The sequence below is a fragment of the Streptomyces sp. NPDC032745 genome (assembly GCF_055579465.1).
In genome coordinates, this window is the sequence record NZ_JBVING010000016.1 from 1 (window position 1) to 54,231 (window position 54,231).

General features: G+C 73.2%; 51 protein-coding genes and 1 pseudogene (1 of these 52 only partly in view). 19 read left to right on the plus strand and 33 right to left on the minus strand.

The features are described 5' to 3' along the window. Window positions 1–97: 97 nt before the first annotated feature. The 3 genes from ACZ5WG_RS32015 to ACZ5WG_RS32025 form a co-directional block, all read right to left on the minus strand. Window positions 98–1,504 (minus strand): L,D-transpeptidase, encoded by a 1,407-nt coding sequence (locus ACZ5WG_RS32015; protein WP_468727788.1) that lies wholly within the window; start codon window positions 1,502–1,504, stop codon window positions 98–100. Between the two features lie 294 nt (window positions 1,505–1,798). Next, window positions 1,799–2,026, minus strand: coding sequence for a DUF6296 family protein (locus ACZ5WG_RS32020; protein WP_468727789.1), 228 nt, complete (start codon window positions 2,024–2,026; stop codon window positions 1,799–1,801). 72 nt (window positions 2,027–2,098) lie between these two features. Next, window positions 2,099–2,764, minus strand: coding sequence for a maltokinase N-terminal cap-like domain-containing protein (locus ACZ5WG_RS32025; RefSeq protein WP_468727790.1), 666 nt, complete (start codon window positions 2,762–2,764; stop codon window positions 2,099–2,101). A 190-nt stretch (window positions 2,765–2,954) separates the two neighbouring features. Between ACZ5WG_RS32025 and ACZ5WG_RS32030 the strand changes: the two genes are divergently transcribed. Further along, window positions 2,955–3,380: a guanyl-specific ribonuclease gene (locus ACZ5WG_RS32030; protein ID WP_468727791.1), complete on the plus strand. Its 426-nt coding sequence runs from the start codon at window positions 2,955–2,957 to the stop codon at window positions 3,378–3,380. A gap of 30 nt (window positions 3,381–3,410) precedes the next feature. Here ACZ5WG_RS32030 and ACZ5WG_RS32035 read toward each other — a convergent pair whose 3' ends face one another. Together ACZ5WG_RS32035 and ACZ5WG_RS32040 are read right to left on the minus strand one after the other, a co-directional pair. After that, window positions 3,411–4,031 (minus strand): L-threonylcarbamoyladenylate synthase, encoded by a 621-nt coding sequence (locus ACZ5WG_RS32035; RefSeq protein WP_468727792.1) that lies wholly within the window; start codon window positions 4,029–4,031, stop codon window positions 3,411–3,413. A 9-nt stretch (window positions 4,032–4,040) separates the two neighbouring features. Then, the gene (locus tag ACZ5WG_RS32040; protein ID WP_468727794.1) at window positions 4,041–4,763 is read right to left on the minus strand and encodes a TetR/AcrR family transcriptional regulator C-terminal domain-containing protein; all 723 of its coding nucleotides are present in this window, start codon (window positions 4,761–4,763) and stop codon (window positions 4,041–4,043) included. Between the two features lie 121 nt (window positions 4,764–4,884). On the opposite strand from ACZ5WG_RS32040, the gene ACZ5WG_RS32045 reads away from it, so the two are divergent. Then, window positions 4,885–5,631 carry a DUF4386 domain-containing protein gene (locus ACZ5WG_RS32045; RefSeq protein WP_468727795.1) on the plus strand — a complete coding sequence of 249 codons (747 nt, stop codon included), beginning with the start codon at window positions 4,885–4,887 and terminating at the stop codon, window positions 5,629–5,631. On the opposite strand, the gene ACZ5WG_RS32050 is transcribed toward ACZ5WG_RS32045, so the two are convergent. From ACZ5WG_RS32050 to ACZ5WG_RS32075, 6 genes are all read right to left on the minus strand, one after another. Next, window positions 5,556–7,199, minus strand: coding sequence for an FAD-dependent monooxygenase (locus tag ACZ5WG_RS32050; RefSeq protein WP_468727796.1), 1,644 nt, complete (start codon window positions 7,197–7,199; stop codon window positions 5,556–5,558). The two genes, ACZ5WG_RS32045 and ACZ5WG_RS32050, sit on opposite strands and share 76 nt — an antisense overlap. Before the next feature lie 137 nt (window positions 7,200–7,336). Then, complete coding sequence (gene lysA / locus ACZ5WG_RS32055; protein WP_468727798.1) at window positions 7,337–8,671, minus strand: diaminopimelate decarboxylase; 1,335 nt, start codon at window positions 8,669–8,671, stop codon at window positions 7,337–7,339. A gap of 14 nt (window positions 8,672–8,685) precedes the next feature. Continuing rightward, on the minus strand, window positions 8,686–9,048 hold the full coding sequence (locus ACZ5WG_RS32060) for an SAV_915 family protein (RefSeq protein WP_468727799.1): 363 nt from the start codon (window positions 9,046–9,048) through the stop codon (window positions 8,686–8,688). Window positions 9,049–9,293: 245 nt separating this feature from the next. After that, entirely contained in the window at window positions 9,294–11,699 is a 2,406-nt protein-coding gene (locus tag ACZ5WG_RS32065) for an ATP-binding cassette domain-containing protein (RefSeq protein ID WP_468727800.1), read from the minus strand. Between the two features lie 174 nt (window positions 11,700–11,873). Then, the gene (locus tag ACZ5WG_RS32070; RefSeq protein ID WP_468727801.1) at window positions 11,874–12,230 is read right to left on the minus strand and encodes a VOC family protein; all 357 of its coding nucleotides are present in this window, start codon (window positions 12,228–12,230) and stop codon (window positions 11,874–11,876) included. 112 nt (window positions 12,231–12,342) lie between these two features. Further along, on the minus strand, window positions 12,343–13,371 hold the full coding sequence (locus tag ACZ5WG_RS32075; RefSeq protein WP_468727802.1) for a cation diffusion facilitator family transporter: 1,029 nt from the start codon (window positions 13,369–13,371) through the stop codon (window positions 12,343–12,345). A gap of 70 nt (window positions 13,372–13,441) precedes the next feature. On the opposite strand from ACZ5WG_RS32075, the gene ACZ5WG_RS32080 reads away from it, so the two are divergent. After that, complete coding sequence (locus ACZ5WG_RS32080; protein ID WP_468727803.1) at window positions 13,442–13,861, plus strand: ArsR/SmtB family transcription factor; 420 nt, start codon at window positions 13,442–13,444, stop codon at window positions 13,859–13,861. A 43-nt stretch (window positions 13,862–13,904) separates the two neighbouring features. On the opposite strand, the gene ACZ5WG_RS32085 is transcribed toward ACZ5WG_RS32080, so the two are convergent. From ACZ5WG_RS32085 to ACZ5WG_RS32120, 8 genes are all read right to left on the minus strand, one after another. After that, the gene (locus ACZ5WG_RS32085) at window positions 13,905–14,156 is read right to left on the minus strand and encodes a hypothetical protein (RefSeq protein WP_468727805.1); all 252 of its coding nucleotides are present in this window, start codon (window positions 14,154–14,156) and stop codon (window positions 13,905–13,907) included. Further along, complete coding sequence (locus tag ACZ5WG_RS32090) at window positions 14,153–16,075, minus strand: peroxidase family protein (protein WP_468727806.1); 1,923 nt, start codon at window positions 16,073–16,075, stop codon at window positions 14,153–14,155. The genes ACZ5WG_RS32085 and ACZ5WG_RS32090 overlap by 4 nt, the downstream gene beginning before the upstream one ends. 85 nt (window positions 16,076–16,160) lie before the next feature. Then, window positions 16,161–17,516, minus strand: a complete 1,356-nt coding sequence (locus tag ACZ5WG_RS32095) for a lipase family protein (RefSeq protein WP_468727807.1) — start codon at window positions 17,514–17,516, stop codon at window positions 16,161–16,163. Between the two features lie 181 nt (window positions 17,517–17,697). Continuing rightward, on the minus strand, window positions 17,698–19,125 hold the full coding sequence (locus tag ACZ5WG_RS32100; protein ID WP_468727808.1) for a cytochrome P450: 1,428 nt from the start codon (window positions 19,123–19,125) through the stop codon (window positions 17,698–17,700). Further along, window positions 19,122–20,528 (minus strand): FAD-binding oxidoreductase, encoded by a 1,407-nt coding sequence (locus ACZ5WG_RS32105; RefSeq protein WP_468727809.1) that lies wholly within the window; start codon window positions 20,526–20,528, stop codon window positions 19,122–19,124. Before ACZ5WG_RS32105 ends, ACZ5WG_RS32100 begins: the two co-directional genes overlap by 4 nt. Window positions 20,529–20,564: 36 nt before the next feature. Next, a complete protein-coding gene (gene mdlC, locus ACZ5WG_RS32110) occupies window positions 20,565–22,172 on the minus strand; it encodes a benzoylformate decarboxylase (RefSeq protein ID WP_468727810.1) in 1,608 nt (535 codons plus the stop codon). 295 nt (window positions 22,173–22,467) lie between these two features. Continuing rightward, the gene (locus ACZ5WG_RS32115; RefSeq protein WP_468727812.1) at window positions 22,468–22,854 is read right to left on the minus strand and encodes a VOC family protein; all 387 of its coding nucleotides are present in this window, start codon (window positions 22,852–22,854) and stop codon (window positions 22,468–22,470) included. A 65-nt stretch (window positions 22,855–22,919) separates the two neighbouring features. Next, on the minus strand, window positions 22,920–23,393 hold the full coding sequence (locus ACZ5WG_RS32120; RefSeq protein ID WP_468727813.1) for a MarR family winged helix-turn-helix transcriptional regulator: 474 nt from the start codon (window positions 23,391–23,393) through the stop codon (window positions 22,920–22,922). Between the two features lie 123 nt (window positions 23,394–23,516). Here ACZ5WG_RS32120 and ACZ5WG_RS32125 point away from each other — a divergent pair, with 123 nt between their 5' ends. Both ACZ5WG_RS32125 and ACZ5WG_RS32130 read left to right on the plus strand, forming a co-directional pair. Then, window positions 23,517–23,927 carry an organic hydroperoxide resistance protein gene (locus tag ACZ5WG_RS32125; RefSeq protein WP_054220897.1) on the plus strand — a complete coding sequence of 137 codons (411 nt, stop codon included), beginning with the start codon at window positions 23,517–23,519 and terminating at the stop codon, window positions 23,925–23,927. Between the two features lie 125 nt (window positions 23,928–24,052). Continuing rightward, window positions 24,053–24,673: a hypothetical protein gene (locus ACZ5WG_RS32130; RefSeq protein ID WP_468727814.1), complete on the plus strand. Its 621-nt coding sequence runs from the start codon at window positions 24,053–24,055 to the stop codon at window positions 24,671–24,673. A 6-nt stretch (window positions 24,674–24,679) separates the two neighbouring features. Here ACZ5WG_RS32130 and ACZ5WG_RS32135 read toward each other — a convergent pair whose 3' ends face one another. From ACZ5WG_RS32135 to ACZ5WG_RS32155, 5 genes are read right to left on the minus strand one after another with little or no spacing between them, the layout of a single operon-like run. Continuing rightward, window positions 24,680–25,399 (minus strand): alpha/beta hydrolase, encoded by a 720-nt coding sequence (locus tag ACZ5WG_RS32135; protein ID WP_468727815.1) that lies wholly within the window; start codon window positions 25,397–25,399, stop codon window positions 24,680–24,682. Next, window positions 25,396–26,205 (minus strand): DUF1295 domain-containing protein, encoded by an 810-nt coding sequence (locus tag ACZ5WG_RS32140; RefSeq protein ID WP_468727816.1) that lies wholly within the window; start codon window positions 26,203–26,205, stop codon window positions 25,396–25,398. Before ACZ5WG_RS32140 ends, ACZ5WG_RS32135 begins: the two co-directional genes overlap by 4 nt. Then, entirely contained in the window at window positions 26,202–27,479 is a 1,278-nt protein-coding gene (locus ACZ5WG_RS32145) for a class I SAM-dependent methyltransferase (RefSeq protein ID WP_468727817.1), read from the minus strand. Before ACZ5WG_RS32145 ends, ACZ5WG_RS32140 begins: the two co-directional genes overlap by 4 nt. Next, window positions 27,476–28,252 carry a DUF1365 domain-containing protein gene (locus tag ACZ5WG_RS32150; protein WP_468727818.1) on the minus strand — a complete coding sequence of 259 codons (777 nt, stop codon included), beginning with the start codon at window positions 28,250–28,252 and terminating at the stop codon, window positions 27,476–27,478. Before ACZ5WG_RS32150 ends, ACZ5WG_RS32145 begins: the two co-directional genes overlap by 4 nt. Before the next feature lie 8 nt (window positions 28,253–28,260). Further along, window positions 28,261–29,565 carry an NAD(P)/FAD-dependent oxidoreductase gene (locus tag ACZ5WG_RS32155; protein ID WP_468727820.1) on the minus strand — a complete coding sequence of 435 codons (1,305 nt, stop codon included), beginning with the start codon at window positions 29,563–29,565 and terminating at the stop codon, window positions 28,261–28,263. A gap of 272 nt (window positions 29,566–29,837) precedes the next feature. On the opposite strand from ACZ5WG_RS32155, the gene sigK reads away from it, so the two are divergent. From sigK to ACZ5WG_RS32185, 6 genes are all read left to right on the plus strand, one after another. Continuing rightward, window positions 29,838–30,458 carry an ECF RNA polymerase sigma factor SigK gene (sigK, locus tag ACZ5WG_RS32160; RefSeq protein WP_468727821.1) on the plus strand — a complete coding sequence of 207 codons (621 nt, stop codon included), beginning with the start codon at window positions 29,838–29,840 and terminating at the stop codon, window positions 30,456–30,458. Further along, a complete protein-coding gene (locus tag ACZ5WG_RS32165; protein WP_468727822.1) occupies window positions 30,455–31,204 on the plus strand; it encodes an anti-sigma factor in 750 nt (249 codons plus the stop codon). The genes sigK and ACZ5WG_RS32165 overlap by 4 nt, the downstream gene beginning before the upstream one ends. 372 nt (window positions 31,205–31,576) lie before the next feature. After that, entirely contained in the window at window positions 31,577–32,044 is a 468-nt protein-coding gene (locus ACZ5WG_RS32170; protein ID WP_468727823.1) for an RICIN domain-containing protein, read from the plus strand. Window positions 32,045–32,239: 195 nt separating this feature from the next. Continuing rightward, window positions 32,240–33,787 carry an alkaline phosphatase gene (locus tag ACZ5WG_RS32175; RefSeq protein WP_468727825.1) on the plus strand — a complete coding sequence of 516 codons (1,548 nt, stop codon included), beginning with the start codon at window positions 32,240–32,242 and terminating at the stop codon, window positions 33,785–33,787. Between the two features lie 64 nt (window positions 33,788–33,851). Further along, a complete protein-coding gene (locus tag ACZ5WG_RS32180) occupies window positions 33,852–34,406 on the plus strand; it encodes a hypothetical protein (protein ID WP_468727826.1) in 555 nt (184 codons plus the stop codon). A 137-nt stretch (window positions 34,407–34,543) separates the two neighbouring features. Then, window positions 34,544–35,395: a CHAD domain-containing protein gene (locus ACZ5WG_RS32185; RefSeq protein WP_468727827.1), complete on the plus strand. Its 852-nt coding sequence runs from the start codon at window positions 34,544–34,546 to the stop codon at window positions 35,393–35,395. Between the two features lie 22 nt (window positions 35,396–35,417). On the opposite strand, the gene ACZ5WG_RS32190 is transcribed toward ACZ5WG_RS32185, so the two are convergent. Continuing rightward, the gene (locus ACZ5WG_RS32190) at window positions 35,418–36,065 is read right to left on the minus strand and encodes a helix-turn-helix domain-containing protein (protein WP_468727828.1); all 648 of its coding nucleotides are present in this window, start codon (window positions 36,063–36,065) and stop codon (window positions 35,418–35,420) included. 77 nt (window positions 36,066–36,142) lie between these two features. Between ACZ5WG_RS32190 and ACZ5WG_RS32195 the strand changes: the two genes are divergently transcribed. Next, window positions 36,143–37,621 carry an MFS transporter gene (locus tag ACZ5WG_RS32195; RefSeq protein ID WP_468727830.1) on the plus strand — a complete coding sequence of 493 codons (1,479 nt, stop codon included), beginning with the start codon at window positions 36,143–36,145 and terminating at the stop codon, window positions 37,619–37,621. A gap of 2 nt (window positions 37,622–37,623) precedes the next feature. On the opposite strand, the pseudogene ACZ5WG_RS32200 reads toward ACZ5WG_RS32195, so the two are convergent. Continuing rightward, window positions 37,624–38,001: pseudogene (locus ACZ5WG_RS32200) on the minus strand (amidohydrolase family protein); the annotation flags it as partial. A gap of 650 nt (window positions 38,002–38,651) precedes the next feature. Here ACZ5WG_RS32200 and pgm point away from each other — a divergent pair. From pgm to ACZ5WG_RS32235, 7 genes are all read left to right on the plus strand, one after another. After that, on the plus strand, window positions 38,652–40,292 hold the full coding sequence (pgm, locus tag ACZ5WG_RS32205) for a phosphoglucomutase (alpha-D-glucose-1,6-bisphosphate-dependent) (protein ID WP_468727832.1): 1,641 nt from the start codon (window positions 38,652–38,654) through the stop codon (window positions 40,290–40,292). 209 nt (window positions 40,293–40,501) lie between these two features. Next, the gene (locus tag ACZ5WG_RS32210) at window positions 40,502–41,719 is read left to right on the plus strand and encodes an FAD-dependent monooxygenase (protein WP_468727833.1); all 1,218 of its coding nucleotides are present in this window, start codon (window positions 40,502–40,504) and stop codon (window positions 41,717–41,719) included. Between the two features lie 151 nt (window positions 41,720–41,870). Then, window positions 41,871–42,530 carry a hypothetical protein gene (locus ACZ5WG_RS32215; protein ID WP_468727835.1) on the plus strand — a complete coding sequence of 220 codons (660 nt, stop codon included), beginning with the start codon at window positions 41,871–41,873 and terminating at the stop codon, window positions 42,528–42,530. 247 nt (window positions 42,531–42,777) lie between these two features. Continuing rightward, window positions 42,778–43,248, plus strand: a complete 471-nt coding sequence (locus ACZ5WG_RS32220; protein ID WP_468727836.1) for an effector-associated constant component EACC1 — start codon at window positions 42,778–42,780, stop codon at window positions 43,246–43,248. A 3-nt stretch (window positions 43,249–43,251) separates the two neighbouring features. Next, window positions 43,252–47,823 carry a caspase, EACC1-associated type gene (locus ACZ5WG_RS32225; RefSeq protein ID WP_468727837.1) on the plus strand — a complete coding sequence of 1,524 codons (4,572 nt, stop codon included), beginning with the start codon at window positions 43,252–43,254 and terminating at the stop codon, window positions 47,821–47,823. A 177-nt stretch (window positions 47,824–48,000) separates the two neighbouring features. Continuing rightward, window positions 48,001–48,744 (plus strand): SOS response-associated peptidase, encoded by a 744-nt coding sequence (locus ACZ5WG_RS32230; protein WP_468727838.1) that lies wholly within the window; start codon window positions 48,001–48,003, stop codon window positions 48,742–48,744. 164 nt (window positions 48,745–48,908) lie between these two features. Beyond that, window positions 48,909–49,184, plus strand: a complete 276-nt coding sequence (locus tag ACZ5WG_RS32235) for a hypothetical protein (protein ID WP_468728110.1) — start codon at window positions 48,909–48,911, stop codon at window positions 49,182–49,184. 41 nt (window positions 49,185–49,225) lie between these two features. Here ACZ5WG_RS32235 and ACZ5WG_RS32240 read toward each other — a convergent pair whose 3' ends face one another. From ACZ5WG_RS32240 to ACZ5WG_RS32270, 7 genes are all read right to left on the minus strand, one after another. After that, entirely contained in the window at window positions 49,226–50,311 is a 1,086-nt protein-coding gene (locus ACZ5WG_RS32240) for an alpha/beta hydrolase (protein ID WP_468727840.1), read from the minus strand. A 64-nt stretch (window positions 50,312–50,375) separates the two neighbouring features. Continuing rightward, window positions 50,376–51,581: an anhydro-N-acetylmuramic acid kinase gene (locus tag ACZ5WG_RS32245; protein WP_468727841.1), complete on the minus strand. Its 1,206-nt coding sequence runs from the start codon at window positions 51,579–51,581 to the stop codon at window positions 50,376–50,378. Continuing rightward, window positions 51,578–52,876, minus strand: a complete 1,299-nt coding sequence (locus ACZ5WG_RS32250; protein ID WP_468727842.1) for an MFS transporter — start codon at window positions 52,874–52,876, stop codon at window positions 51,578–51,580. Before ACZ5WG_RS32250 ends, ACZ5WG_RS32245 begins: the two co-directional genes overlap by 4 nt. Before the next feature lie 92 nt (window positions 52,877–52,968). Further along, the gene (locus ACZ5WG_RS32255) at window positions 52,969–53,289 is read right to left on the minus strand and encodes a DUF4288 domain-containing protein (protein WP_468727843.1); all 321 of its coding nucleotides are present in this window, start codon (window positions 53,287–53,289) and stop codon (window positions 52,969–52,971) included. Between the two features lie 9 nt (window positions 53,290–53,298). Further along, window positions 53,299–53,601, minus strand: a complete 303-nt coding sequence (locus tag ACZ5WG_RS32260; RefSeq protein ID WP_468727845.1) for a hypothetical protein — start codon at window positions 53,599–53,601, stop codon at window positions 53,299–53,301. A gap of 3 nt (window positions 53,602–53,604) precedes the next feature. Beyond that, complete coding sequence (locus ACZ5WG_RS32265; protein ID WP_468727846.1) at window positions 53,605–54,054, minus strand: hypothetical protein; 450 nt, start codon at window positions 54,052–54,054, stop codon at window positions 53,605–53,607. A 70-nt stretch (window positions 54,055–54,124) separates the two neighbouring features. Further along, on the minus strand, window positions 54,125–54,231 hold the 3' end of the coding sequence (locus ACZ5WG_RS32270; RefSeq protein ID WP_468727847.1) for a DUF5133 domain-containing protein. The gene runs 418 nt beyond the window's last position; 107 of the gene's 525 nt are visible here — the last part of the coding sequence; the start codon falls outside the window, past its right edge — the gene reads right to left on this strand; it ends in the stop codon at window positions 54,125–54,127.

A 54,231-nucleotide genomic window follows, 5' to 3' on the forward strand; every position in this document is an offset into this window, starting at 1 on the left:
TCCCTCCCCCCCCCCCCCCCCCCCCCCCCCCCCCCCCCCCCCCCCCCCCCCCCCCCCCCCCCCCCCCCCCCCCCCCCCCCACGGCCTGGTCGCGCGCTCACGTCAGGGGGCGCAGCCGGGACGGGGCGTGGCGGGACACCGCCGGGACGGAGGCGGCCGGGACGTTGGTGAGGGCGCTGCCCGCCCGCCAGGCCCGCCAGTCCAGATTCCAGTCGCCGAAGCCGTTGTCGAAGGGCGCCATCGGCTCGCCGCCGCTGTTCAGCACCTGCACGATGTCCCCCTCCCGTACGGTCTGGAAGAACCAGGCGGCGTCCGCCGTGCTCATGCCCGTGCAGCCGTGGCTCACGTTCTCCTCGCCCTGCGACTCGACCGACCAGGGCGCGGCGTGCACGTACTCGCCGCTCCAGGTCACCCGCGTCGCGTAGAACACCGGCAGGTCGTAGAACTCGCTCGTGCCGCGCTTGATGCCGACGGTGTCCCCGCGCATCCGGACCTGGTACTCCTTGCCCAGCACGACCTTGACGCCGCTGCGGGTCCGGAACCCCGCCTTGCCGGTGGTGACCGCGATCGTCCGGATGACCCGGCCGTTGCGGCGCACGGTCATCTCATGGGCGGCCGAGTCGGTGACCGCCTCGATCCGGTCCCCGATGGTGAATTCCGTGGAGTCGGAGGGGCCGCCGTAGTCGTGGTCGCCGACCTCGACCCCGTCGAGACCGCTCGCCACGCGCACCTCGGCGTGCGCCGGCCAGTACGTACGCGGCCGGTAGTGCAGCGTCGAGTCGTCCACCCAGTGCCAACCGCCCTCGACCGCGGGCTCCGAGGTCACCTGGAGCGCCCGCTCCACCCGTCCCCGGGCGGTCCGGTCGGTGGCGGGAACCGGGCGGCTCAGGGCGGCCGTCACGATCTGCCCCGCGCCGTACGTCCCGGGCCTCGGCCCGAACTCCACCGTGAGCCTGCCCTCGTCCGGGAGCGGCGCGGTCCGGAACGCCATGGTGACGCCGACCGGCGTCCCGGCCGCGTCCTGTGCACCGACCCGTACGGTGTAGAGCTCGCCGGCCCGCAGCGGCTCGGTGTTGGTCCAGCGGCGGCTCTTGGGGGCGAGTGCGCCGCCCACGTAGCGCCCGTGCCCGTCGCGGACGGTGACATCGGTGAGCTGCCCCGCCTCGGCGAGCGCGATCTCGAGCGGACCACCGGCGTTCGTGGGGAGGACGACCGGACGCGCCGGCCCGTCGGCCCCGCGGGACGCGGGCCCCCGCAGCACCGACCCGGCGCCCCGGGCGGTGGCCCGTACGCGCTGCTGCCGCCAGCCGGTGCACAGGCCGTCCCGGAAGCCCTCCACCGAGCACCGCGCCGCGATGCCGCCGTCACCCTCGTCCAGGGCCCGGCCGACCAGCAGGGTCACGGAGGCGTGGGGGCCGCCTTCCGCCGACCCCTTGGCATCCTGCTCCGACGCCCGGTCCGGCGCCGCGACGACGACGAGGACGGCGCCGGTCACGGCGGCCACCACGCTCCACGCCCTGATCCGTCGTGCCCGTCTCGCCTTTCGCTCCTGTTGTGCACGGTGCGTCGATGACATCGCCACGCAGCCCTCCCAGCTCGCCCAAGGCCCGATGGGAGTATCAAAACGATTGCGCGGCTAAATGATGATCATGCGCTCGGAGGGTGCGACCGAACGGGCACGCAAGAGAACTCGTACGGAGCAACGCGGCAACGCCGCAACGATGCAACGGGGCAACGGATCAACCGGGCAACGTCGGCGGTCCGGCCGCCACTTGCCGGTGCGGCCGTGAGCGCGTGTTCAGGGCAGCGGCCGGACCCGTACCACGCGGGCCGGGTTCTGGCCGCCGCCGGAGGCCAGGACGCGTACCTCCTCCTGGTCGCTGATCTCGGCCCGGACGATGCCGGACGCATCCGCGTAGACCGGGTGGCCGCCCGGACCGGCCTGGCCGGTGGCCGTCACCACGACGACGTCCTCGCTCGTGTCCGGTCCCTCGGAAAACACCAGCTCGTAGCGCTCGGAACTCATCCGCGCCCTCCTCTGCCGGGCGAAAGAGCGTCCCCCACCTCCATGATGCGCGCAGCGCCCGGTGCGCGCCGCCTACGCGCGGACGACGGCGTACCGGCCGCGGGCCTTCGCGCCGTCCGGCAGCGTCCAGTCCGCGGTGACGTGCCCCAGCAGCTGCCCGGCGGGGCCGGCCTCGGCCGGTGCGGGCCGCAGGACGCGCTGCACGCTGATGGTCAGCTTCCCGGAGGGGGTCTGCACGAGCACATCGGACGTGTCCGGCCCGGCGGAGACCTCCAGGACCGCGAGCGGCCCCGGGTGGCCGGCCCCTGCGGACCAGCCCGTGACGGACGGGTCGGGTGTGTCGCTCTCGCTCTGGGCCTGCGCCTCTGCCTCGCCGAGCACGAGCGCGTACAACCGGTCGACGAGGACCGGGTCGTGGCTCCCGTCGTAGATCCACCGGCGCCCCAGAACCCCGTGCTCGGAGGTGCCGATGAGGGCGTCCTGCGCCCCGTCGAGCGGGGCTCCGCGGTACGTGAGGGGCACGAGGTACGTGACCGGCCGGTCTCCCGCACCGTCGGTGACCGCCATGAACTCGATCCCCACCTCGCCCTGCGGGTCGTCGAGCCGGAAGCCCCCGGCCCTGGCCGGCTGCGGCGCACTTCCCGCGTCCGGGCTCTGGTACCAGGGCTGAGTGGGAAGCCAGGAAGCGAGCAGCTCCAGCTTGCCGGGGGTCAGCGTGGTCCGGTGGACGACGGCCATGGTGCGGCACCTCTCTCCATGTCGACTGGTGATCATCCTGCCATTCGGCGTCGCACGGTGCCTCAGGTTGCGTCCGCCTTAAGCTGCGGCGGCATCCGCACCAAGGGCTGCACACCCTCGGTGAACAGGCAGGAAACTCAAGGGAGTTGGCGTTGACGGGGGCCGCTCTACGCGCGTCATCATGGGCCGCATGAGAATCCCCCCACGCTTCGTGGCCCTCGCCGGCGCCGCCGCAGTCGCCGCCGCGCTCCTCACCGGACCGGCCGCCTCGGCGGCCCCCGCTCCCGCCTCCGCGCCCGTCTCCGTCGCCGCGGCCGCCTCCGCGGCATCGGTCGGCAGCATCTGCTACTCGGCGCTGCCGTCCCAGGCGCACAACACCCTCGACCTCATCGACGAGGGCGGTCCGTTCCCCTATTCCCAGGACGGCATCGTCTTCCAGAACCGTGAGCGGCTGCTGCCGATCCACGGCAGCGGCTACTACCACGAGTACACCGTCGTCACCCCCGGCTCGCCGACCCGCGGTGCGCGCCGGATCATCACCGGACAGCAGTGGGAGGAGGACTACTACACCTCCGACCACTACGCGACGTTCCGGCGCATCAACTTCGGCTGCTGACCGGCCCGTCCGCACGACCTGCGGGCGGCGTCACTCGAAGCGCGTGGTGTCGCCCGCTCCGCGGCGTACGATCTCGGCGTCGCCGCCGGAGAAGTCGATGACGGTGGTCGGCTCGGTTCCGCAGTCACCCGAGTCGACCACGATGTCGACCAGGTAGTCGAGCCGCTCCTTGATCTCCCAGCCCTGTGTCAGCGGCTCCGGCTCGTCGGGCAGGAGCAGGGTGCTGGACAGCAGCGGCTCGCCGAGCTCGGCGAGCAGGGCCTGGGTCACCGCGTGGTCGGGGATGCGTACGCCGACCGTCTTCTTCTTGGGGTGCAGCAGCTGGCGCGGCACTTCCTTCGTGGCCGGGAGGATGAAGGTGTAACTGCCCGGCGTGGACGCCTTGATCGCGCGGAACACGTCGTTGTCGATCTGTACGAACTGGCCCAGCTGGGCGAAGTCCTGGCACACCAGCGTGAAGTGGTGGCGGTCGTCGAGGTTGCGGATGGACCGGATCCGGGCGAGGCCGTCACGGTTGCCCAGCTGGCAGCCCAGCGCGTAGCAGGAGTCCGTGGGGTACGCGACGAGCGCGCCGGAGCGGATGCTGTCAGCGACACTGCCGATGGTGCGCTGCTGAGGGTTTTCGGGGTGCACGTCGAAGTACTTGGCCATTGGCCGAGCCTACGCGATCAGGCCACCGCCGGTGAGCGAGCGGCGGGCGCTCGATGTCCAGCCCTGCTGCCGGAGGCGTTCGAAGCCGTCCAGGAGCAGATCCAGCGCGAACTCGAACTCGAACTGATCGTCACAGCCGCCGCCCACGACGGAGTCCCCGTCGTGGGCGGCGGCCATGGCCAGCTCCGTGACGTGGGGGTAGGCCGCCGCGGCCGCCGCGGGCATGGCCGCCCGCCCCTCCGGACCGGGGCCCGGGGCGGCGTCGAACAGCTCCTGGGTGAATCCCAGCATGCGGCTGCCCAGCGCGTGCATCACGTGGTGGGTGAGATCCAGCGAGAAGCCGCCGGCGCGGAACATCCCGATCACCGAGTCCATGTAGGCGAGCACCGCCGGGGTCGGGCCGGTGCGCGACCGGATCACCTGAGCCGCCCACGGGTGCCCGAGCAGGGCCGCCCGCGCCGAGAGGATCCGCTGCCGGACCGCGCCCTGCCAGTCGGATCCGTGGGCCGCAGGGGCGATCTCGCCCACCACGGTCTCCACCATGCCGTCCAGGAGCTGCTCCTTGTTGGCGACGTGCTTGTAGAGCGCCATCGGCACCACGCCCAGCTCCTGGGCGAGCCTGCGCATGCTCAGCGCCTCGATCCCGATGCCGTCGGCCAGCGCGACGGCGGCGCGCAGCACCCGGTCCCTGCTCAGGGGCGCGCGGGGCGCTGCCTCCGGCTGCCTGGTCATCTCGATCGGCTCCCTCGTGGTCCGTGCCCGGGCGGGACTCCCGGCTTGACGAGTGTACGGCGTACACCTAACGTACGGCTCAGGTGTACGCCGTACACCTGAGGAGAGGGGTCGGTTCCGCATGAGCTCAAACAGGAAAATCGCCGTCGTGACGGGTGTGCTGTTCCTCGTCACCGAGGTCGCCGCGATCGGCGGGCTCGCGCTCTACGGCCCCGTGCTGCACGACACCGACTACGTCCTCGGCGCCGGCGCCGACAGCCGGGTGTTCCTGGGGGCGCTGTTCGAGTTCGTCCTCGTACTGGCGGTCGTCGGTACCGGTGTGGCCCTGTACCCGGTCGTCAGGAGACAGAACGAAGGCGCCGCACTCGGCTACGTCTGCGGGCGCCTGCTGGAGGCCGCCGTCATCGTCGTCGGCATCATCAGCGTGCTGTCGGTGGTGACGCTGCGCAGGGACTCGGCGGGAGCGGCGGGCGCCGATGCCCCGTCCCTCGTCACGGCCGCCGGCACCCTCGTGGCGATCCACGACTGGACGTTCCTCTTCGGCCCCAACTTCCTTCTGGGCGCCAACACCCTCGTCCTGGCCGGCCTGATGTACCGCTCACGGCTCGTCCCGCGGCCCGTCGCCGTGCTGGGACTGGTCGGCGGCGCCATGATCTGCGCCTCGGCGACCGCCGTACTGTTCGGCCTCTACGAACAGGTCTCCGTCGCCGGATCGCTCGCCGCCCTCCCGGTGTTCGCCTGGGAAGTGACCCTGGCCGTCCGGCTCCTCGCCAAGGGGTTCACCGGGCCCGCTCAGCCCCCGAACACCGCCGAGAAGTGGGCGAGCAGCCCCGCAGCGGTCGGCGGGCACAGCCTGGCGCCGAGGTAGCCGTCCGGCCGGACCACGAACGCCGCCGGCTCCCGCACCCCGTACATCCGGGCGAACTCGCCCCGGCCGTCCCGGTACACCGGCACCAGGGCCGGAGCCGGCCGGCCGGGTTCGGTGTCCGCGAGGATCGCGCACACCCCGACCCGGCCGGTGGCGAAACCCCGCACGGCGGACGTCAGTTCGGCGAGGCCGTCCAGCGCCGGGCCGGGCCCGTACAGCAGCAGCATGTGCTCGCGGCCGCGCAGCAGGTCGTACAGCCGCAGCGGATAGGCGGCGAGCTCCCCGGCGAGCCCGCCGCAGTCCGGTGCCCGGTCGCCGGGCTGCGGCCCGGGAGCTGCGCCCGCGCCCGGCTCCGCCCGCTGCACCACGGGACTGCCCCGGTAGCCGACGAGCAGCTGGGCCTGGCGCATCATCAGCGTCTCCCCGTCCTCCGGATCGGACTGGACGCCCTCGGCGGCGTGCCGGACGGTACGCCCGACGACCTCCTCGCCCACCGGCCGGCGCTCGGCGTCGTAACTCGCGACCAGCCGCGGAGCCGCGGCGCCCTCCACGGCCAGCGCCAGCTTCCAGGCCAGGTTCCAGGCGTCCTGGATCCCGGTGTTCATGCCCTGCGCTCCGGTCGGCGGATGGATGTGCGCCGCGTCCCCCGCCACGAAGACCCGCCCGGCCCCGTACCGGTCCACCAGCCGGTGGCTGATCCGGAACACGGACGACCAGCGCATGGCCGACGCGGTCGTCGGCCGCGGAGACAGCCGGTCCAGGACGGCCTGGATGTGGCCGAGTCCGGGAGCCCGGCTGCCCTCCAGGCCGTGCACCACCCCGTCCCCGCCCTCGGGCGGAGCGGCCGAGAGCCCGGGCGGCACCATCATCGACACCCGGTAGCGGCGGTCGCCCGGCAGCGGGATGCACACCAGCAGGTCGTCCACGGTGCCCGCGGCATCGTGGTGCATGGCCCGTACCCCGTACGCGTACGGCAGGTCCCAGTCGACCTCCACGTCGGCGAGCATGTACTCCTCGGGGAAGGCGCCTCCCTCGAAGGCCAGACCGAGCCCCTTGCGGACGATGCTGTGCGCGCCGTCGCAGCCCACCAGGAACCGGGTCCGGACCTCCTCCTCCCCGGTGGGAGTGGTGAGCCGGCTGGTCACCCCGTCCGCGTCCTGGGCGAACGACACCAGCTCGGTGCCCCGCTCGATGCGCGTCCCGAAGCGCCCCAGGAACTCCTCGATGATCCGCTCGGTCTCGTACTGCGGCAGCGCGGCGAAGCGGTACGGGACCTCGGGCGGCAGCACCAGGTCCAGCCGGGGCTGCTCCACGCCGTTCACGTACGTCAGCTGCCCGCGCATCGGGACGGCAGCCTCGAGGGCGGCCTGGACGAAGCCCATCCGGTCCCAGATCTCCAGGGTCCGCGGCTGGATCCCGACCGCCTTCGCGTACGGCAGCCTCGCCGGGAGCCGGTCGATGATGCGGCAGGCGATCCCGCGCCGCCGCAGCTCGGCGGCCGCCGTCAGCCCGACCGGGCCGGCGCCTGCCACCAGGACGTCCGCAGCTGCTCCATCGGTGTGCACCATCGGCGCCTCCCGGGCGGGTCCCCGTACGGATCTCCCTCCATGGTGGCCCGGGGGCCCTATCCCGGCGATCGGTGCGAAGGAGCGGCCTTCCCCGAGACCGCTCCGGCGTCGTAGGGCGGCGTACCGGTATCCGCCGCTCAGTCGCCGATGTCGCGGCGGCGGAAGTCGTCGAGCGTTTCCCGTCGTACGAGGATGCGGGCGGTGCCGTTGTCGACCGCGACGACCGGGGGGCGGCCGACCATGTTGTAGCCGGAGGCCATGGACAGCTGGTAGGCGCCGGCCACGGGGACGGCGAGGAGGTCTCCGGGGTGGATGTCGCCGGGGAGTTCGACGTCGCCGGCGAGGATGTCCCCCGCTTCGCAGTGGCGGCCGACCACGGTGGCGGTGTGGGGTTCGGCGGTGGAGTGGCGCCCGATGAGGCGGGGTGCGTAGCGGGCCCCGTAGAGGGCGGGGCGGGGGTTGTCGCTCATGCCGCCGTCGACGGCGACGAATGTCCGTTCTCCGGTGCGTTTGACGGCGAGGACGCGGTAGAGGGCCACTGCGGCCGGGCCGGCGATGGCGCGGCCGGGTTCGATGGCGAGCCGCGGGACGGTGAGTCCGGCTGCGGCGCAGCTTTCGATGAGCTCGGTGCGCAGGCGGCGGGCGAGGGTGGTGAGGTCGAGTGCGGGCTCTCCCGGGCGGTAGGCGATGCCGTGGCCGCCGCCCATGTCGAGCTCGGGGAGCATGATGCCGTGGGTGTCGTGGATGCGGGCCATGAGGCCCACCATGCGGCGCAGGGCGCAGACGTACGGTTTGACGTCGGTGATCTGGGAGCCGATGTGGCAGTGCAGGCCCACGAGTTCGAGTGATGGCTGGCCGAGGATGCGGGTGATGGCGTGCTGGGCGGATCCGTCGGTGAGGGAGAGGCCGAACTTCTGGCCGTCGGTGCCGGTGCGGATCTTCTCGTGGCCGCCGGCCGAGATGCCGGGGACGACGCGGACCAGGACTTTCTGCTGCCCGGTCGGGCCGACGGCGGCGGCGAGGCGGGCGATCTCGGAGGGGCTGTCGATGACGATCCGGCCCACGCCGAGGCGCAGCGCGGTGTCGATGTCGCGGGGTGATTTGGCGTTGCCGTGCAGGAGGATGCGCTCCGGCGGGAAGCCGGCGGTGACGGCGAGTTCGAGTTCGCCGGCGGAGCAGACGTCGAGTCCGAGGCCTTCCTCGGCGATGCGGTGGGCCATCGCGCGGGAGAGGAAGGCCTTGGCGGCGTAGAGGACTTCGGCGTCGGGGAAGGCGTCGCGGTAGGTCCGGCAGCGGGCTCGTACCTCGCCTTCGTCCAGTACGTAGGCCGGGGTGTCGAAGCGGTCGGCGATCTCGGTCAGCGAGACCCCGCCGACGGCGATGCCGCCGTGCGGGAGCCGGGTCGTGGACGCCGGCCAGACGGACAGCTCGTCGGCGCCCGCGGCGATCTCGGACAGTGTGGCAGTGGTCATGGAACTCTCCCCCCTCAGACGGCCTGGACCGGGAGCCGGCCCGGCTGGAGTGGCGCGGCCCCGGCCGCCGGAGCGGGCGTCGCAGTGGCCGGCGCAGCCGACAGCGTCGGGTCGATGGTGATCAGGTCAGCGCCGAGCGGTTCGCACAGCTCGCGCAGCAGCGCCTCCGAGAGCCGGATGTGGCGCTGGCCCTCGCCGAGGGTGGCGGCCAGCCGGCCCGTGCTGGTGAAACCGACGGCCGTACGGGCGCCCAGCGGGGTACGGAACAGCCGGATCACCGCCTCCGCTCCTCTTCCCGGCCGGACGGGCACGTACAGAAGCCCGGCCGGGACCCGTTCCTCGGGCTCGGGATCGTCTTCGTACCGGAACAGACACATGGGGCCCTCCCTGAGGAACCGCAAGCAGTGACGGGTGACGCCCCGAGTGCGGGGAGGCAGTCCGGGGCGCGACACCGAAGCTATCCCCGCCCGCCCGCCCTTCGCGCCCCTCCCTGACGCCACTTTGACGGAGAACGGCCGAGTCCATACACGCCGCTGACGCGCGCCGGGCCGCGGCATCGGAGATCCCGTCAGGGTTCGGGCCCTCCGAGCCGGGCCGGCCGGGCGGCCGATGCGTGCCCCGGTCAGGCGCCGACGTAGGCCGCGAGGTGTTCGCCCGTGAGGGTGGAGCGGGCGGTGACGAGGTCGGCGGGTGTGCCCTCGAAGACGATCTTGCCGCCGTCGTGGCCGGCGCCGGGGCCGAGGTCGATGATCCAGTCGGCGTGCGCCATGACCGCCTGGTGGTGCTCGACGACGATGACCGACTTGCCGGAGTCGACCAGCCGGTCGAGCAGGCCGAGCAGCTGCTCGACGTCGGCGAGGTGCAGGCCGTTGGTCGGCTCGTCGAGGACGTAGACACCGCCCTTGTCGGACATGTGGGTGGCCAGCTTGAGCCGTTGCCGCTCGCCGCCGGACAGGGTGGTGAGCGGCTGGCCGAGGCTGAGGTAGCCGAGCCCGACGTCGGCGAGCCTGCCCAGGATCCGGTGCGCGGCCGGGGTGTGCGCCTCGCCGGCGCCGAAGAACTCCTCGGCCTCGCTCACCGACATCGCGAGCACCTCGCTGATGTCGCGGCCGCCGAGGTGGTACTCCAGCACCGATGCCTGGTACCGCTTCCCTTCGCACTCCTCGCACGGGGTGGCGACCCCGGCCATCATGGCCAGGTCGGTGTAGATGACACCCGCGCCGTTGCACGTGGGGCAGGCGCCCTCGGAGTTGGCGCTGAACAGAGCCGGCTTCACGCCGTTGACCTTCGCGAAGGCCTTGCGGATCGGCTCGAGCAGTCCCGTGTACGTGGCCGGGTTGCTCCGCCGCGAGCCGCGGATCGCGGTCTGGTCGATCGACACCACCTCCTCGCCCGCCGGCCCCGATCTTCCGGGCAGTGACCCGTGGACGAGCGAGCTCTTGCCGGAGCCGGCGACACCGGTCACGACGGCCAGCACGCCGAGCGGGATGTCGACGTCGACGTCCTGCAGGTTGTTCGCCGTTGCACCGCGGATCTCCAGCGTGCCGGTCGCCGTACGCACCTTCTCCTTGACGGCCGCCCGGTCGTCGAGATGGCGGCCGGTGAGGGTCCCGCCGGCCCGCAGCCCGTCGACGGTGCCCTCGAAGCAGACGGCGCCGCCCGCTTGGCCCGCACCGGGGCCGAGGTCGACGACGTGGTCGGCGATCGCGATCATCTCCGGCTTGTGCTCCACGACGAGCACCGTGTTGCCCTTGTCGCGCAGCCGCAGCAGCAGGTCGTTCATCCGCTGGATGTCGTGGGGGTGCAGGCCCGCCGTGGGCTCGTCGAACACGTAGGTGACGTCGGTGAGCGAGGACCCGAGGTGGCGGATCATCTTGACGCGCTGCGCCTCACCGCCGGACAGCGTGCCCGCCGGCCGGTCGAGTGCCAGGTAGCCGAGCCCGATCTCCACGAACGAATCGAGGGTCTGCCGGAGCGCGTCGAGCAGGGGCGCCACCGACGGCTCGTCGAGGCCGCGGACCCATTCGGCCAGGTCGCTGATCTGCATCGCGCAGGCGTCGGCGATGCTGATCAGCTTGATCTTCGAGGACCTGGCCCCCTCGCTGAGCCGGGTGCCTTCGCACTCGGGACAGGTGGTGAAGGTGACCGCACGCTCCACGAACGCCCGGATGTGCGGCTGCATCGCCTCCTTGTCCTTGGACAGGAACGACTTCTGCAGCTTGGGGATCAGCCCCTCGTAGGTGAGGTTGACGCCGTTGACCTTCACCTTGACCGGCTCGCCGTACAGGAAGGCCTGCATCTCCTTCTTGGTGTACTTGCGGATCGGCTTGTCCGGGTCGACGAAACCGGACTGGGCGTACACCTGTACGGTCCACTGGCTGTCCGACTTCCAGCCGGGGATCGTGAACGCTCCCTCGGAGAGCGACTTGGAGTCGTCGTACAGCTGGGTGAGGTCGATGTCCGAGACCGAACCGCGGCCCTCGCAGCGGGTGCACATGCCGCCGGTGCGGTTGAAGGTCGCCTTCACCGTCTGCTTGGTGCCGCGCTCCACGGTGATCGCACCGCTCGCCCGTACCGAGGGGACGTTGAAGGCGTACGCGCTGGGCGGGCCGATGTGCGGGCTGCCGAGCCGGCTGAAGAGGATGCGCAGCATCGCGTTGGCGTCCGTGGCGGTGCCGACGGTGGAGCGCGGGTCGGCGCCCATCCGCTGCTGGTCGACGATGATCGCGGTCGTCAGTCCTTCGAGGACGTCGACCTCGGGCCGTGCCAGCGTCGGCATGAAGCCCTGTACGAAGGCGCTGTAGGTCTCGTTGATCAGCCGCTGCGACTCCGCGGCGATCGTGTCGAAGACCAGGGAGCTCTTGCCCGAGCCGGAGACGCCGGTGAACACCGTGAGGCGGCGCTTCGGGATCTCGATGCTGACGTCCTTGAGGTTGTTCTCGCGCGCGCCGTGCACGCGGATCAGGTCGTGGCTGTCGGCACCGTGCAGCGCAGGCGACTGCGCGTCCGTCCCCGTGGCCTTGCCCATCGTGTCTCCATCTGCTCAGCGGGGGCCGTCTTCGCGGTCCCCGTCGTCGTCGCCCGGCTCGATCCAACCAGCTTCCGGCCCGTGCGTCCGGTCCTTCTGCGCTTCGGCCCGTACGGCCGCCGACGCCCCGGCCCCGTGGTGCGCCCGGCCGGGGCGTCGCAGGACCTGCGGTCCTCAGCGGTCCTGGAGCAGCCCGAGTACGTTGCCGTCGGGGTCGGTGAAGGTGGCCACCAGGCGGCCGCCGCCGACGTCGTGCGCGGGCTCCTTCACGGTGGCGCCCGCGGCGGTCACCTCGGCGAGCTTCGCCTCGATGTCCGGCACGTGCCAGTAGGCCACCGGCGAGGTCATGCCCTGCGGTCCGCCGCCCGGCACCAGTCCGATGTGCTGGCCCTCGGCCTCGAAGCCGACGTAGTACGGCGAGTCGGCCTGCGGCTCCACGCCGAGCAGTGCGGCGTAGACCGCCTTGGCCTTCGCCAGGTCGGAGACGGGATGCAGCACGGTCTTGATTCCCTGGGTGGAAGAGCCGGTCATGGTCGCTCCTGGAGTCGCGGGGGTCGGGGGAAGGTGACGTCCGTGACGGCCACGCTAGCCGCGGCCGCCGGGCCCGCGCTTCTCGAATCCTGACCGGTCGGCCGCCCGTTCCTCACCGGCCGCCGTGGTGCGCCAGGGCCGCGTGCGGATCGCCGTGGTCGGCGGTGTGGTCGATGTGCACGGTGGCGGCGGTCAGCCGGGGAACCGCGTGGATGAGCGCGTGCTCGGCTTCGACGGCCAGGGCGTGTGCCTGCACCACCGTGAGGTGCGGGTCGACGACGATGTCGGCCTCGGCGCGCAGCGCGTGCCCGATCCACCGCATGCGGACCTGCCCGGTGCCCCGTACTCCGGTCACGCCGAGCAGCGCGTCGTGCGCGGTGTCGACCAGGGCCGGATCGACCGAGTCCATCAGGCGCCGGCAGACCTCGCGCGCGGCATCCCGCACCACCACGAGGATGGCCGCGGCGATCAGCAGGCCGACGATCGGGTCGGCGCTCTGCCAGCCGATCGCGGCGCCGCCCGCGCCGAGCAGGACGGCGAGTGAGGTGAACCCGTCGGTCCGGGCGTGCAGCCCGTCGGCGACGAGCGCTGCGGAACCGATCCGGCGGCCGGTGCGGATCCGCAGCCGGGCCACCCACTCGTTGCCGAGGAAACCGGCCACCGCGGCGCCCGCGACGGCCCACAGCCCGGTGATCTCGCGGGGGTGCAGGAGGCGGTCCACGGCCTGGTAGGCGGTCAGGGCGCAGGAGGCGGCGATGGTGAGGACGACGACGATGCCGGCCAGGTCCTCGGCCCGCCCGTAGCCGTAGGTGTAGCGGCGGTTCGCCGCGCGCCGGCCGAGGAGGAAGGCGATGCCGAGGGGTACGGCGGTCAGCGCGTCGGCCGCGTTGTGGACGGTGTCGCCGAGCAGGGCCACCGACCCGGACGCGGCGACGACGCAGGCCTGGACGGCCGTGGTCAGGCCCAGGACGCCCAGGGAGAGCCACAGCGTGCGCATGCCCTGGCGGGAGGTCTCCATCGCCGGGTCGACCTTGTCGGACGCCGCGTGGCTGTGCGGGGTGAACGCGTGCGCGAAATGGGCGAGCCGGTGCCGCAGCCGCGCCCGGAACGACCCGTGGTGGTGCTCGTGGTGGTGGCTCACAGCGCGCTCGCTTTCGACGAGGACGACAGGAAGGGGTGGACGCAAGGACCCACCCGCCTATTGTGTGCGTATGAGCGCACGCATGCACCTATCACCTGCGCAGGGTTCGCACCCGCAAGAACCGGGCCCGCAGGCCTTCGAGGCCGCGGCCGAGATCCTGGGCCTGCTGGCCGACCGCACCCGCCTCGCCCTCCTGCACGCCCTGGCCTCGGACGAAGCCGATGTCGGCACCCTGGCCGCGGAGGTGGGAGCGGCCCGGCCGGCCGTCAGCCAGCACCTGGCCCGGCTGCGGATGTCGGGGCTGGTGACCACCCGCAAGGAGGGCCGCCGCGTGGTCTACGCCCTGACCGACGACCACCTGCGGCGCCTCGTCGCCGAGGCGCTCGCCGCAGCCGGGCCCGACCGCCGTGGCCACGGCATCGCAGTCGAGCAGCCCCGGCTGGTCGCGGACGCCGTGCACGAGGTGGTGGAGGAGGCGCGGAAGCGGTGAGCAGCCGTCGGCCCGGTTCGCGGAGCGAACCGGGCCCCGGCCGTCAGCGGGTGCGTGCGGCCGCGTCCAGTTGCTCCGCGGACCGGGCCAGGCCGGCCGCCGCCGTCGCGCAGCGGTCGGCCAGGGCCTCGATCCGCCACCGGAAGGCCTCGGCCTGCGGACCCTTCCAGTCCAGCGCGACGGCCCCCGCCCGCAGCCGTTCCGCGTGCCGGAGCAGCGCCGCGGAGTGGGCCCGCAGCCCCTCGGCGGGCTCGTCCCGCTGCTGCTCCGTGCGCGGCGCGGGAACGGCGGTCACAGGGCCCTCCAGGGCGCGAAGGCGTTGGTCACGCCGTCGAGGGCCGGGGCCAGTTCGGGGTGGTGGCGCAGGAGTACGGACACCATGCCGTTCCGGTCCACCCACTCCAGGCCCTCCGCCGTGTACACCTCCGGCCGGTAGTCGGTGGTGAAGAAGCGGTCGCTCTTCAGCCGCCTGCTCGCCATCAGGATGAAGATCCGGAAGAGGGAGTCGCTGAAGCCGAAGCCGGCCGGCCGCGGTTCGGCGAGATTGCCGACCAGCGTGTCCACCCGGTCCAGGCGCCCCTCGTACAGCTCCTTCAGCAGCGGCGTGTCGCCCGGGTGCCCGCCCGTCAGCTCCTCGAAGGAGGTGACCGGCCGCTTGCGCAGCATCTGCCGGTACGCGTTGTAGCGGGGGATCCCGCGCTCGCGGTCGCGCAGGATGTCGACGGTGCCCAGGTCGATGTGCTCGCCGGTGAGCCGGGCCAGATTGCGCAGCGCGTCCGGGTGGTTGTGCAGGACGAGGGCGCCGGGGTGGGCGGTGCCGAAGCTGTAGAACAGGTCGCTCATGCCGTATGCGTCGACCGCCGTACGGGTGGTGGCACCCTGCATCTCGTCGAAGCCGATGGTCGCGCGCACGGCGCCCGCACGGTGGTCGCGGACGGCCAGCTCGTCGGGGATCAGCGGGTGCAGCCGGTACGCGGAGACGAACTCCTCCGTCATCGAGAAGGGCGCCGCGTGGTGGTCGGTCGGGGAGCCCAGGATCCCGCTGAGCATCTCGCCCTTGCCGAGCCGCCCGTACGTCCGGCTCACCCAGCGCGGCAGCACCCCGTACCAGTTGGCGTCCATCGCGTGCCGCAGCACCGGGGTGTCGAGGATGCCCGGCGTCCACTCCACCGTGTGGATCTTCGCCATGAGCGCGGTGTTGACCAGCCGCGCGGTGTGGAAGAGCCGCTCGTCGTCCCAGGTCGGGTAGTGGGCGCGCAGGTAGTCGCAGATCGCGTTGTGCTCCTTGGCGAACAGCGTGTGCAGCAGCGACAGGCCCGTCCAGTAGTCGCTGTTCATGCCGGTCCAGTCCAGGCAGGACTTCCCGGGCCGCGGATCGGCGGGCAGCCGGCCGTCCTCCACGATCAGCCGACCGTGCTCGCCCGTGCGCAGCGCCCGGCAGCGGGCCTCGTCGGAGCCGTAGACCTGCGAGCCGTCCCACCAGTGCGTGACGGTGTTCTCGTACGTGGGCGGCGCATCGGCCGCGGTGTGGGCGACCGGGTCGGGGCGGGTGCGGTTCACGCGCATCGGGCAGGTGCCGCCGTGCTCGGCCCAGTCGTCGTCCTCGGCGAGCGGGACGGTGAACGGCTCGGCCTCCTCGTTGTCCCCGTGGTTGGCCCAGCCGTGGTTCTCGAACTGGATCCATGCGGCGGCCAGGAGGTTGAGCGTGGGCGCGGGAACGAACCCCTTGCGGGCCAGCAGCTGCCTGCTGATCTCGCGCGGGCTCGGCGACATCAGCTCCTCGTCGGAGTCCGGGAAGACCAGGTGCAGCGGGGCGTTGCGGTCGAGCCGGGTACCGACCCGGCCCATGTCCTCGTCGTACGGGTCGTAGCCCGAGCCGTCGTACGAGCGGTAGGGCGCGAGCGCCCGGGTCGGACGCCGCCGGCGCTCCCCGCCCGCGTCGTGCGTGTCGTACAGGTTCTTGCGGCGCAGGTCGTCGCGGAGCACCCGGAGGTTCAGCAGCCCGAGGGGGAGCGGCAGTTCGTGCCATTCGCGGGTGCGGTTGACACGGGCGAAGGCGGCCGAGCCGAGGCGTTCGAGGAGCCCGGGCGGGCCGTACGCGGGAACCTGGCCGGGGCGGGCGGCCTGCGCGGGGACGCCCGGGTCGGCGGCCGGGGCCGCCGGGGTCCCCTCGCGCGGGGCCGCGGTCTGCTCGGTGGAGGTGGAGTCGGTCATGGTGTTCCTCAGCGGTCGGCGGACGGGGATGGGCGGGCAGGGGTGGGTGGGCGGGGGTGCGAGGACAGGGTCGGCGGAGCCCCGGTCAGCGGTCGTAGAGCCGGAAGAAGCGGGTGGCGGTCACCCGGCCCCGGAACGGCGCGAGGTCCGCGTCCACGAGCGCGCTCGCCTCGGGTACCTCGTACTCGAGGTTGTGCGCGTACCGCTCTGCGGCATGGCACAGCGGGAAGGCGTGCGTGTCGTCGGTCCAGGTGAACTCGGTGAACTGCGCCGGAAGCGCGTACGGGGAGACCGAGGAGCGCCCCTCCAGGCTGGGCACCACGTCGTGCTCGTTGACCAGCGAGTACACCCGGGTCCGCGGATCGGCCGGGCGCTTGCCGTCGATGGGGGAGCCGACCGCGACGACGTGCGTGACCCGGTGGATGCCGCAGAAGTCCCGGTCGGCGGCGAGGTTCATGGCGGTGATCCCGCCCAGGCTGTGGCCCACCAGGGCCAGTTCGCAGCCCGAGGGGATCAGCTGGCGCAGCGCCTTGGAGACGGCCCTCGAGTACGGGGTGGCCGGCCTCGCGACCGCGTGCACCGCGCCCAGCAGGTCCTGGGGGCTCTCGTCGCTGACGCCGGACATGCCGGCGAGCTGGACGACGTACCGCTGGACGCCGTCCGGTCCCACGACCTGCTGGACCAGCAGCGTTCCGTCGGTGCCCACCGCGTCGATGTTGCGGACGTATCCGGCGATGGTGCCGGTGGTGTCGAGGCTCCCGGCGAGCGCCGCTGAGGGGACGAACGGTTCGGCCCGGCCGGGGCCGCGGTCGAGGAGGGCCCAGAGCCGTGCGCTGACGCCGAGGATCGGCTCGGAGCCGGTCAGGGTGCGGCCGGTGGCGACCTCCCAGCCCGCCGAGTCGTTGAGGGGGTTCTCGTCGGTGAGGGCGTTCCACGCGAGGATGTCGGCGAACGAGGGGGCCAGCAGGGCGAACGTGCGCTCGGCGCCCTTGTTCCCGAGGATGGAGCGGAAGACGCGGATCGCCTCCCGCTGGCGGTCCCCCTCTACGGCTCTCAGTACGCGCGCGGTGTCGGGGTCGCCGAGCAGCTCGGGGTGGGTCACGGCGGCGGCCCGGATCCGGGCCTTGAGGCCCGTCACGGCCAGGCTCACAGCGAGGCTCTCGCGGCTGGTGAACACCCCGGCGAGCCAGCCGATCCCGGCGAGCCCGCGGCCGCGCGGGGCCCAGCCCAGCCCCTTGGGGTCGGTGATCGTCCGCAGCAGGGTGCGCCAGGCGGCGCCACCGCGGGCGGTTCGCGGCAGCCGCGTGCCGAGGGCGAGTGCCGACGCGTAACGGGAGGCGTCCCCCACTCCTTCGGCGGCCTCCGCGAGCAGGCGGCACATGTGGTGCAGGGAGTCGATGTCCGGTTCTTGCCCGGTGACGGCGGTCATGGCATCGGTCATGCAGGTGCCCTCCGGGGCATGGTGGGGGAGGTACGGGACACGGGTGAAGTGCGGGCGTGGGCGAGGCGGGGGCGGGGGCGGGGCCGGGACGGGGGGCGTGGGACGTGCGGCGCGGGGCCCGGCGGCTGCCCGGCCCCGCGCCGGCGCGCGTGCCCGGCGCCGGCTGCTCGGCGCCGGCTGCTCAGCGCTGGGCGAGGGTGAGCCGGATGCCGGCCGCGGAGAGGATGCCGGGCAGCGGAAGGCACGGGTCCACCGCGGGCCGGCCGCCCGTGACCCGGTGGCCCCGCAGCACCGCCGCTGCCAGCGCGGCCGCCGTCAGTACGCCCAGGTGCTCGCCGGGGCAGCGGCCGCCGCCGTGGCTGAAGGGCGCCATCCGGATGTCCTGCTCCGCCCCGGGCCGCAGCCACCGGGCGGGCACGAACTGGTGCGCCGCAGGCACGTGTTCGGGATCCCGCTGGTGGAACAGGGCGGGCACCAGCACCGCCGTCCCCGCCGGATAGTGGACCCCGCGCCACTCAGTCTCGGCCCGGGTGACCCGTACGAGGTCCGGCACGATCGGGAACAGTCGCAGGGTCTCCTGTACACAGGCCCGCAGTCGGGGGAGCTCCGCTCCACCGCCGTCCACCTCGGCCCGCAGGGCCTCCTGCTCGGCCGGATATGCGGCGAGCAGGAGCAGGGTCCGGGCCACGGTCGGGGCGACCGTGTCGAGGGCGAGCAGCCAGTGGTGGGCCTGCCCCACCGCGTCCAGCGCGGCCGCATCAGGCCCGGAGGCGGCCGGGTGGCTGCGGGCGAGCGCGGCCAGGGTGTACGGCTCCGCCCGGGCCGCGTACTCCTCGACGCGGGCGGCGGCCTTGCGGTACAGCGCCTCGGCGGCCACGGCGCGACCCTTGCGCATCCGCATCCAGTTGGCCTCCTCGCGGATCGCGAGCAGCCACCGGGCGAGCTCCTCGTCACCCGCGGCCGCGTCGCCGAGGACCATCCGGCGCCCGATCCGGGCCACCGTACGGCGCAGCAGCGGGAAGTCCAGCTCGCAGCCCTGGATCAGGGCGGCTGCCTCCTCCGCGATGATGGCCTGGAACTCCTGGCACGAGGGGTGCACGGGCTGCTCGGCAGCGAGCACTTCGTCGTTGACGCGCCGGCGCTCCTCGCGGGTGTCGCCGTGGGAGCAGATGACGCCGGTGGGCTCCAGCAGCGACAGGCCCTTGTACTTGTCGGGCGCGTCCATGGCGAGGGTGCGCACCGGCAGTTCGTAGAACCGCTGCACGTCGGCGTGGTCCAGCAGGACCAGCAGGGTCCCCGAGAGCCCGCGCACCTCCACGGGCGCCCCGCCGTGCCGTGCCCGCATCGCCCGCAGGGTCGCGGCCGACCAGCCCTGCTGGCCGAGGGCCGCGTACGCCGCCACCACCCGGGGCCGCAGGTGGAAGGCCCCGCGGACGAAGGCGGGCAGCGTGTGCGTGGCGGCGAACCGGACGGTTTCGGCGCGCCCGGCCCGGGCGGGCCGGGGTACGGGGAGGGAGGCGGAGCCGGTGTCTGCGGCTTGGTCCGGGATCCCGGCGGCCGCGGTCGTGCTCTCGTCAGCGGCCCCGGTGCGGGCCGCGGCCTCGGTCATGCCTCCACGACCTTGCCGGGGTTGAGCAGGTTCTTCGGGTCGAAGAGGCGCTTGAGCCCGCGCTGCAGCTCCAGGCTGACCGGGTCGAGTTCGCGGGTCAGCCACTCGCGCTTGAGGGTGCCGATGCCGTGCTCGCCGGTGCTGGTGCCGCCGAGGGCGAGACCCGCCGCCATGATGTCGTCGTACGCGGTCTGCGCGCGGCGGAACTCGTCCGCGTCCGATTCGTCGAAGACGACGGTCGGGTGCAGGTTGCCGTCACCCGCGTGGCCGAGGGTGAAGATCCGCAGCCGGTTCCGTACGGCGATCTCCTCGATGGTGCCCATGAACTTGGCCAGTTCGGACCGGGGCACGGCCACGTCCTCGATGAAGGCGGTCGGCCTGCCGCCCAGGGTCGCGGCGAACGCCCCCAGGGCAGGGGTGACCAGCCGCCGGGCCTCGATGACGTGCCGGGACTCCTCGGCGCTGGAGGCGGTGACCACGTTCTGGGACCCGGCCTCCTTGCACAGGAGGGCCATCGCCGCGAGGTCACGGCCGGGGTCGGCGGTGTCGCTCTCGATGATGAGCGTGGCGGCGGCGCCCGGGGCCAGCATCGGGTGCCCGTGGTCGGCGACGGCCTGGGAGGTGGCCCGGTCGAGGAGTTCGAGGGCGGACGGGACGTGGCCGGTCTTGGTGATCGCGGCGACGGCGTCCCCGGCCGCCGTGAGGGTCGGGAACTGGGCGAGCAGGGCCAGGGCGGGCGGCCGTACGGGACGCAGCGCGAGCGTGGCGCCGACGATGACGGCCAGGGTGCCCTCGGAGCCGACGAGCAGACGGGTCAGGTCGTAACCGGCGACCCCCTTGGCGGTGTCCCGCCCGGTCCGCATGCGGCGGCCGTCGGCGAGGACGAGGTCCAGGCCGCGGACGTAGTCGGCCGTGACCCCGTACTTGACGCAGCAGATGCCGCCGGCGCCGGTGGCGATGTTCCCGCCGATGGTGCAGTGCTCCCAGGAGGCCGGGTCGGGCGGGTACGAGAGCCCGTGCTCGGCGGCGGCGTCGTTCAGGCGCTTGGTGACCACGCCGGGCTCGCAGCGCACGAGCCGGTTGGCGGGGTCGATCTCGAGGATGCGGTCCATCCGGGCGGTGCTCAGGACGACGCAGCCGTCGATCGCGTTCGCGGCGCCCGCGAGACCGGTGCGGGCGCCCTGCGGGACGACGGGGACGCCGAGCTCGTACGTGGTGCGCATGATGTGCCGGACCTGCTCGGCGGTGCGCGGGAAGGCGACGACGGCGGGGGTGCCGGCCTCGGAGAACGGCGCTGCGTCGCGGGCGTGCGCGGCGAGGGTCTCGGGGTCGGTGTGCAGGACGTCGGCGTGGTCGGTGAGGAGGGTGCGCAGGCGGGACAGGAGGGGGGTGTCGGGGGACATGTGGGGCCTTCTGGTGGTGGGGGCTGGGATCCGGGCTCAGAGGGAGGGGAGCTCGGTGGTCACGGGCACGTCGATGAGCACCGGTCCGTCCTGCTGGGACGCGGAGTCCCGTACGAGCTTGGTGAGTTCACCCGCGCCGTGGGCCCGGTGGGTGCGCACCCCGTAGCCGTCGGCGACGGCCGTGATGTCGAGACCGGGGATGTCGAGGCCGGGCGCGCCCTGGGCGTGCTCGAGCTGCGCGAACCACTGGAGGATCGCGTACTTGGCGTTGCTGAGGACGACGAAGGTGACGGGGACCTTGTACGTGGCCGCCGTCCACAGGGCCTGCACGGCGTAGTGGATGGAGCCGTCGCCGATGACGCAGACCACGGGCCGCTCGGGTGCGCCGAGCTGGGCGCCGACGGCCGCGGCGGCCCCGAAGCCGAGTCCGCCGCCCGCGGAGAACAGGTAGGAGCCCGGGGTGCTGATCCGGGTGGCCTCGTGGAACTGCGGGACGTTGGAGGGCGATTCGTTGACCCAGAGGGTGTTCTCCGGGGCGCCCTGCGCGATGGCCGTCATGGCGGCGAGCGGGGTGAGGACGCCGTCGGCCGCCTCGGGGAACCGCACCTGTTCGTGCGGCGCGGGCGCGGTCCCGCCGCCGGCCGGGAGCCGGTCCGCGAGCGCCCGTACGGTCAGTGCGAGGTCCGCGACGACCGCATCCCCGACGGGGGCCTTGGCGGCTTCCTCGGCGTCCCGGGTGAGGAGGACGAGCTCGGTGCCCTCGGGCAGGTGCGAGCCGGGGACGTAGGGGTAGTAGCGGAACACGGGCGCCCCGACCACGACGACCAGGTCGTGCCCCGAGAGCTGGCGGCCGAGAGGGCCGATCGCCGGGGTCAGTTCCCCGCGGTACTGCGGATGGCTGCGGGGGAAGGAGACGCGGGCCGAGACGGGCGCCGCCCAGACGGGCAGCCCGGTGCGCTCGGCGAGCTCGAGGACCGCGTCCCAGGCGCCGGAGGCGTCGACGTCGTCGCCGACGACGAGCACGGCGGAGCGGGCGCGGGAGATCCGCTCGGCGAGTGCCGCGACCGTGGCCGCATCGGGTGCCGCGGCGTGCGTGATCCGACGGGCCGCGGCCGCCTGGCCGGCCCGGTCCTCCGCCTCGGTGAGCTCCGCGTCGAAGTCATCCATGGGCAGGGAGAGGAACACCGGCCCGTGGGGCGGGGTTTCGGCGACCTGCACGGCGCGGGCCAGCGCGGCCGGGACGTCGGCCGGGCGCGGGGGCTCGTACGCCCACTTGACGGCGGGCTGGGGGAGCAGCGTGGCCTGCGGGTTGGAGAGCAGGGCCTCCATGGTGAGCATGGCGCGCACCTGCTGCCCGGCGGTGACGACCATCGGGGTGCGGTTCGCGCGGGCGTTGAGGATCGCGCCCATCGCGTTTCCGATGCCGGGGCCGGTGTGCAGGTTGACCAGGGAGGTGGTTCCGGAGGCGAGGGCGAAACCGTCGGCCATGCCGACGACGACGGCCTCCTGGAGGCCGAGTACGTACCGGAAGTCGTCGGGGAACTGCTTGAGCATCGGCAGTTCGGTCGAGCCGGGGTTGCCGAAGACCGTGGTGATACCACGTGCTCGTAGAACGTCCAGGACTGATTCTCGAACCGTGCGCATTCGGTGTCCTTCCGCGCAGCCGGGGGCACTGTCGGTGATCAATCCAGCACACTGAGTTGATCTTTACAAAAGGCCTCCACGGTCCACCCGTGTCTGCTAAGTGGCTGTCACGGACCCGCCCCGGTACCGGCCTCGCGCCCGGGCGCGGTTGACGCCGCGTCCACGGGCCGGGCCGGATGTCCCCCTGATGAGTGGAGGACGTGTTCACTCCACCGGCGGGGGCGCGCGGGATTCGGCGGGACACGCCCCCCGCCGCAGCGGAAGCCGGCGTGCGCCGGTCGAGCCGTGCGGAGGCTCAGGGGCGGAACCGCAGGGGGTGGTCCGCCGGGACCTCCACCACCGCGATGCGGACGCCGTCCGGGTCGGTGATCCACATCTCGATCAGGCCCCAGGGCTCCCGCCGGGGCGGCCGCAGCACCTCGGCCCCCCGCATCCGCAGCTCCTCGTACGCCGCCTGCGCGTCGGCGACTTGCAGCCACAGCCGGAGCCCGGGCGCCGGCGGGGTCTCGGCGCGGCCCGAGACCTCCAGGAAGCCGCCGCCCAGGAAGTAGACCGTGCCGCGTTCCGGCCCGGTGCCGAACTCCCGGTAGACGGCGAGCCCCAGCGTGACTCCGTAGAAGGCACGCGAGCGTTCCGGGTCCGTGGGGGTCAGCAGGACCCGGCTGCCCAGTACATGCACCATGCCGACGAACCTAGGCCTTCTGCGCGGCGCGCGCCTTGCGGATGGCTTCCGGCGCCGGGTGCCCGTCAGGCCTCCGGGACGGCGGCGTCCAGCGCAGTGGTGAGGCGGTTCAGGCGGGTCTGGAGGTCGCGGATCTCGGCGAGCTCGAAGCCGGTGGCGGCCGCGATCCGGCGCGGTACCTCCACCGCGCGTGCGCGCAGCGCCGTACCCGCCCCGGTGGGGCCGACGTGTACGGACCGCTCGTCCTCGGTGCTGCGCTCGCGGTGGACCAGTCCTGCGGCCTCGAGGCGCTTGAGCAGGGGGGACAGCGTCCCCGAGTCGAGCCTCAGGTGGTTCCCGAGCTCCTTGACGGGCGTCGTGCCGTGTTCCCAGAGCACGAGCATCACCAGGTACTGGGGGTAGGTCAGGCCGAGGTCCTTGAGGACGACGCGGTAGAGGCCGTTGAAGGCCCTGCTCGCCGCGTTCAGCGCGAAGCAGATCTGGCCGTCCAGGCGGAGGAAGTCCTCGTCGCGGAGGGTTTCGGTGGGCTGCTCGCTCATGAAGGCAAGTGTACCCGGGCAAAGCTTGCGGGTCATTTAGTTGTGCACAACTAAATTGTGTGCTCTAGTAGTGGACGTCAGCCGATCACCGGCTGACACGGTCACCCCGCGAGAGGAACCCCGATGGACGCGCTGTACACCGCTGTCGCCACCGCCAACGGCCGCGAAGGCCGCACGGTCAGCTCCGACGGCCAGATCGACCTCGCGCTCGCCATGCCGCCGGCGCTCGGCGGCAACGGCCAGGGCACCAACCCCGAGCAGCTCTTCGCGGCGGGCTACGCGGCCTGCTTCGCCAGCGCTCTCGGCCTGGTCGGCCGGCAGGCCAAGGTCGACACCGGTGAGGTGTCGGTCACCGCGGAGGCCTCGATCGGCAAGGACGACACGGGCTTCGGCCTGGCCGTCACCCTGCGCGTCGAGCTCCCGGAGTCCCTCGCCGGTGAGACGGGCGCCCTGCTGGTCAAGCAGGCCCACGAGGTCTGCCCCTACTCCAAGGCCACCCGCGGCAACATCCCGGTCGAGCTGGTGATCGAGTAGTACCGATCGGGGGCCCTGTCACCGGGGCCCCCGCCCGGCCCCGGCCCGGCCGTCGGGGGTGGCTCAGGGTCGGCTCAGGGCCTTCCCCGAGGGCAGGGCGACCCCGGCGCCGACATGATCAACGCATGTCGAACACACCATGGCAGCGGACGGCGTTCACCGTCGGTCCGCTCTGCATGACGGCCTACGGACTCATCCGGCTGACCGACGGGGAACACGGCCCCGGACTGGCCTGGTCGCTCGGGCATCTCGCCTTCCTGGCCGGCGTGTTGTGCTTCATCCCGATCGTGCTGGGGATGCGGCGGACGGCGGTGCGCGGGCGCGGCCCGGCCGGCCGCGGGCTCGCCGCCGCCGGAGCGGCGACGGGCCTGCTGGGCGCTGCCGCGGTCGTCGCGCAGGCGGTCATCGACCTCGTCGTCGGCTTCCTCAGCGAGGACCGCGAGGCGATGCGCGAACTCTTCCGGCGAGTCCAGTCCCACGCAGGTGTCGAGCCCGCCGTCTACAGCGTCGGTCCACTCCTCTTCTACGTCGGTCTGCTGCTGCTCATGACCCAGCTCGCGGCGCTGCGGCGGATCGCCGCCTGGCGGCCCGCCGCCGTGGTCGCGGGCATCGTGGCCACGGGCGTCAGCCTGGACCTGCTGCCGCTGGCAGGGCTGCTGTTCCTCCTCGCCCTCGCGCCCCTGGGCCGGCAGGCCGACACCCCGGACCACCGCCCCCGCACGGCCGCCGCTCCCTCCGGCAGCTGACCGGATTCACCGGATCCCGGTCCGGATCCCCCGGGCCGGAGCCGGCAGACCCGGCCTCGCCGCGGGGACCCGGCCGGTGAACAACTCGTCCGGGAGGGCGGTCAGGCCGAGCAGGCCCAGCGTGGTGTCCGTGGCGATCCGGTGCCAGGTGCGCGCCTGGCGGAGCATCGCGTGCCGCCCGTGCGGCATGACGATGCCTCCGGCCCGGGCCCCCCGCGCACGGGCCCGCCGTACGTAGTCCCACGACGCCTGCGCATCGGTGATGCGGTCCGCCTCGTCGTGCAGGAGCACCACGGCCGTGTCCCCGAGATGCACCACCGGTTCGCCCGGCGGGCACCACGGCGCGAGCCCGACCACGGCGCGGACCAGCGGGTCGGCGGCCGCCCGCAGCGCGGCCCGTCCCCCCATGGAATGCCCGACGAGCACCACGGGCAGCGCTCCGGCCACGCAGCGCAGTTCGCGCAGGGCCTGCCAGACGTCGTGGACCGGATCCGCGCGGTGGCCGTTCCAGCCCCGGTGCACGTAACGGACCTCCGCCACCACCACGTCCTTGGCCGGCCCGGCGTCCGCGATGGCCCGCGCGAACGGAAGCATCCGCAGCCCCGGCAGGTTCGGCCGCGGCGGCGCCTCGAGCCCCTCCGGACGGCCGCCGTGCAGCAGGAGCACCGCGGCGCTCGGTTCCCGCGGCACCCGGCGCAGCGCCAGCGCGCCCGTCGGCTGCTTCATGCGTGGCCCCGCCGGGGCGGCAGCGGGAGGAACCCGCTGGTACGGGCGGTGTAGCCGGCGTAGCCGGGCCGGTCTGCCATATGGGCCTCCAACAGGCGCTTGCCGCTCCCCTTGGTCAGCAGCAGCGTCATGACCACCGGCGACACCAGGCACAGCAGGGCGGCCTGCCACGTGCCGCAGGCCATCAGGTAGAGCCCCCACCAGACGAGGAAGTCGCCGAAGTAGTTGGGGTGGCGGGTCCATGCCCACAGCCCCCGGTCCATGACCGTACCGCGGTGCTCGGGATCGGCCTTGAACCGGGCGAGCTGGAAGTCCCCGACGGCCTCGAATGCCAGACCCACCGCCCAGAGCCCGCCGCCGAGCGCGGCGAGGGCGCCGATGGGGGAGCCTGCGTACGAGGCGCTCTGCACCGGCAGCGAGACCAGCCAGACCAGGCCCGCCTGGAGCAGGTACACCTTGAACAGGGCGCGCACGTGCCGGTTGCCCCGCCCCCGGGCGAGGAGCTTCGCATAGCGGGGGTCCTCGCCGTCCCCGCGGCCGCGCCAGGCGATGTGCGCGGCCAGCCGCACCCCCCACACGACGGTGGCGGCGGCGACCAGGAGCCGCCGGCCGCCGTCCCCGTACCCGGACGACAGCGCGTACGAGACCGTCGCGACCGCGGCGAACGCGAGGCCCCAGGCGACGTCCACCGTCCGGTGCAGGCGGCGGGCCGTCCCGACCGCGAAGGCCAGGAGCAGCAAGCCCGCGGCCGTGGCGGCGGCAGCGGCCAGATTGCTCCCGAAGGCCTCCCAGGAGGCCGGGTTCACGGCCGTGCTCCCAGTGAGACGTCCTCCGTCAGGAGCAGTTGCCGGACGTCGAGGTAGCGGGCCCGGAACCCGGCTTCGGAGTAGGCGAGGTAGAACTCCCACATGCGCCGGAACGTGGGGTCGAAGCCGAGCGCCGCCACGGCGTCGGCCCGCTCCGTGAAGCGTTCCCGCCACAGGCACAGGGTCTGCGCGTAGTGGTCGCCGTACCCCTGGTCGGAGACGATCCGCAGCCCGGCGCCGGCCGAGTGCGCCTCGATGGCCTCGCGGGAGGGGATGAGGCCGCCGGGGAAGACGTACTTGCTGATCCAGGTGTGCGTACGGGAGGTGTGCAGCATCTGCTCGTGGCCCATGGTGATGGCCTGCAGCGCGATCCGCCCGCCGGGCGCCACCGCATCGCGCAGGGCGGCGAAGTACGTCGGCCAGAAATCCCTGCCGACCGCCTCGATCATCTCCACGCTCACCACCGCGTCGTACCGGCCCTCCAGATCGCGGTAGTCCCGCAGCTCGACGTCCACCCGGTCGGCCAGCCCCGCGGCGGCGATACGGCGGCGCGCGAGGTGCTGCTGCTCGGCGGAGAGGGTCACGGTCGTCACACGCGCCCCGCGGGCGGCCGCGCGCAGGGCGAGCTCACCCCAGCCGGTGCCGATCTCCAGCAGGCGCTTGCCCGGGCCTACGCAGGCGAGGTCCAGCAGCCGGTCGATCTTCCGGTGCTGAGCGGCCGGCAGGCTCTCGCGGCGCGCGGGGAACGCCGTGAACACGGCGGAGGAGTACGACAGGGTCTCGTCGAGGAAGAGCGCGAACAGTTCGTTCGACAGGTCGTAGTGGCGGTGGACGTTCTGCCGGGACCCGGCCCGGGAGTTCAGCTGGGCTTCGGGCCTGCGCTGCACCCATGCCCCGCGCAGCCGGCGCAGCGGGGCGGGAACCAGGTCGTCCACGTGCGCGGTGAGGACGGTCAGCAGGCCGGTCAGGTCGTCGCTGTCCCATTCGCCCGCCATGTAGGACTCGCCGAAGCCGATCAGCCCGTGCGCCCCGATCCGGCGGAAGAACGCGTCCGGGTCGTGGACCGTCAGCGACGGCCCGCTGCCGCTCGGCGGCTCGGCGCCGAACCGGCAGCGCAGGGGCAGCGCCGTCACGGCGCGGCGGACGAGCCGGCGGGCGACGGCCGCGTGTCCGAAGGGCGCCGCCGGCGGGTGCGCCACGTCCGGCCATGCCTGTGCGTCGATGGAGCACCGCTCCTCGGGTTGGCCGGCGAGGCGGGGGAGGGAAAGGGTCACGGGGCGATGCCTTCCTCGAGTGCGCGGTCGGGCCGGGGCTGGACGGGCAGCCCGCGGAGCAGCAGGTGGATGCCGTGGCGGCGGATCCCGGCCCACACGGCGGCGGTGGACCACGGCCGCCGGGCGGCGGCACGCAGCAGGGCGAGGGGGGTGGCGGGGCGGTGCCGGCCGCGCAGGGTCGCGGTGAACGGCCGCTGCCCGGCGCGCTCGAGCTGGACGGTGACCTCCAGCCGCTCCCGAGGCTCCGGCAGCCGCATGCGGTAGCGGCCGTCGACGGGGAAGAACGGGGAGACGTACAGCTCCTTCGCCGCCTCGGCCCGGCCGGCGCCGTCGGTCCGCAGCAGGTGGCAGTGGCGCTGCCCGTACGTGTTGTGGACCTCGGCCACCACGCAGACCTGGGCGCCGGAGCGGTCGTGGCACCAGTACAGGGTCAGCGGGTTGAAGACGTACCCCAGGACCCGGGCGTGGGCCAGCATCAGGACCCGCCCGCCGTCGAGGTGCACGTCCCGGGAGGCCAGGTACGCGTCCAGGCCGGTCCGGATGGTCGGTGCGGCGGCGTCGAAGTGGTCGCGGGCGTCGAACCGGGCCAGGGGGCGCAGTGGCCACGGGAGCCGGGGGAGGGCGTCCAGGTCCACGAGCCACATGTACGTGCGGTGCCGGAAGGCGTGCCGCACCGGGGCCGTCCGCGCATGCGAGACGACGCAGTCGTACAGAGCCGGTACGGCCACGGCGGGCTGGGCCGGACCGGTTCCCGGCGCCGCCACAGGGGCCACCGCCGGGGTCACCATCGGACACCCAGCGCGGCGGCGGCCCGTACGCCCGACCGGCAGCCGTCCTCGTGGAACCCCCACCCGTGGTACGCCCCGGCGAAGGCGGTGACCGAGGTGTTGAGGCGGGGCAGCGATCGCTGCGCCGCCACCGACTCGGGCGTGTAGACGGGGTGCGCGTACTCCATGCGGGCCAGGACGTGCTCGGGGTCGATCCGCCCGCCCGCGTTCAGGGTGACGACGTAGCCGGTGTCGCCCGGCAGCCGCTGCAGCCGCGTCATGTCGTAGCTGACCCGGACCCCTTCCGCTCCCGGGCGGCAGTCGGTGAGGTGGTAGTTCCAGGAGGCCCGGGCCCGCGGCGAGCGGGGCAGCAGGCCGGTGTCGGTGTGCAGCACGGTCGGGTTCGCCTCGTACCGGAAGGCGCCGAGGATCCGCTGCTCGTCCCGGGTGGGGTCGGCCAGCAGACGCAGCGCCTGGTCGGGGTGCGTGGCGATGACGACGGCGTCGTAGGCGTCGGTGATGCCGTCGTCGCTGCCCACCAGGGCGCCGCTCGGTATGCGGTCCACCCGGACGACCGGGGTGGCGGCCCGGACGTTGCTGATCTCCTTCGCGACCTTGTCGACGTAGGCCGCGCTGCCGCCGGTGACGGTCTTCCACCGCGGGGAGCCCGCCACGGACAGCAGCCCGTGGTGGTCGAGGAAGCGGAACAGGTACGCGGCCGGGTACTCCAGCGCGGTGTGGGCGGGGCAGGACCACACGGCCGACACCAGCGGGGTGATGAAGTGGGTGACGAAGTACGGGGAGAAGCCGCCGTCGGCGAGGAACGCCCGGAGGGTGTACCGCTCCGGGCTGCCGCTGCCGGAACCGTCGCCGCCGGGGCCGTCGGCGGCCGGACCGTCCCCGGCCAGCAGGCGGCGCGCGCGGCGGTGGAAGAGCGGTACCTCCGCCAGCAGCCGCAGGTACCGGGCGCGCAGGGCCGCCCGCCCGGTGAACAGGCCGAGGGGCCCGCGGGCACCTGCGTACTCCAAGCCGCAGCCGTCGCACCTCACCGACATGCTCATCTCGGAGTCCTGCGTGGCCACTCCGAGCTCGTGGAAGAGCCGCAGCAGCAGGGGGTAGGTGCGCGCGTTGTGGACGATGAACCCCGAGTCCACGCCCATGGTTCCGCCGCCCGGGGCGGGCAGTTCATGGGTGTGGGCGTGGCCTCCCAGCCGGGGGTCCGCCTCGTACAGCGTGACGTCGCACGCCTTTTGCAGGACGTAGGCGGCGGTCAGTCCCGCCACACCGCCGCCGATCACGGCCACGTTCCTCGTACGCACAGTTCTTCACTCCCCACCGTTCGCCACGCCGTCGTCCGTGACGGCGGTTCACTCCTGGTTCGCAGCCGGAGCACCCGCGGATTGGTGGCAGTTGCCGAAATCGGAATCAGGTTCGATGCGGGTGGTGCACATCGATCGGGAATTGGCGAGCACATTGACCAATCCGCACAGATGTCCGCTCCGAAGACCGGTCAAGAGCGCGGACCTGGCACCATCCGGAGCGGTCGGCTCTCTTTGTGGAAGGGCCGGTCCCTTCGACAGGAAGGACTGTCATGCGACGGACCGACCCCGGCGGACCTTCCGCCACCACCGGGCAACCGCTGCCCTTCGGCGTCCCCGACGCGGTGGGCCCCCGGCTCGAGGACCTGATGTACCGGGTGGCCCGCGGCGACAAGGACGCCTTCTCAGCCCTCTACGACGCCCTGTGCGGGACCGTCTTCGGGATAGTCGTCCGGGTCGTACGCGACCGTGCCCAGTCCGAGGAGGTGACACAGGAGGTGATGATCGACCTGTGGCGGCAAGCCGCCCGCTACCGCCCCGAACAGGGGAGCGTGCGCACCTGGGCCGCCACCCTGGCCCACCGCCGGGCCGTCGACCGCGTCCGCTCCGCCCAGGCCGCGATCAATCGCGAGTACGATCAGGCCGCCCGCGAGCAGGCCCGCCCGTTCGACGAGGTCGCGGAACAGGTCGAGACACGTCTGGAGAGCGAACAGGTGCGGCGCTGTATGCGCGGCCTGACCGAGATCCAGCGCCAGGCCGTCACGCTGGCCTACTACCAAGGCCTGTCCTACCGGGAGGTCGCAGAGACCCTGCGCACTCCACTGCCCACGATCAAGACACGCATGCGCGACGGGCTCATCCGGCTGCGCGACTGCATGGGGGTGACCACATGAAGCACGACGGGGAACTGCACACCCTCACCGGCGCGTACGCCCTGCACGCGCTCACACCTGCGGAGCACGAGGTGTTCAGCGCGCACCTCGCCGACTGTCCCTCCTGCCGGCAGGAGGTGGCCGAATTCTCCGCCACCGCCGCCCGCCTGGGCGCCGCTGCCGTGCTCCCGCCGCCCGCGCGCATGAAGGACGAGGTCCTGTACGGCATCGACTCGGTCCGCCAACTGCCCCCGCTGCTGCACGCGGCGGGCAAGCCGCTGACGGTCACCTCCGTCCTGCGCCGCAAGGCCGTTCCGCTGGCCCTGGCCGCAAGCCTCGCCGCGGCGGCCGTCCTCGGGGGCGTCACCCTCTGGCAGAACCAGCGAACCGACGAGGCCCGGCAGCAGGCGGAGGCCTCCGAACGCCGCCTCCAGGACCTCACCTCCGTGATGGCAGCCCCCGACGCCCGTACGGTGCACGGCCGCACCACGGGCGGCGCCACCACCTCCGTGGTCAGCTCCAAGCTGCAGAACAGGGCGGTCTTCATCGGCACCGGACTCCCCGACCCCGGCGAGGGCAGGACGTACCAGCTCTGGTTCGACGACCACGGCACCATGCGCCCCGCCGGGCTCCTCGCCGACGAGGGCGCCACGCTCATGGAAGGCGGCGTCCTCGGCGCCTCCGGGGTGGGACTCACCGTCGAACCCGCCGGCGGATCCGCCCATCCCACCAGCCGCCCCCTGATGCTCCTCGCACTGCCGGCCTGACGGGGAGAAACGGGTCGACGGGAATAAACGGCCCGTACCTCTTGACTCGCGCCAAATAGGGAGGAAACTCGTCAATACACCGGACAACCAGAGAGAGCCGCACTCACTTCCGGAGACGTCCAGAAGTCCGCGTGACCCCCATCTCGGCTCTGGCCAGGCCCCCGGCAGATCCTGTCGGTGCGGGAGCCGTCAGCGACGGCTGAACTCCCGGAACCGGAACAGGACCGCCGGGGACTGCTCTGTCCGGGGGCGGTGCTGTGGAGGACCGTGGTGTGCCGGTTCGTTTCTGCAGGTGAAGCCGGGCCTCCATTCGGGTGACCCGGTGTCCGGGGGTCTGTCGTCGCCGGTCGCCGTACGGATACAAACCCGGTCGTGATCAAGAACCTGATGCGCGGTGTCCCTGCGCTCCTCCTTGCAGCCCTGCCCGTCCTCGCCGTGGCGCCGACCGCCCACGCCGCCGGATCCGCGGCCCGCGAGACCTTCGAGTTCCACAGCGCCCTGAACGACAAGTGCCTCGCGACCAACGGGGACAACGTCGAGGTGCAGACCTGTCACGGAACCGGCAACCAGCTCTGGTTCTGGGAGGGCAAGGTCCTGCGGAACCTGGCCGAGCTGCACTGCCTCGACGTACGCAACGGCGAACTCAACGCCGCGGCCCAGGCCGTGGGCGACTGCCACGGGCTGGCCAACCAGCGCTGGACCCGCGAGGGCCAGTGGCTCCGCACCGAGGTCAACAACCAGTGCCTGAGCATCCAGAACAACGGCGACCCGAGCGAGCACGCCGGGATCAACGTGCGCAACTGCGGCAACGTGGCCTGGCAGTTCTGGAAGACGGTGTGACCCCGACCAACCGACCCCCTGACTCCCTGACTCCCTGACGACTATGACGGCCGGCCCCCGGGCCGGCCGCCGACACGAGCGGCGCAAGGGCCCGCCGCGTTCGACTCGGCGCCATCCCCGGATAGGGACGCGTTCATGTCACCCCCCTACGGTCGGCATGCCCGAGCAGCACCTCCCGAGGGGGATCTCCCACACATGCGTCGCAGTTCCGTGAGTACACCGAAGATGCTGACCGTCCTTGCCCTGGCCGGCGCCGTGGCGGCCGGTACGGCCGTCACCGCCAACTCCGCCACCCCGCAGGGCGACCAGGGGAGGGGAGAGGTCCGCAACGTCATCTACCTCCTCGGCGACGGCATGGGCCGCACCCATGTCACCGCCGCCCGCGACCGCTTCTACGGGCCCGGCGGCAAGCTCACCATGGAGTCCCTCCCGTTCACGGGCGCGGTCGCCACGTACGCCGTGGAGAAGGGCAGCCAGAAGCCCGCGCTGGTCACCGACTCGGCAAGCTCCGCCACCGCCTGGTCGTCCGGCGTCAAGACGTACAACGCGGCCATCGGCGTCGACTCGTACGAGAAGAAGACCGCCACGCTGATGGAGCAGGCCAAGGCGGCCGGCTTCGCCACCGGCAACGTCTCCACCGCCGAGATCACCGACGCCACCCCGGCGGCCCAGTTCAGCCACGCACTGCTGCGCGGCTGCCAGGGCCCGGTGTACTCCGAGGCCGCCTGCCTCCCCAAGAAGGAGGACGGCACGTACGAGCCGGCGCCGCAGGACAAGACGCTGATCACGCCGATCGCCGAGCAGATCGCCCGCAACGGCACCGCCGACGTCATCCTCGGCGGCGGCCTCGCCCGCTTCGAGCCGGACGACCAGAAGGCGCTGCAGGCCCAGGGCTACCAGGTGCTCGGCAGCTTCGGCGACCCGGCGCTGCCCGCCCAGACCGCCGCCAGCCAGAAGGCCGCCACCAAGGGAGACCTGGACAAGGCCAACGGCAAGAAGGTCGTCGGCCTGTTCAACCGCGGCAACCTGACCGTCGAGCAGGCCAAGGCCGGCCTGCCCGCGGAGGCCCCGCAGAAGCAGGAGCCCACGCTCGCGGACATGACCAAGAAGTCGATCTCGCTGCTGACCGACCGCAAGCAGCAGGACCGCAAGAAGAGCAAGGGCTTCTTCCTCCAGGTCGAGGGCGCCCAGATCGACAAGCGCTCGCACGCCAACGACGCCGCGCAGACGCTCGCCGAGGTCAAGGCCTTCGACGACGCGGTGAAGGCCGCTTACGAGTTCGCGAAGAAGGACGGCCACACCCTCGTGATCGTCACGGCGGACCACGAGTGCGCCGGCTTCAACATCATCGAGAAGGGCTCGTACACGAACGCCGAGGCCGTTGCGCCCCCGGCCAACACGGACGCGGGCAACCCGGCGAACAACAGCGCCCCCTCCCGTGCGGCCTCCGGTGCCAAGGACCCGGCCCGCTCGAGCGGAGCCGTCAACGGCGCGGGCTCGGCCGACGCGAAGAACTTCGCGCCCGCCACGTTCCGTACGCCCGACGACCCGGCCGGCGTCAAGGACGGCAGCCCGGACGCGAGCCTGTGGCTGACGTACCTGTCCGGCAACCACACCGGCGCCGATGTGCCGATCTTCGCCTACGGCCCCAGCGGCAGCGTGTTCGCCGCCAGCCAGAACAACACGGAGCTGTACGGGAAGATGTACCGCGCGCTGTTCAGCCGGGCTCCCCAGCAGCACTGACCTTCGGGCAGCCGGGGCCGGGGGGCAGGTCCCTCCCGGCCCCGGCCCTTTCAGGAGCGTACCGATGAGAAACCTCCCCCGCGGAGCGGCCGCCGCGCTCGCCGCCACCGCCTTCCTCGTGCTCGCCGCCGGCTGCTCCGGCAGCACGGACGCCGCCGACGGCGCCCGAGGCGGCGCAGGCAAGCCGGCCGGTTCCGCCGCCCCGGTCGCGATGCCCGCGCCGTCCGGCGCCCCCGCGCCGGCCGCGGTCCTCGCCCCGCCCGCCAAGCCGGGCGAAATCCGCATCGAGCCGGGCCCGTTCACCGACCGGGTGCAGCTGACGGCGCTCACGCTCGCGCCCACCGGGAAGCCGGGCGTCACCGGGCACCTGGCCATCACCTCCGACGTCAGCGACGTGCTGAGCCTGGAGCTGCGCGCCGCGTACTACGACGCGGACGGCCGGCTGCTGGGGACCGGCACCTTCCACTACCAGGAGGAAGGCGCGGACGCGCCCGCCGGCGACCACCACGACGGCCCGCGCGCGGCCGGGAACGGAATCGACTTCACCGTGTCCGCGGAGCAGCTCGCCGGTACCCCGTCGAGCGCCGTCCTCTCCCTCCCGGTCCTGGTCAACGAATAGGGCCCGCGGCCCGCGGCGACACTCGATCGGGCGCACTGGCCCCCGTCCGCGTTCACCGGGGCCTTCCCCGGGTAGACCGAGCGCACCGCGGACGGCTCGGGCCCGACCGGCCGGCGCGGACGTCTCCCGGTGGAGGGATGCTGATGAAGGTGGAGGCCGCGGTGGCCGTGGGTGCGTACGTACGGCGGGAGCGGGACCGGCTGGTCTCGCGGGAGCCGCTCGTACGGCGGGACCGGCCGGGGGCGGTGAAGGCGATGCGCAGTGCCTCGCGCCGGCTGCGCAGCGTCTGGCACACGCTGGGGGAGTGCGAACCGGCCGACGGCGGGAACGGCGGGCTGTTCGCCGAGTGCACCTGGCTCGGAGAACACCTGGGCGTGGTCCGGCACCTCGACGAGACCGCGCACCGCGTACTGCGGCACCCCGGGACGGCCGGCCCTCCGGCACGCTGGGCGATCGAGCGCCTCGCGCAATCGCGCGACCCCGCGCGCCAGGAGCTGCTGGGCGTTCTCGACGGGGCCCGCTACGCCTCGTTGGTCGCGGCCCTGGACGCCAAGGCCGACACCACGGTGCCGCAGTCGGCCGCCGCCGGACTCGGCGCCCGGTTCTGCGCGGCGTGGCCGTCCCTCCTCGAGGAACTCGCGGCAGCGGCGGCGACCGCGGACGCCGAGACGCGGGCGGACGCACTGCACGAGGTCCGCAGGGCCGCCAAGCCCCTGCTGGACACCGGCCGCAGCGTGGCCCGGGCCTACCCGGACCTGCTCCGGCACCCGCTGCGCCGCCTCACGGCGCTGCACGACCTGCTGGGCGAGCACCAGGACAGCACCGTCTGCCGTCGCACGATCGAGCCGTGGCCGTCCGAGGCACCCGACCGGGGCGTACGGGAGGCCCTGCGCGCGCTGACGGAGTACGAGTGGTGCGCCACCGCCGCAGCGGAATCACGCCTGCCCGCACTGCACGAAGAGCTCACCGCGCTCCGCCCCGGACACTGACCCTGACGCCCGCCTTGTGCCGTCAGCCGCGGGGCTTCGCGCGGACGTGCATGCGCTCGCCCTGTCTCCCGAAGAGGCTGAGGATCTCTACGGGCCGTCCGTCGGCGCTGCTGAACCAGTGGGGCAACCGGGTGTCGAACTCGGCGACCTCGCCGGGGCCGAGGACCAGATCGTGCTCGGCGAGCACAAGCCGCAGCCGGCCCTCCAGCACGTACATCCACTCGTAGCCCTCGTGCGTACGGAGGTCCGGCTCGGCACCCCGGTCGGCGATGACCAGCTTGTACGCCTGGAGGGGGCCCGGGCTCCGGGACAGCGGGACGAACGAACCGCCGCTCGGCAGCGTACGGGGCGTCAGCCGGACCCGGGGATCGCCCACTTCGGGGGCTCCGACCAGATCGTCCAGGGGTACGTGGTACGCACCGGCCAGCGGCAGCAGCAGTTCCAGGCTGGGGCGGCGCTGCCCGGACTCCAGCCGGGACAGGGTGCTCTTGGAGATGCCGGTCGCCTCGGAGAGCGCGGCCAGGGTGAGGCCGCGCTGGGCACGCAGCCGTTTGAGCCGGGGGCCGACCTCGTCGAGGACCGCTCGGTAGGGCAGCGGCGGTGTGTCCGATGGCGTGTCGGACGGCGTGTCGGACGGCGTGTCGGACGGCGTGTCGGATGGTGTGTCCATGGAGGCATTCCACCCCGCTGTCCCGGAAACAGCAACAAGTGTTGTCGTGACGGGGCCGCGGGGGCAGGCTCCGCGGCATGAACCCACACAGTGATTTCAGACCCGGAGCCGGACACGGACCTGGTCACGGATCCGCCACCACGGTCTTCACGGCCGGAGGGAAGACGACTTCGGTCCGGTGGGCGCTCGCCGGCCTGTCCCTGGCCATGCTGCTGTCCTCGCTCGGCACCAGCACCGCCAACGTCGGCCTGCCGACTCTGGCGCAGGTGTTCGGCGCCTCGTTCCAGCAGGTCCAGTGGATCGTCCTCGCCTATCTCCTCGCCATCACGACCCTGATCGTCAGCGTCGGCCGGCTCGGCGACATGATCGGCCGCCGCAGGCTGCTCCTGTCCGGGATCTCCCTGTTCACGGTGGCCTCGGTGCTGTGCGGCATGGCCCCCACGCTCTGGCTGCTGATCGCCGCCCGGGCGGTGCAGGGCCTCGGTGCGGCCACCATGATGGCGCTGACCATGGCGTTCGTCGGCGAGACGGTGCCGAAGGAGAGGACCGGCAGCGCCATGGGGCTGCTCGGCACCATGTCCTCGATCGGCACGGCCCTCGGCCCTTCGCTCGGCGGCCTGCTGCTCGCCGGACCGGGCTGGCGGGCGATCTTCCTCGTCAACGCGCCGCTGGGCGTCCTCGCACTCGTCCTTGCCCACCGGCACCTGCCCGTCGACGGGCAGGACGCGAAGACCGGTCGGGGCCGCTTCGACCACGTGGGCACCCTGCTCCTCGCCCTGACGCTCGGGGCCTACGCCCTGGCCATGACCGTGGGGCGCGGCAGTTTCGGTCCGCTCAACATCGCTCTCCTGGCGACCGCCGTCCTCGGAGTGGGCTTGTTCGTACGGGCCGAGGCGAGAGTGGCATCCCCGCTGATCCGGTTGGCCGTCTTCCGCGATCCACTGCTGAGTGCGAGCCTCGGCACGAGCGCGCTCGTCTCCACCGTGATGATGACGACGTTGGTCGTCGGGCCGTTCTACCTCTCGCGTGCGCTCGGGCTCGGCGAGGCCCTGGTGGGGCTCGTCCTGTCGGTCGGTCCGCTCGTCTCCGCGCTGACCGGTGTGCCGGCCGGTCGTATCGCGGACCGCTTCGGCGCACAGCGCATGACCGTCGCGGGGCTCTGCGGCGTTGCCCTGGGCTGCGGCGCCCTGTCCCTCACGCCGGTGACGCTCGGCGTGGCCGGCTACATCGTCCCGCTCGTGGTCACCACCGCCGGCTACGCGGTGTTCCAGACGGCGAACAACACCGCCGTCATGTCAGACGTCGGCCCGGACCAGCGGGGCGTCATCTCGGGAGTGCTCAACCTGTCCCGCAACCTGGGGCTCGTCACCGGCGCGTCCGTGATGGGCGCCGTGTTCGCCCTCGCATCGGCGACGACCGACGTCACGACGGCGCAGCCCGAGGCCGTGGCCCACGGGATGCGGATCACGTTGGCCGTCGCGGCGACGCTGATCGTCTCCGCGATCGCCCTCACCGTGGGAGGCCGCACGCTCGCGCGACGCCGACCGGCCGGCTGACCCTACCCGGCGGCGTGACAGCAGCCGTCGCGCAGCATCAGGAGCCGTTCCAGGCACCAGTCCACCGGGTCGGCCCGCCGAGCGGCCGACCCGCCGGCCGCCGGGGTGCCGGTCGGCGGGGTGTCGGTCGCCGGGGTGCAGGCGGCCACGAGGTCGTCGGTCGTGTGGAGCACGCCGCCTCGGAGGACGGCGGAGGTGCGGACCAGGGTGTCGAAGTCGGTGAACGGGTCACCGTCCACGATCGTCAGGTCGGCGAACCTGCCGGGTCGGACCGTGCCGAGTTCATCGCCGAGACCGAAGAGCCGGGCCGGCAGTACGGTCACCGTGCGCAGGGCCTCGGCCGGGGAGAGCCCGCCGCGGTGCAGGGCGCGCAGTCCCAGGTCGAACGGGCCCTCGGCGCGCTGCCGCAGACCGGTTCCGTCGGGGCGCACGGTCCAGATGTGGTACGTGCCGCTGCCGTAGGCACAGAACGCCACCGACGAGCCGTCGGGGGAATGCACGGGCCGGTTCGCGTCCAGGGCAGCCGCGGTGAGCGGCACGGCGTCGCCCCCGGAACCCGGCACCGACCACAGCACGTTGTGGATCTCGGCGATCAGCCGGTCCCCGTCCGGAGACAGGCTCGCTGCGCCGTTCGTGGCCGCCGTGAAGGACAGCGGGGCCGGCGCGGCTGACGGACTGCCGGTACGTGCCGCTGCCGAGGGTCCGGCCCCGAGCAGCTCTGCCGCGCCGACGGCACCCGCGGCCGCGAGCAGGCGGCGGCGGGACAGGGTCCCCGGGTCGATGCCGTAGGGGGCGTTCATCAGCTGCCGCGTCTCCGCAGTCGGGGTCCCGGGGGGTGGGGGTTGGTGCCGCCGGGCTCAACGACCGGGCGATCCCGCGGTCACCCGTAAGACACAGGAGGGGTGCGTGACCGGACGCACAGGTGCGGGCCGAGTGGCGACGCGGCGGTGCGGGCACGTTCAGGGGGCGACACAATGACCACGGTTGTTCTCTTTGATTCAGTTCGGATCCACTACGGAGGAATGGGCGGATGCTCAACGAAAGAGCGGGGCAGCAGGCGCGCCCGGAGGACCTGATCGACGTGGCCCGGCTCGTGACCGCCTACTACGCCCTGCACCCCGATCCGGCGGATCCCGGCCAGCGCGTCAGCTTCGGCACCTCGGGACACCGCGGCTCCTCCCTCGCCACGGCCTTCAACGAGGACCACATCGCCGCGACCAGCCAGGCCATCTGCGAGTACCGGGCCCAGCAGGGCATCGACGGCCCCCTGTTCCTCGGCGCGGACACCCATGCCCTGTCCGAACCCGCCCGGGTGACCGCCCTCGAGGTCTTCGCCGCCAACGATGTGACCGTGCTCGTCGACGCCGCGGACGGCTACACCCCGACGCCCGCGGTCTCGCACGCCATCCTCACCCACAACCGCGGACGCACCTCGGCCCTGGCCGACGGAGTGGTGGTCACCCCCTCGCACAACCCGCCGGCGGACGGCGGCTTCAAGTACAACCCGCCCCACGGCGGACCCGCCGGCTCCGAGGCGACCGGCTGGATCCAGGAGCGCGCCAACGAGATCATCACCGGGGGCATGAAGGAGGTCCGGCGGATCCCGTTCGTTCGGGCGACGGCCGCCTCGACCACCGGCACGTACGACTACCTCGGCACGTACGTGCGCGACCTGCCGTCCGTGCTCGACCTGGACGCCGTCCGCGCCGCGGGTGTGCGCATCGGGGCCGACCCACTCGGCGGGGCCTCCGTGGCGTACTGGGGGCGGATCGCCGAGGAGCACCGCCTCGACCTGACCGTGGTCAACCCGCACACCGACCCCACCTGGCGGTTCATGACGCTGGACTGGGACGGCAAGATCCGGATGGACTGCTCCTCTCCCTACGCGATGGCCTCGTTGATCGAGGGCCGGGACCGGTTCCAGATCGCCACCGGCAACGACGCGGACGCCGACCGGCACGGCATCGTGACCCCGGACGGCGGTCTGATGAACCCCAACCACTACCTCGCCACGGCGATCGAGTACCTGTACAGCCACCGCGAGCAGTGGCCGGCGGCCGCGGGCATCGGCAAGACGCTGGTTTCCTCGGGCATGATCGACCGAGTGGCCGCCGACCTGGGCCGCGAACTGGTCGAGGTGCCGGTCGGTTTCAAGTGGTTCGTGGACGGGCTCTCCGCGGGCACCATCGGCTTCGGCGGCGAGGAGTCGGCCGGAGCCTCCTTCCTGCGCCGCGACGGCTCCGTGTGGACCACCGACAAGGACGGCATCATCCTGGCCCTGCTGGCCTCGGAGATGCTGGCGGTCACGGGGCAGACGCCGAGCGAGCGGTACGCCGGCCTGACGGCCCGCTTCGGCGAGCCCGCGTACGCCCGGATCGACGCGCCGGCCACCCGTGAGGAGAAGGCGGTACTGGGCCGGCTGTCACCTCGGCAGGTCAGCGCCGACACCCTGGCGGGGGAGCCCGTCACGGCGGTGCTGACGGAGGCTCCGGGGAACGGGGCCGCCATCGGAGGCATCAAGGTCACGACGGAGCACGCCTGGTTCGCGGCCCGCCCGTCGGGCACGGAGGACGTCTACAAGATCTACGCCGAATCCTTCCTGGGCCCCGACCACCTGACCCGCGTACAGGAAGAGGCCCGCTCCGTCGTATCGGCAGCCCTCGCCGGCTGACCGGCGCGAGGCGCCCGGTGCGGTCCGGTGCGGTGCGGTCCGTTCCCCCCGGTCCGTTCCCCCCGGTCCGGCCCGGAACATCCGAGCCGGCCGTACCGGGGCCGCGGGCGCGCTCCGGCCGGGTGTCCGGCATCGGACGAACCTCCTGCCCCGGCCGGAAAGTCCCAGTAGGGTGGCGGGCCCCGGGAGAGCGCGCGGAGGGAGCACGTATGCGAGGCGGTACGGTCGCGGTGGTGGGCGGCAGCATTGCGGGCTGCGCCCTGGCGTCTGCGGCGGCCCGCGCGGGCGCGGACGAGGTGGTGGTGCTGGAGCGCACCCACGGACGGCTGGCGGACCGCGGACTCGGGCTCTGCATCCACGACGGGCGCGCCGCCGAACTCGCCGCCACCGGCGCGCTGCCCGCCGGCATCGCAGCGCACCGGCTGACCCGGCGCAGGTGGGTGGTCAGGGACGACCGGGCGGCCGGTCCGGCCGGCAGGGTGTTCTGGGAGCAGCCGTTCCCGTTCCACTCGTACCACTGGGGTCTGCTGTGGAGAGGGCTGCGCGAGGCGACACCCGCTTCGGTGGTCTACCGGCAGGGCGCGGCGGTGACGGGCGTGGCCGGCGACGGCGGGCGGGCCGGGGTACGGCTGGCACAGGGCACCGCCGAGGCTTTCGACCTGGTCGTCGGTGCCGACGGGTACCGCTCGGTGGTACGCGAGGCGGTCTGCCCCGAATCCCGGCCGGCCTACGCCGGTTACGTCTGCTGGCGCGGGAACTTCGACGCCCGGCGGCTGGAGGCGCTCGGCGACGGCGGCTGGCCCACCGATTCGGTGACCACCGTCTGCTTCAGTGGCGGAAGCTGCGTCATCTACCGCATTCCCGGGCCGGCCGGTCCCCGGGTGAACTGGGTCCTGTACGCCATGCCCCCGCAGACCGGGCGGCTGCCCTTCGACGACCCGACGAGTTTCCCGCCGGGACGGGTCACCGAGGAACTCACCGGGCACCTCGGCGCGTTACTGGACCGGGAGTTCCCGCCGTACTGGGCGCAGGTGATCGCACTGACAGAGCCCGCAGACACCTTCGTGCAGCCCATCTACGACCTGGAGACGGCGCGGACGACGGCCGGGCGCCTGCTGCTCGCCGGCGACGCGGCCACCGTGGTGCGCCCGCACAACACCAGCGGGGCGGCCAAGGCCCTCCAGGACGCAACCGCGTTCGAGGACGCCTGGCGCCGGGCCGGCACGTGGGACGAGCTGCTGCACACCTACCAGGCTGCGCGGGGCGCGGCCGGGCGGGAGATGGTCGCCCTGGCCCGCCGCCTCGGCCGGGGACAGGTCGAGCAGACGCCCGCCTGGGCCGCCATGAACCACCGCGAGGCGGAGTCGTGGTGGCAGGGGCAGCTCGGTGGAGCCGCGGACATCGGCGGCCAGGCCATGACCCCGTAGCGGCCCTGATCCGTAACTGACCGGACGGTCCTGCCACTTGTTATCGGCCAAGCGGAGCGTTGCCGCACGTGGCGCGGTGCCGCAGGCCCTACGGTGATCCCGATGCGCCCTCGGGCGCAGCACCGTGAGCCCGTGGGCAGGGAGTTGAGGCATGAAGCAACGGATGGGTGTCCTGGTCGCGGTCGGCGTCCTGGCATTGGGGGCCGCCGGTACGGGAACCGCGCAGGCGAGCCCGGATACCCATGGCTGCCCGGCCGGGGAGATCTTCGCCACCAACAACACCGCGGTCATCACGGACCCCGACGATGCACGGCTGCGGACCCGGCTGACGCGCTTCGACCACGAGGTGCGCGAGATCATCCGTACCAACGGTGCCGGGCCGGGGGCGTCGACCCTGCTGGACGGAGTCTTCTGGTCCGGCGACCTCAAGCAGACCACGTACGAGCGCTCGCGGGAGTTCGACGTCAACAGGGTCGGCGCCGACGGGCTCCACCACATCGCCGACGTCATCCGCAAGCAGTACCACCAGGAGTCGGTGCTCACCTTCCGCTGTCTGCCGCGCACGTCACCGGACACCGACGCGGTGGAGATCCAGGCCCCCGGCGTCTCCGCGGCCCGGCTCCGCGAAGCGCTGCTCGCGAACCCCGAGGCCCGCGAACGCCTCGGCGGCGGCTCGGTCACCCTGGGCGGCCGCCTCGTCCTGATCGCCCCGATCGCCGACTTCCCCCTCGCCCGGCAGCTCACAGCCGAGCTCGGGGTCGACTGGAACACCGCGAAGGTGCGCTACGGGGACGAGGAGTTCGTCTCGTAGGACCGGGCGCCACGTCCCCCGCACGGTGGTCCACGAGGGCAGCGCGCAGCCGGTCCCCGTACCCGGCGGCCAGCTGACGGAGCCCGGCGACGCCTGCGGTGGCCGGATACATGCGCCCGGCCACGGGTCCGTGCCCGTTCTTTCCCGATCGGCGCCGACCGATATCCGCCGCGCTGCTAGCCTCGACCCTCCGAACGCAGCAGTCGTTACGGGGACTTGCGAGGACCACCGAGGGCGGAGGGGCGCCATGCGGGTGACATTGACGGTCTCGGACGGGGTCGGCGGCAGGGCTCCCGGAGAGGCGCTGGGAGATCTGCGCCGCTGGTTACAGCGCCACCCCGAGCTGCGCGACCGGCTGGGCCGGCAGCAGCCCGCGGAGCCGGGGCCCGGCGAGATGGGCGCGGTGTCCGAGCTGCTCCCCGTCCTGCTCGCACCGGGCGGAATCACCGCGGCGCTGGGAGCCGCGCTCGTGGCGTGGCTCCAGAGCCGGCGCGGGAACCAGACCGTCACGATCACCCTGCCCGACGCCACGCAGATCACGGTGACCTCGGAGAACGTCCGCGGTCTGACCCAGCAGGGCTCGGGCGACCTCGCGCAGCAGATCGCCGCGACCCTGCACCAGGGCATCCGGCCCCGGACCCCGGCCGAGCCGCAGGCAGACGGTGCTCCGCCGGACGGGGGACAACGGCCCCCGGCCGCCGCCGCGGACACGGCCTGAGCCATGACGGAGCCGTCGGTGGTGGCCACCGGCAGTCTGGCCGGCCCGGACTGCCGCGCCGTCGTGATCGGTACGGGGCGCCAGCCCCCGGGCGCACTGCTGTCCGACCTGCCCGCCGCCACCCGGTCCGCGCAGGCCGTGGCCGAGGCACTTCACGCCGTGTGCGGGATGGCCGAGGAGAACGTCGAACTGCTGCTGGACCCGGCCGGGCCCACCGACGTCCTGGCCGCCGTACAGCGGGCCGTCGACCACGCCGAGCGCGGCGTCGTCCTGTTCTGCTTCGTCGGGCACGGCCTGCTCGGTCCCGAGGACCACCTGTACCTGGCCACCGCGGCGACCACGTCCTCGGACGACACGGTCCCGGCCATTCCGTACACGGAGGTCCGGAACCGGCTGAGTGCAGCCCCGGTGCGCCCGGTCGTGATCCTCGACTGCTGTTTCTCCGGCCTCGCCGAGGCGGCCGCCGCCCACGGGCAGCGGCGCGACCCCTACGCTTCCGCCCGGCCGTCCGGCAGCTACCTGCTCACCTCGGCGACGCACTACGCCCGGTCCTTCGCGCCGGAGGGGGAGACGTACACCCTCTTCAGCGGCGCACTGCTGGGCCTGCTCACCGAGGGCGCCGCAGACGGACCCCCGCGCTTCACCCTCGCCGACGTCTACCGGCACCTGGACCAGCGGCTGCACCACAGCGGCGCCCGGCCCCATGCCGACAGCGTGGGCCGGATGGGCGATCTCGTGCTGGCCGCCAACCGGCGCTACGCACCGCCGTCCCACCCGGCGGAGCCCGCGTCCGACACGGCCGAAGGGGCCGAGGCGGACGAGGGCCCCTGTCCGTATCCGGGAATGCGGCCCTTCCTCCCGGAGGAGAGCGGCCTGTTCTTCGGCCGCGACGAGCTGGCCGGAGCACTGGCGGCCCGCGTCGCCCCCACGGCGCCCGCCGGCCCGGTGGTCCTGGTCGGCCCCTCCGGCGTGGGGAAGTCCTCCCTCCTGCAAGCGGCCCTGACCGCCGTGTCCCGGGAGGGCGGACCGGTGCTCTTCGTGCCCGCTCCCGGAGCCCGCCCGTTCCGGGAACTGGTCAACCGCTGGGCCCATGCCGTGGGCAGACCCTTCGGCGAGGTCGCCTCGGAGCTGGGCGCCGGCCGCTTCCCCGCACCGGCGGACGGCCGTCCGGCCCCGGGCGTACTCGTCGTCGACCAGGTGGAGGAGCTGTTCACGCACCGCGAGGACCAGGAGGAGTACGAGCTCTTCGTCCGCGCGGTCACCGCGACTCGGGATCCGGCGCAGGATCCGGTCGGGGACGCGGCCCCGGGACCCCGTGTGGTCCTCGCCCTGCGTGCCGACTACTACGCCCACTGCCTGCGCGACCCACGCCTGGCCCAAGCCGTGCGCGAGGGCCACTTCACCGTTCCGTCGATGAGCGACGGCGAGCTGCGCCAGGCGATCGAGGGCCCGGCCCGTCACGTCGGCCTGGTCCTGGAACCGGGGTTGCCCGACCTCCTGCTGCGCGAACTGCGCGAGCAGAGCACCGCACCGGCCGACGTCGTGGCCCTGCCCTTCCTGGCCCACGCGCTCCAGCAGACCTGGAGCCGGCGCCGGGGAGGCAGGCTCACCGTCTCCGGGTACCACGCCACAGGCGGCATCCGCGGATCGGTGTCCCGCACCGCCGACCGCATCCACGATGCCGCCACCGCCGACGAACAGGCCGCGCTGCGCCGCCTTCTGCTGAGGCTGGTCCGGCTGGTGGACGAGGAGGGCAAGGCCGTACGCCGCCGGGTGGCTGTCGACGACCTGACGGCGGCTGCGGAAGAGGAGCAGCGCCGCCGCCACGAAGCGCTCCTGGCCATCCTGGTGGAGGAACGGCTCGTCGTCGTCGACGACCGGAACCGGGCCCAGCTCTGCCACGACTCGCTGCTCCACGGATGGCCCACCCTGCGGGAATGGATCAAGGAAGACCTCGACGCCCTGCTGGTCCGGCGCCGGCTCGGGGAGTCCGCCGACGCATGGGCCGCGGCCGGCCGACCCGCGAGCGGGCTGTACTCCCGCAAGCACCTGGCCGCCGTACGGGCCGCGACGAGCGCCGATCCGCAGGCGGACGAACTGCGGCAGGTGGACCGCGACTTCCTCACCGCCGGCATCACCGCCGAACGCCGCGGCCGCAACCGGCTCCGGGCGATAGCGGCCTTCGTCACGGTGCTGGTCGTGACCCTGACCGGCGCCCTCGTATGGGCCGGCCGCGCCGACGCGGAGGCGCGCCGCAAGCAGACGGTGGAACTCGCCCGGCAACTCGTCGCCCGAGCCGACGACCTCCGTGAGAAGGACCCCCAGACGGCGCTCCGCCTCAGCCTGGCGGCCTACCGGGTGGCGCGGATCCCCGAGACGCGGTCCGGCCTGTACACCTCGTACACCACCGTCGCGCCGACCACCTTCCAAGGAACCCGCCAGCCGGTCCTCAAACTCGCGTACAGCGCGGACGGCGGCACCCTGGCCACCAGCCTGCGCGGCGGCGAGGTGGCACTGTGGCGGGTCGCGAACGGCGAAGGACCCGCCCGGGAACCCGTGCGCGCCGCAGTCCTCCACCTGGACGGCAGCGCCGCCGTCACCTTCCACCCGCAGCGCGCCCTGCTGGTCACGCACACCGGGACGCGGCTCGGCGTGTGGGACGTAGCCGACCCCGCCCGGCCGCTGCAACTCGCCGATCTGCCGACCAGCGGCGGAATCGTCTACGAAGCCCGCATCAGCCGGGACGGCCGAGTCCTGGCCACCGGTGCCCAGGACGGCGCCCTGCGGCTGTGGGACATCACGGATCCGCGGCATCCCGTGCTCCGCTCCGAGCGGGACGCGTCCGACACGGACCTGATCTCCCTGTCCTTCCACCACGACGGCCGGCTCCTGGCCGCCGGCAACGGCATTCCCTCCGCCGGCCGGCCGGCGGAGGTGAGGCTGTGGGACGCCGGCGATCCGGCGCAGCCGGCGCTCCTGGACACCGTGACCGCCGACTCCGTGATGGCGGTCGCGTTCGACCCGAGCGGGGACCTGCTCACGGCCGCCGGCGCGGGAGGCCTGTACGGCTGGACGGTGGGGGCGGACAGGAAGCTCAAGGAGATGCCCACCGGGGGGACGGGCCGCCGGTGGAGCACATCACAAGTCCCGGCCCTGGGGTTCGCACCCGACGGCCGGACCCTGGCCGCGGCCGACACGTCCATGGGGCGGATGATGACCTGCTCTCCCACGGCGACACCCGCGCCGAGCCGTGAGTTCTGCGAGGGGCAGGCCTCCTATCCGGCCGGCGAAAAGGTGCAGTCGCTGGTCTACAGCCCGGACGGCGCGCACGTCACCACCGGGGACTTCCAGGGCGAGGTCCGCATCTGGCCCAAGGGGCCCGACGCCGGATCGGTGCCTGGAGCACTCGCCGATACCGATCCGGGCACCAGCCCGTTCAGCTCCGACGGCTCATTGATGATCAGCCGTACGTACACCCCCGAGGAGGACTCGGACGCACGGGTGTGGGACGTACGCGACCGCGACGCTCCGCAGCTGCGTTTCGCAGTGCCCGCGCCGTGGGAGGCGCGCTACTTCCTCCCGGGGCGCGCCGGGACCGTCCTCCTGGCCCACCGCTGGACGAAGGACACCGAGGACCACGTCTTCCGCCTGTGGGAGTTCGGCCAGGACCCGAAACGGGAGCCCGTGGCCGGCGCGGACATCCCCTTCACGGCCGGTGATGTCCTCACGGGCATCAGCCCGGACGGCGAACTGCTCGCCATCGGGAGCAGGAACACCGGGAGCGTGGAGCTGTGGGACGTGCACGACGTGCTGCATCCCGTACGACGCGCCCAATGGCAGGTCCCGCTGCGGGTCAACAGGGCCGCCCTGTTCTTCCTGGACGCCAGGACGCTGGTGACGCTGAAGGGGCAGGAGGACCTCCAGTTCTGGGACCTCTCCGACCCCTCGCACCCGAAGGAGGGCGCAGTGGTCCCCGGAGGCGCCCAGGTCGGCGGGGCGGAGTACTTCCGGACCGCGCGGGTCCTGATGACCGAGGCCGTCGGCGGCACCCTCCAGCTCTGGGACCTGTCGGACGTTGCCCACCCGCGGGCGGCGAAGCGGCTTCCGGCCGCCAGCGGCGGCACCTACTACACGGGCCCGCACGGCCTGGTCACGGCCCTCGACAGCGGACTCGTCCAGTTCTGGGACATCCACGATCCGGACAAGCCGCGCGAGCAGGGCAGCCGCCGGTTCGACCGGGGCATCAGCAGCCTCGCCGTGAGCCCCGAGAACTCCTGGGCGGTGACCAGCAAACCGTTCGAGCTGTGGCGGGTGGGGCAGGACGGCCGCTGGGGCGCGGAACCCCACGCCACGTTCAGGGAGGCGAAAGCGGTCTCGTTCCTCCCGAAGGGCCCGCCGTACGTCGCGGTGGAGAACCTCAGCATGGACAGCGCCGACCGCCGCTCGACGCACCTGGTGGCACTCGACCCCGACGGCATCTACGAGCGGCTGTGCCGCAACCATCCCGCGAGTGTCGACGCGGAGCGGTGGCGGGACCTGTTCCCCCAGCTGCCGCCGCGGCGCTCATGCGGCTGACGTCGATCACTGAGCGGGACGGCGGCATCGCGGCCTACGCTGGAGACGGCGGCCGTCCGCGGTGAGCGGCCCGGGCGGCCGCCCCGGTGGCTGCGGGCACGTACCCCTCCTTGAATCCCGCGCCCGCGGCGCCGGCCCGGCGGCCGGGGGAGGCGCCGCGGTGGGAGAGTGGATGCCATGTGCGGTCGATATGCCTCCAGCCGGGCCCCCGAAGACCTGGCCGGCCTGTTCGAGGCCCGCTGGGATCCCCGGGAGACGCTGGCGCCGAGCTGGAACGTGGCCCCCACCGACCAGGTCTGGGCCGTCCTCGAGCGCCCCGACCGGGGAACCGGCGAGGTGGAGCGCCGGCTGGGCACCCTGCGGTGGGGCCTGGTCCCTTCGTGGGCGAAGGACCCGAACGGGGGTGCCCGGATGATCAACGCGCGGGTGGAGACGGTGCACGAGAAGCCGGCGTACCGCCGTGCCTTCACCCGGCGCCGGTGCCTGCTGCCCGCGGACGGGTTCTACGAGTGGCAGTCCGTGGCGGCCACGGCCGCGGCGAAGGCGTACAAGCAGCCGTACTTCATCGCCCCCGAGGACGCCGGGGTGATGGCAATGGCCGGGCTGTACGAGTTCTGGCGCGACCCGGCCGTGACCGACGAGGACGACCCGGCGGCGTGGCTCGTCACCACCACGATCATCACCACCGAGGCCGCCGACGCAGCCGGCCGGATCCACCCCCGCATGCCGCTGGCCGTGTCCCCCGAGGACCACGACGCCTGGCTGGATCCCGCCCACCAGGACGTCCACGGCCTCCGGGCACTCCTCCACACCCCGGCCGACGGCCGCCTCGAGGTACGGGCGGTCTCCACGGCGGTCAACAGCGTCCGCAACAACGGCCCGGAGCTGCTGGACGCCCCCGCCGGCCAGACGGGACTTTGACGACACGGCCAAGGGGCGTCGGCGCTCCCGGGAGGGCCGGCACCGGGCCTGCGGCGGGTCAGGCGCCCGCGGAGCGGCGGAGGAGCGACGCCGTCGCCTTCACCAGTGCCGGAATCAGCCAGTAGGCCACGATCGGGACCACGACCGCGGCGCAGGCCCGCGACCTGGGCGACTGTGCCGGCCGGGTCTACGACCACCACCGCGCCCACCCGCACTTCATGCGGCTCCTGGCCTGGGAGGGCCTGCAGTGCCAGGACCAGCTGGCCGCCCGGTGCTGCGAGTCCAGCCCGGCGCGGCTGCTGCACACGGTGATGTCGATGACCGCCTCGTGGTTCACGCTGCCGCAGCTCGCCCGCATCCTGGTGCCGGAGGAGCTGGATGCGGGACCGGACGCGCAGCGGGCGGCGCTGGTCGCGGTGGCCCGCCGTCTGACGTCCTGACGTCCTGACCTCCCGGCCGGACGGCTTCCCGGCCACCGGTGTCAGGCGCCGATGGCGGCCATCAACCCGGGGAAGGAGAAGACCAGCTCGCGCTCCCAGTACGGCCAGGTGTGCACGCCCCGGTACGGGCAGACGGCGGCCGGAATGCCGAGCTGGGCGAGCCGCACCCGCATGGCCCGGTTCATGCCGTGGATGAGGTGCTCCACGGGTTCCGCGCCGCCGCGGACCGGGTCGGTGCAGCGCGCAGGGCTCGCCGGCGGGTCGCCCCACTGCCAGCCCGTACCGGCGTCCGTACCGTCGCCGTACGAGATGTACAGCGCGGTGCCGGCCAGCCCGGCGGCCTGGTGCAGCGGGTCGTTCCGCTCCCACACGCTGCGCTGGCGCAGATCGGTCGGGTCCGTCGTGTCGTACGGGAAGCCCGGCTCGCCCCAGATGCGCCGCCAGTCCGTGTGGCACCCGGCGCCGGCGCCCTTCACCAGGTCCGGCCCCGAGAGCCCGCCGTCGAGCGACAGGTGGAGCGTGCTGACCGCCCCGCTGTACGAGGCCACCGCGCGGAACATGCCGGGGTGCGCCGCGGCGAGCTTCATCGCGCCGAGCCCGCCCATGGACAGGCCCGCGACGGCCCGCTCGGTCCCGGCCCGGTACTGGCTCTCCAGCAGCGGACGCAGTTCGTCGACCAGGTACGTCTCCCACGCAGGCGGGCCTCCGCCGCCGGAGTTGTACCAGTCGCTGTACCCGCTGCACGGGCTCGTCTGCGGCAGCACGACGAGGACGTCCCGAGGGGCGGCGAGCTCCTCGATGTGGGTGTTGGCCGTCCAGTCCGTGTGATCGCCCGGGCCGCCGTGCAGCAGCCACAGCACGGGCCACGTCCGGGTGGCGGTCTTCGACCAGGCCGGGGGCAGCAGCAGCCGCACCGTGACCGGCGCGTCGATCTCGGGCGAGGTGACGGTGAGGTCGAGCGTCCGCGCGTCGATCCGCTGCTCCCGGACCACCTGGGCCGGATTGTCGGCCGCGCGGGCGCCTCCGGTTCCGGGCCCGGTTCCCGCCGCCGCTCCCACCCCCGCCCACGGCAGCAGGAGGACGAGCCCTGCCAGTGCTGCGACCGCGTGGCGGCTGATCCGATGCACGAGAACCTCCCTCCGTCGGCTGATCAACGAGGCGCGCAGCCGAGGGTTCCGGGCCGCGAGCCGTTCACGCCGGGGCTCCAGCGGTCGCCGGACCCCGTACGGACAGGGCATGCGGCGCGCGGCCAGGACGTGCAGGCAGACGCAGCGGACGGCTGCCCGGAGTGAGCGAACCCAGCACGCGCGGCCCGGCGGCTCCGGTGCACCCCGGGGCGTTGCCGGGGAGGCCATGGAGGCTGAGGTACCCGAGCACCGCGAAGGCGTACGCCTCCTTCGCCTCCGCGGGCAGCCCCAGCTCCTGCGACGCACGTACCGCCGTGCTGCCCGCCAGCTCCTCGCGGAGCATCGCCATCAGCGTCGGGTTGCGCACCCCTCCGCCCGACACGAAGACCTCGGTGGCTGCGAGAGGGCGCAGCGCGTCGGCCACCGTACGGGCGGTCAGGCGCGTCAGCGTGGCGACGAGGTCCTGCGGCCGTAGCTCACCGCACCCCGCGAGCCGCGCCCGCAGGTAGCCCGCGTGGAACAACTCCTTGCCCGTTGTCCGGGGGGCCGGCATCCGGTAGTACGGCTCCCCGGACAGCAGCCGGTCGAGCAGCCCCTCGTGGACGCGCCCCGCGGCGGCGAGCACGCCGTCCTCGTCGTACGCGCGCCGCCCGGCGCTCAGTTCACGGACCGCGGCGTCGATCAGCGCGTTGCCCGGGCCGGTGTCGAACGCCACGGGATCGGCGCCCGCCGGCAGCACGGTGACGTTGGCGATCCCGCCGATGTTCAGGGCCGCGGGCACACCGGGGCGCCCGCGCAGCAGCATCAGGTCGATCAGGCCGACCAGCGGAGCCCCCTGCCCGCCCGCCGCCACGTCCCGCGTCCGGAAACCGGAGGCGACCGGGCAGCCGCTGCGCTCCGCGATCCAGGCCGGTTCGCCGAGCTGCAGTGTGCCGTGCACCCGGCCGTCCTCGGCCCAGTGGTACACGGTCTGGCCGTGCGAGGCGACCAACTCGGCGCGGCCTGCGCACAGTTCCCGGTCGGCACGGGCGGCGACGGCCGCGAAGGCCTGGCCGATCCGGGTGTCGAGGCGGCAGACGTCGGCCAGGGTGGTCGCCGCGGGCGGCAGGGCGGCGGCGAGGGCCTCACGTACGTCGGCCTCGTACGGCTCGCTGACCATGCCGAGCGGCACGAGGTGCAGCGTGCCGTCCTCGGCGGACAGCTCGAGGTCGGCGGCAGCGGCGTCGACGGCGTCGTACGAGGTCCCCGACATCAGCCCGATCACCCTCATCGCAGCGGCTCCCGGTGGGCGCGCCCGCGCAGGGCCAGCAGCGCGGGACAGCTGAGGGCGCAGGCGCCGGCGGCGTAGTACGCGGGCACGGCGGGGTCTCCCGTACGGGCGATCAGGGCGGTGATGACGAGTCCGGCGCAGCCGGAGAACACCGCGTTGGCGAGGGAGTAGGCCAGGCCGAGCCCGGTACAGCGGACCCTGCGGGGGAACATCTCGGCGAGCATCGCCGGTCCGGGGCCGGCCAGCAGGCCGACCAGCGCCCCCGCAAGCAGCACGGACCCGGCCCTGGCCCACGGCGACGCGCCGGAGGACTGGAGCAGGTGGACGAGGGGGAGGGCGAGCGCCACGACGCCGAGGGCTCCGCACAGCATCACCGGGCGTCGCCCGATCCGGTCGCTGAGCGCCCCGGCGGGCAGGATCGACGCCGCGAACCCGGCATTGGCGAGGGCGGTGGCGAGCAGGGCTTCGCTGAGGGAGGCGCCGAGCGTCGCCTGGAGATAGGACGGCAGGACGACGAGGAAGGTGTACCCGGCCGCCGACCAGCCCATGATCCGCCCGATGCCGAGCACGACGGCGCGCGCGAGCTCCCGGGCGCCGACCGGACCGTCCCGGCTGGCTCCCGGGGGAGCCCCGGGAGGTTCCTCCAGCGCCGTACGCAGCCACAGCGCCACCGCGCCCAGCGGCAGGGCCAGCAGGAACGGGATGCGCCAGCCCCACGCGTACAGGGCCTCGGCGGGCAGTGCGGTCGCCAGGGTGGCGGCCGTACCGGCCCCGGTGAGCAGGCCCAGCGCGACGGTGAAGGACTGCCACGCCCCGTAGAGGCCGCGGCGGCCGGCGGGCGCGTACTCGGTCATGAGGGAGACCGCGCCGCCGAACTCGCCGCCCGCGGAGAGCCCTTGCAGTACGCGCAGGAGCGTCAGGAGCCAGGGGGCGGCGCCGCCGATGGCGGCACGGGTCGGAAGGAGACCGATCATCGCGGTGGCGAGGGTCATGAGGCCGACGACCACGATGAGGGTGGGCCTCCGCCCGAGGCGGTCGCCGAGCCGCCCGAACAGTACGGCGCCGACGGGCCGGAAGAAGAACGCGAGTGCGAACGAGGCGTAGGTGGCCACCAGCGCCTCGGCGCCGCTGCTCCCCTCGTGCCGGAAGAAGTTCGCCGCGATGACGGTGGCGAGGCAGCCGTAGACGCCGAACTCGTACCACTCGACGAGATTGCCGACCGAACCGGCGAGCAGCGCCCGGCAGGAGGTGGTGGTGCGGCGCGTGGCCGCGGGGCGCAGCTCGAGAGGTCTCACCCGTGCTCCGTGCCCCCTCGTCACCGCAGCGACGCCTCCGCCGGTGCCGTTTCAGCAGTTCGGCGGCCCCCCGACCGGCCGTGCCCGGAGGGTCAGAGGTCCTCGCCGGACAACAGGGGTTCGAAGGCGGTGTAGGCGGCGAAGTTGCGGAAGTGGCGGGTGTAGATCTCCGTGCCGTCGCCGAGGGGGTCCTCGGGTACCTCGGCGAGGTCCACGAGCTGCCGGAACGTCCAGGTGATCAACTCACCCTTCTCGTTCCGGTAGCTCGTCCCGAGGGCTTCGCCGTGGGCCTGGGCCCTGGACCTGGCCTCGTCCTCGCTCCGGGCCGACAGCAGGACGAAGCTCTCCCGGTACAGGGGTGCCTGCCCGTCGGCTGTGGCGACACAGACCAGAACCGCGACGTAAGTCCTCATCGGCGCACGCTACTTCTTGAACCGGTTGTCGTTCAGCAGCTTCCACGCCGTCTGGCAGGACTTGAGCCCGCACCCCCGGATGTACCCGAGCGAATCCCCGTAGTGCTCACCGGGGAACGCCTGCCGGATGGAGCCCTTGCGGCACCGCGAGATGAAGTTGTTCGCGATCTCGCCCAGGTTCTCGCCGGCCACACAGGCATCCGACGGCTGCACCGGTGCGGCAGCTGGCCCGGCCGCCGGCACCCCGAGCAGGACGCCGCACGCGAGGACGAGCGCGCTCGCACCGCGTGCCAGGCTCCGGTTGATCCCCATCGGTCAGCAGCCCGCGAGCTTGCCGTAGGCGATCCAGATCTCGCCCTTGCCGTTGATGCTCACGTTGCCGGTCTTGTGCAGTCCGGTGTACTTCCCGCGGTACTTCCTGAGCTGCCCGAACTGCGACTCCAGGGACAGGTAGGGGGAGTCGGGCCGCCAGTCGCCGGAGAACTCGGCGTACACCCCGTCGGTACCGTCGGTGCCGCTCGCCCAGCAGGCGCGATCGCCCGAGTACAGGACCAGGTTGCCGTCGTACTGCATGTCCAGGCGGTAGCCGCCGTTGCTGATGCACTGTCCGGGGATCAGCTTGTCCGTGAACGCCGTTCCGATGTTGCGGCATGCCGCCGCCTGAGCCGTCGCCGCGGAGACCTGCCCGGCCGACACGGCTGCCGCCGCCAGCAGGCTCACCACCGCGCACGTCAGTGCACGGGTCGTATTCCTGACCGTCTTCATGGGACGCACCCCTCTACGCATGATCACTTCCATCGGCGATCACGAAAGGTAGCAGTGCGGCTACGAGAAGTCACAACCCGTGGCGCTCTGTTGACGCGTCCCGGACCCTCCCCCTCACCGTGGTGCCGAGCCACTCTGCGCCGACGAGCAGTTCGGCCGAGCGGAGCGCGGTGCAGG

What these genes read in the sequence shown, in the direction of transcription:
- ACZ5WG_RS32020 (WP_468727789.1), bottom strand. Translation starts at nt 2,026, where the DNA reads ATGAGTTCCGAGCGCTACGAGCTGGTGTTTTCCGAGGGACCGGACACG.
- ACZ5WG_RS32025 (WP_468727790.1), bottom strand. Translation starts at nt 2,764, where the DNA reads ATGGCCGTCGTCCACCGGACCACGCTGACCCCCGGCAAGCTGGAGCTG.
- ACZ5WG_RS32030 (WP_468727791.1), top strand. Translation starts at nt 2,955, where the DNA reads ATGAGAATCCCCCCACGCTTCGTGGCCCTCGCCGGCGCCGCCGCAGTC.
- ACZ5WG_RS32035 (WP_468727792.1), bottom strand. Translation starts at nt 4,031, where the DNA reads ATGGCCAAGTACTTCGACGTGCACCCCGAAAACCCTCAGCAGCGCACC.
- ACZ5WG_RS32040 (WP_468727794.1), bottom strand. Translation starts at nt 4,763, where the DNA reads ATGACCAGGCAGCCGGAGGCAGCGCCCCGCGCGCCCCTGAGCAGGGAC.
- ACZ5WG_RS32045 (WP_468727795.1), top strand. Translation starts at nt 4,885, where the DNA reads ATGAGCTCAAACAGGAAAATCGCCGTCGTGACGGGTGTGCTGTTCCTC.
- ACZ5WG_RS32050 (WP_468727796.1), bottom strand. Translation starts at nt 7,199, where the DNA reads ATGGTGCACACCGATGGAGCAGCTGCGGACGTCCTGGTGGCAGGCGCC.
- lysA (WP_468727798.1), bottom strand. Translation starts at nt 8,671, where the DNA reads ATGACCACTGCCACACTGTCCGAGATCGCCGCGGGCGCCGACGAGCTG.
- ACZ5WG_RS32060 (WP_468727799.1), bottom strand. Translation starts at nt 9,048, where the DNA reads ATGTGTCTGTTCCGGTACGAAGACGATCCCGAGCCCGAGGAACGGGTC.
- ACZ5WG_RS32065 (WP_468727800.1), bottom strand. Translation starts at nt 11,699, where the DNA reads ATGGGCAAGGCCACGGGGACGGACGCGCAGTCGCCTGCGCTGCACGGT.
- ACZ5WG_RS32070 (WP_468727801.1), bottom strand. Translation starts at nt 12,230, where the DNA reads ATGACCGGCTCTTCCACCCAGGGAATCAAGACCGTGCTGCATCCCGTC.
- ACZ5WG_RS32080 (WP_468727803.1), top strand. Translation starts at nt 13,442, where the DNA reads ATGAGCGCACGCATGCACCTATCACCTGCGCAGGGTTCGCACCCGCAA.
- ACZ5WG_RS32090 (WP_468727806.1), bottom strand. Translation starts at nt 16,075, where the DNA reads ATGACCGACTCCACCTCCACCGAGCAGACCGCGGCCCCGCGCGAGGGG.
- ACZ5WG_RS32095 (WP_468727807.1), bottom strand. Translation starts at nt 17,516, where the DNA reads ATGACCGATGCCATGACCGCCGTCACCGGGCAAGAACCGGACATCGAC.
- ACZ5WG_RS32100 (WP_468727808.1), bottom strand. Translation starts at nt 19,125, where the DNA reads ATGACCGAGGCCGCGGCCCGCACCGGGGCCGCTGACGAGAGCACGACC.
- ACZ5WG_RS32105 (WP_468727809.1), bottom strand. Translation starts at nt 20,528, where the DNA reads ATGTCCCCCGACACCCCCCTCCTGTCCCGCCTGCGCACCCTCCTCACC.
- mdlC (WP_468727810.1), bottom strand. Translation starts at nt 22,172, where the DNA reads ATGCGCACGGTTCGAGAATCAGTCCTGGACGTTCTACGAGCACGTGGT.
- ACZ5WG_RS32115 (WP_468727812.1), bottom strand. Translation starts at nt 22,854, where the DNA reads ATGGTGCATGTACTGGGCAGCCGGGTCCTGCTGACCCCCACGGACCCG.
- ACZ5WG_RS32120 (WP_468727813.1), bottom strand. Translation starts at nt 23,393, where the DNA reads ATGAGCGAGCAGCCCACCGAAACCCTCCGCGACGAGGACTTCCTCCGC.
- ACZ5WG_RS32125 (WP_054220897.1), top strand. Translation starts at nt 23,517, where the DNA reads ATGGACGCGCTGTACACCGCTGTCGCCACCGCCAACGGCCGCGAAGGC.
- ACZ5WG_RS32130 (WP_468727814.1), top strand. Translation starts at nt 24,053, where the DNA reads ATGTCGAACACACCATGGCAGCGGACGGCGTTCACCGTCGGTCCGCTC.
- ACZ5WG_RS32135 (WP_468727815.1), bottom strand. Translation starts at nt 25,399, where the DNA reads ATGAAGCAGCCGACGGGCGCGCTGGCGCTGCGCCGGGTGCCGCGGGAA.
- sigK (WP_468727821.1), top strand. Translation starts at nt 29,838, where the DNA reads ATGCGACGGACCGACCCCGGCGGACCTTCCGCCACCACCGGGCAACCG.
- ACZ5WG_RS32165 (WP_468727822.1), top strand. Translation starts at nt 30,455, where the DNA reads ATGAAGCACGACGGGGAACTGCACACCCTCACCGGCGCGTACGCCCTG.
- ACZ5WG_RS32175 (WP_468727825.1), top strand. Translation starts at nt 32,240, where the DNA reads ATGCGTCGCAGTTCCGTGAGTACACCGAAGATGCTGACCGTCCTTGCC.
- ACZ5WG_RS32180 (WP_468727826.1), top strand. Translation starts at nt 33,852, where the DNA reads ATGAGAAACCTCCCCCGCGGAGCGGCCGCCGCGCTCGCCGCCACCGCC.
- ACZ5WG_RS32185 (WP_468727827.1), top strand. Translation starts at nt 34,544, where the DNA reads ATGCTGATGAAGGTGGAGGCCGCGGTGGCCGTGGGTGCGTACGTACGG.
- ACZ5WG_RS32190 (WP_468727828.1), bottom strand. Translation starts at nt 36,065, where the DNA reads ATGGACACACCATCCGACACGCCGTCCGACACGCCGTCCGACACGCCG.
- ACZ5WG_RS32195 (WP_468727830.1), top strand. Translation starts at nt 36,143, where the DNA reads ATGAACCCACACAGTGATTTCAGACCCGGAGCCGGACACGGACCTGGT.
- pgm (WP_468727832.1), top strand. Translation starts at nt 38,652, where the DNA reads ATGCTCAACGAAAGAGCGGGGCAGCAGGCGCGCCCGGAGGACCTGATC.
- ACZ5WG_RS32210 (WP_468727833.1), top strand. Translation starts at nt 40,502, where the DNA reads ATGCGAGGCGGTACGGTCGCGGTGGTGGGCGGCAGCATTGCGGGCTGC.
- ACZ5WG_RS32215 (WP_468727835.1), top strand. Translation starts at nt 41,871, where the DNA reads ATGAAGCAACGGATGGGTGTCCTGGTCGCGGTCGGCGTCCTGGCATTG.
- ACZ5WG_RS32220 (WP_468727836.1), top strand. Translation starts at nt 42,778, where the DNA reads ATGCGGGTGACATTGACGGTCTCGGACGGGGTCGGCGGCAGGGCTCCC.
- ACZ5WG_RS32225 (WP_468727837.1), top strand. Translation starts at nt 43,252, where the DNA reads ATGACGGAGCCGTCGGTGGTGGCCACCGGCAGTCTGGCCGGCCCGGAC.
- ACZ5WG_RS32230 (WP_468727838.1), top strand. Translation starts at nt 48,001, where the DNA reads ATGTGCGGTCGATATGCCTCCAGCCGGGCCCCCGAAGACCTGGCCGGC.
- ACZ5WG_RS32245 (WP_468727841.1), bottom strand. Translation starts at nt 51,581, where the DNA reads ATGAGGGTGATCGGGCTGATGTCGGGGACCTCGTACGACGCCGTCGAC.
- ACZ5WG_RS32255 (WP_468727843.1), bottom strand. Translation starts at nt 53,289, where the DNA reads ATGAGGACTTACGTCGCGGTTCTGGTCTGTGTCGCCACAGCCGACGGG.
- ACZ5WG_RS32260 (WP_468727845.1), bottom strand. Translation starts at nt 53,601, where the DNA reads ATGGGGATCAACCGGAGCCTGGCACGCGGTGCGAGCGCGCTCGTCCTC.
- ACZ5WG_RS32265 (WP_468727846.1), bottom strand. Translation starts at nt 54,054, where the DNA reads ATGAAGACGGTCAGGAATACGACCCGTGCACTGACGTGCGCGGTGGTG.